Consider the following 57,671-nt stretch of genomic DNA (forward strand, 5'->3'; position numbering starts at 1 on the left):
CACTGAGAGCCAATTGAGGAGTTAACCCCTTTATTCCCCATCCTATTCACCTTGTCAGCCCCGCCTGCAATCATATCTGGATCATGCAAAGCCGCAAGGTTATCCATAATCTCAGATGTTCTTTGTTTCGCCGCTTTTTTGGCGTCCATAGGGCTCATCTTCAACTTAAAGCTTTCAGCTAGCGAACTATTCAATTGACGAGAAAACTGCTTTCTGAAATCCTCCTGAGCCATACCCGTTCCCGCTCGTTTCATTTCTTTGTAACGATTGCGATTTTCGATGTATTCCCCCACGGTCAAGTCATTAAGACCCGCTTCTTGATGCCTTAGTTGGCGAGCAAAATGACTTTCCAATTCACGCTCTTTGCCTTTGAACTTGCCTTTAATCGTTGCCCCAGGTTCAAAACAAGGCACTTTAAATCGCTTCATGGTGCTCAAAGACTTCACCATGGCGTTATCGAGTTTTTTCAGCGGCAGTTCATCGACAACTTTTTCCGCATATCTGCCTGGTATTGCGGTGATAGCCATACTCGTTGCAGTAGAGAATGAAGGATTATCGATAAATGCGTTCCCTGCATTTATCATATCTTCAATCCCTTCGACCATCATCGATATTGGATCGATATTTACAGCGTTAATACCCTGTAAAGTCGGATCTGCGATAAGTTCCTCAATCGTTGGCCCAGAAATATTAACCGCTGCTTTTTCGTAGACCATCCTCTCCGGTGCATTATCGTTATGCCCTGCTAGAACTGTATGCGCATCCTCTTTTGCACATAAACCCAGAGGATCAACCCACGAGACAGGGTTTGGTGCGAATTGATAGTGGTTGGTTCCACCAAGCAGCCCTAGGGGGTCGGGTTGGATAAATCGACCTATTTGAGGGTCGTAGTAGCGTGCTAAGTTGTAGTGCAGACCAGTCTCAATATCGAAGTACTGCCCCTGTAAGCGAAGGTTGTTTTTAACCGTCTCGATTGCAACGTGAGCAAATCCAAAGGTATCGTATGCTGCTTGCCAAACTACCTGCCCTTTAGAGTCCACCAAACGTTCTGGGGTTCCGATTTGATTACATTGGTAAAAATAACACTCACCGTTTTCAATAAGAGCAAGCGGAACAAAACTGTTTGGTTGATATAGATACCACCGATAACCCGAACGAGAATACTCGCCGACTAAATGACTTCCTTGCCAAATAAATTCAGTGGTGCCATTTTCACTGATTTTCTTGATTCTTCGGCCTAGTGCGTCGTATTCGAATTGACATAAACGCCCTTCGCTCTCGACAAAAATTAGCTGCCCTTTAGCATCGTAAGTACAGCGCTGCTCTAATCCATTACCTTGACTACTGGTTCTGTTACCTAGTTCGTCGTAGTCGTACCTGACGCCATGGTATTCAACAAGGCGGTCATATTCTAGCTGTGCACCTTCATCATTAAAGTTGCCAAAACTGTCATAGATGTATGACTCCTCAGAGGTTTGCGTCTTTACCCTTTCTAAATGGCCGAGGTCATCATATTGATAATGTTGGGGCCCCTTCTCACTGTCGACGATAAGAGATAAAAGATGCTGTGCGTTGTAATGATACTTTCGCTCCAAACTCTCCCATATTTGACGCTTTAGTCTTCCTAATCCATCAAACTCTTTTGTTTCCCCTTTAGTGCCATACTGAATACGAGTTATTCGCTGTAAGTCATCGTATTTAAACTGTATTGTGGTGTGCGCCCCCCCTTGAATAGAAATGGAACACACCACACCGTACTCGTCGTATTGGTAGGAGATTTCAGTACCGTCACTATAACATTGGGACTGGAGTAAACCGTTATTAAGATATCTGTTGTGGAAGGAATAGCGTCCCTGCTGTTCACTTACCAATTTTGTATCTTTATAGGTATAAGAAGACATCGAGAAGCAATTATGCACGTTGATTAGTTTACCGCCTAAGCTATATTGGAAATGGTTTTCTACTCCCTTTCCGCTTCCAATTGCTCGAATATTGACGACTCGCCCAAGGTCATCATAACGAAAGCTAACTTGGTTAGTCCGGCGCCTAATCTTGCTTAGTCGCTCAGCCTTATCGTAGGTATAACTTGTATGTATTTGGTCGAAGTTTATCGTCGACTGAATTTGTCCATCAGGTGTATATGCAAATTCGTACTTACAACCATCGGAACGCTCGATAGTTTTAAGGTTCCTTTCTTCGTCATAAGAGAACGACATGACGCTTTTATTTTGTTTAAAAACCTCTACAGGTTGAGCAAGGCTGCTCCAATTGATCTCTACTTCCCCTCTCGGTGTACTGATAAGTTTGACACGGCCGTAGTCGTCATATTCGTATCGATGTTCGCGTAAAATTTCATCTTTCGAATTCTGAAAATACAGACGGGTAAGTAGACGATTTTGATTGCGCTCAAAGCCGGAGACAAGACCTTCCGGATAAGCGATTCCATTTACAAGGTCATGTTCATCATAACTGTAGCGAAAGAGACTTTTATTGGTTTTCTTCGCTCTAAGTTGATGCTCATCATCCCACCACCATTGAACACATGCGCCAGCGTCAATAACCTTTTCAACTAAGCGGCCATGTTTATCGTATCGGTATCGCTCTTGTTTACCTTCTTTACTTTGTTGCCAAACCAGTTGGCCGAGCGCGTTAAATTGGTTTTCAATGGTTTCACCGTCAGGCAACTGATGTCTCGTACTACAACCGAATTCATCATAGTCAAAATGTTCCGTTGCACCTGAAGAATGCCGTTTGTTTTTTAGTTGCCCAAATTGATTATAGGCGTAAGTGACGTAGCAGCCATCCGGTGATACTTCATTTACCAAGTGCCCTTTCGAATCATATTCATATACCCAGCGTCTTGATTCAGGGCTTTCACGCTCAAGCAACTTTCCTTGTTCATTGTGTTTGTATCGCCATGCATGACCTCTCGGATCGACAACAGTCGATTGAGTCGGTTGGAACTCAAAAGTATATCGATACGCGCCATCATCCGCCCAATTACTTACGCACTTAGCACTCACGCCTCGACCTATCCAGTCAAAATAATGCGAAAATCCTGTTGCACGTGTTCGTCTAGTTAGTAAACAGGTATCACTATATTGATAAGATTCTGCTTGCCGATGTTCATCCGTGACCCTGGTTAAACAAAAGGTACGGTCATATTGATACTCAGCTAGAGTAGCTAGGGTTGTAGGATGGCGTATTTCAACAAGTAATCCTTGCTTGTTATATTGTAATTCAAGTTTTGCTTGTCGATTGACGTTTACTTGGGTGATACGGTGATTACGTGAATATTCTAGATTTACCGTTTTCATGAGCCCAAGTCGAATCTCACTAGCTAACCAGAGCTCCTCTACTTGAACAAACTTGACTTGTACACTGCCATTTATCGTAACCAATCGATAACCATTTGGATGATATTGGCAAGTCGAATCGGTATAAGTTTGGTAACTCACCCCTCCTTTAGAAACAGGGGGAAATAAGATGGAGTCTCCCATTTCATCTACAAAGAGCCAGCCAATAATCTGTTCTTTCTCATCCAGTACATCCTTCAGTTCATACTGGAAGATATGTCGCCAACCAAAACCAAGTCCTGTATTTTTATCAGAAAGCGAAGATCGGTAAGTCCGCTGCCACACTAAGCCGAAAGGTAGTCGCACATCAGTTAGTGTTAAGTTTTCTTCGCCCGTAACCAAAGAGACAGGATCACCTGCTTTTGCATGTTTTTTACTGCTCTCATTTTGGGGAGTATCACTACTTTTACTCTCGCTTTTATGAGGACTGTCATCTGTCGACTTTGCTTTTTTATCGTTCGTCTTGGCAATTAGATCAGTAGGTATCTCTGTTGGGGGGTAATAGGTACTAGGCGCTTGTTGAGGTGACTGAAAGGCGAACAACGATTGCTCAAATAAACTCTCAGCAATACGCTTATAAAGGTCCTCGTCAGTGAGCTCTTTCATCTCTGCGGAGAAATACGTGGTCGCAGTAGACCAAGACGCAATTTCTCTGAGTTCATCAAACGCAGAGTAATAAAAACGTTCGACAAAGATTTCAGCCGCTCTGACAGACGTGAATCGTTCCTGTTTACCAAATGGGGGTTGATGCGAAGAAAACAAATAGGCTTCGCCGTCCAGCGTTGTGAGCTTAACAATCCTTTGTGAATTCATTTTAAATCTTTACTCACTACACCAATTGAAAATCGTGCCAATGGCATAGCCTTGAGTCTCTATATCCACTTGTAAGACTTGAAAGTTCTCGACATGTTTAACGCGTTGTCGATGACAGAGAGAGAGTGCTTTTAGAAGACCACCACACGCCCCTAAAGGGCCTGTTCGGGAATCGGAAAAGATGTATCGAGTCTCCGCACTAATCCATGAAGACAAAAAGTGAATCGAGTTGAGCCATTGTGGCTCTTCTTCAATTCCTATAGACAATAAGAGTTCATCAAAGCTTTGTTCAGAAGCGTTGCCTAACTGCCGAACGATATTATCTGTCGCCGTATTTAATGGCGTAAGTTCGAGATCTATTGATTGAGTCCGAACGTTAAGCCCCTCTTTAACCGCAACGCAACGCGCCACAACTAATGAATCATATACATCAAACTTGCTGCTTGAACTCTGTGCAAGGTTGATCGCAATAATCCATGGAACTGTGTTTTGATGACTAAGCTCTTCCAATTGACTCAATGCCATTAAGAGCGACGCTTCACCATAAGGATAGAAACGAATAAGTGGATTAGCTTCAAGATTAAACAACGACAAAATAACGGAGGAAATACGCTTCAGCACTGACTTGCATGATACCCGAGGAAGTAACACACACACCGGCGCTTGAATGTCAAAACCATGAATGTGATGACTAAGATTCTCGAGTAACGATTGAACCCCATCTTCCAAATTATTGGCATGACTCTTTACACGTATAGCATCATCAGACACGTTAAGTGTGTTGTTAGCATATTGTTCAATAGAGAATTCTCTTCCGTTTAGAACACAAAAAACAGGGTCAAATATGATCGGCATTTATCCCCCAATTAAAACCGTAGTGACGCCAGCGACAATTTTTCCACCATGGGCAGTAGAGTCTCCTAGTCTGGCTGCCGGTTTTCCATTGATCTTAACGCTGGAGGAGCCCGAAGAAACACTATCAGGAGGTCCAACGCATACTAGCTTATCGCCTTGCCTCGCAGCTGGAATACCTGAAATTTTTACGTTTGCAGAACCTATCGCTATAGGGCCGCCCTGATGAGGTACTTTTCCGGTTTTAGCTGGACAGACGTGATGACTTCCTAAGACAGCAGCGGGTTTTCCCATTTGCTTTCTCCCTAGTTCAAAGATATTTGGCCAGCTTTCAGACCGATAGTGGAGCCGTTGATCGAGATCTTATTTCCTTTAATATTGATGTCCCCAGAGCTAGACATTTGTATCGACGCTCCGCCAACTTTAATTTCGATACTCTTCCCAGCGCAAACCAACAAGGCCTCACCAACGTCAGTTTTATGATTTTTTCCAACGTTAAGCGTCGAGTTTTGGCCGATGTCCTGCGTTACATTGTTGGTCACGGTTTCCGTTTTGTTATTTTCAACGGTAATTTCCGCGGAATCTTCTACCAACATTTGAAATAATTTTTCGGCGTGTAAATAGACGTGCTCTTCACCAGGTTTGTCGTCAAAACGTAATTCGTTAAAATTGCTGCCACCTTTCTGCACTGATCGAGATTTGTAACCACTTTGGGATGCTTGATCCGGCAAGCTATACGGTGTTCCTTGGTTACCGTTATACAAAGAACCCGTGACGATAGGTTGGTCTGGATCACCGTTAACGAAGTCAACAATAACCTCTTGTCCTACTCTAGGATGAAAAGCACTCCCCCAACCATTTCCTGCTACTGTCTGAGCAACACGTATCCAACATGAACTGTTTGCGTCATGCTCTCCTTGACGATCCCAGTGGAACTGAACTTTGATTCGCCCATGCTTATCTATGTAGATTTCACCTTCTTTGTTTCCTGTCACTATGGCCGTTTGAAGGCCTCGAACTTGTGGTTTTCCAAACCTAGCTAATGGACGCAATATCGTTTTTGAATCAACACAATAAAAAGCAACTCTCACGCCTTGGTTGGCGGTACCACCCTGACCTGTCTGATTGAATACCGAAGCTGAAACGGAGACAGAAGACAGCACATACTCTTTACCAATTCGACTTTTATCTTCATGTTTTTTGAACTTAAAACACGTTCCAACCGTAAATGATCGACAACTCGTTTCCCCCATGCATTGATAAACATTTTGTTGCAATGACTCGATGTTATGCATGTTTCTTAATGCGAATTGGTCATTGGTTTCAGTCTCCGCCAAATACTCGTAATGCTCACTGACTGGAACGGTGAAGAAGTTGGTTGACCCGTTAGCAGAGTGCTTCGGATAAGAGCTTGGCTTCAACATATTGAAACCGGACAAATGACTGCTTTTTGTCGTGAGGGACTGAGTTTCATTCCATGAGAAGATATGGCTAGATGCTGCGCTACCAGTTGAGTGCTCTACAATAAATTCTGCCGAAGGGGTGTAGTAACTGATATCGTCAAAAAATTCTATGACATGATCTGAATCCGAATGTAAAAAACAGAACGCGATACCTTCCTCCGCCAAAATTCGCCTTACAAAGGCCAAATCAGATTCTTCGTATTGCACTTTATATGTGTATTTGGTGTAAGCTTTAGTAAGCTTAAAACTGAAAGTAATTTCATGCTCAGCAAGAATTTCTGATACGATCTCTTTCACATCTCTATACTGAAATATTCTGCAATTTGTCCGATAATTTGAGAAGCATAACTTTGGTTCGATTATCAACTCTATATTTTTATATTGCTCACCCCTATCAACAGTCGAAACTCGAGTCCCAGACAGTTTAGCCCTAGAAACTACGCCATGAAAATATCTAGGTTGTAACGATACCAATGAATGATTATCCATACTGATCGTCACTTCTTTGCCTATAATCTGATTTAACTCAGCTTGTTGCCCATTAAAATAAGCGTAAGCATGCAATGAAAAAAGCTCTGAAGCAGCCTCTTTATACTCGAAGGAATTCAGAATTATTGCATCCTCACCAAATGGTGTAAAAATTCTAATGAAGTTATTGTCTTGAGTTGCTTTTTTCATTGTACACTTCTTAAAAAATGCGGGGAAAGGATCCCCGCAAATTAATTACATTTGTTGACCTTTAACACCGCTGTAACCGTATACTAGTGGCGCTGATGTATTGTTCTTATCATCAGTAGGTGTCACTGTCATCATCATTTCAGTGTATGAAATAGTGATTGTTTCAATCGGGCGATCATCTTGAATTGAAACAGAGTAATTAGAAATCATTGCATCAGTAAGTTCGATTTTCATGATTTCTTCTACTTTTTCACCCTGCTTAGTAATATGGAATACCGCAGGTTTACCTTTACCAATCGTTGCTTCTTTAAATAGATCTGGTGATGAACGATCTTGCAATTTGGTGATAGTTAAATCGTACAAGCGAGTCGCGCTAGCTTCACGGTCCATTGCGGTACCTGTGAATGATGAAATTTCACGACCAACACTCCAATCTACAGATAGTAGTGTAATTAGATCCTTGTACTGCTCAGCAGTTGCTTCACCTTTAATATCTGCATATTTAAGATACGTGTTAGACTGCATGCTAATCTCCTATAGCATTAATAATTGACATATTGCGTAGTTATTTAATCATCAAATCGGCATTGATAATTAATGACTTATGTATCAAAAACTTTATTTTAAATACGCTCTTTTATATCGTTTAATTTGAATTTAATTAAGCACTATTTTCCAAAAAACAAAGTTAATATGAAGCGAGTCTCAATTTATTTTTACATTGAAACCGCTGTTAAATAAGTGAGACGTTAAGTGATTTAATTTCTCCATTAACGTTAATTTCCTCAAATGTCTTACCATTAAGAATAGAACTCAATATCTCATGGGAAATTTTTGGTAACAGCGTATTTTCAATCGTAGTTTGTATTACCCTAGCACCACTCCCTGACTCATTGCTATTATTAACTATGTCATTTATTAATGAATCACTAAACGTTAATTTGGCATTGTAGTTTCTTTGAATTCTGTCGGATATTTTCTGTAATTTTAAAGAAGCAATATTACTTAATACTTCTTTATTTAACGGCAGATATGGAAGTACGTTGACTCGCCCTAAAAACGCAGGTTTAAAATCACCCAGAAGATCCTCCCGTAGCGCCTCTTTTAAAGCTGTTGGTTCTGGGGCTAACTCAGGGTCTTCAAATAGAGACATTGTCGTCTCCGTTCCTGTATTGGCAGTCATAATGATAATGGTGTTTTTAAAATCGATATCTCTTCCTTCACCATCTTTGATCATGCCCTTATCGAAAACCTGATAGAAAATATCTTGCACACCCGCGTGCGCTTTTTCCATCTCATCCAATAAAATCACACTATAAGGTCTACGTCTTACCGCTTCTGTGAGAACCCCGCCCTCACCATAACCGACATAACCAGGAGGTGAACCTAACAATAGAGAGACTTTATGTTCTTCTTTAAACTCAGACATATTGATTGTCGTAACATTATCTTCGCTACCATACACTTTTTCCGCTATCGCCAGCGCAGATTCTGTCTTACCGACTCCACTTGGGCCTGTAAGCAGAAAAACGCCATTAGGTTTCGATTCATCAGTGAGTTGCGCGCTCGCAGTTTTGATAACCTCTGACATGACTTCGAGTGCGTGATCTTGCCCTACCACTCTATGACTTAGTGTCTCTTTTAGTGTAAGAACCGCTTTGATGTCATCATCTTGCAGTTTTCCTAAAGGGATACCAGTCCAATCTGAGATCACCTCAGCAATTAAGGCTTCGCTAACGTGTGAAAAGACAAGAGGTTGAGAGTTTGAGCTTAAGTCTTTCTCAATACTTACTAAACGATTCTTGTCTTCTTCATTAGCTTCACCTTCCTGAAGTTGAATCTTATGCCGTATTAGTTTTGCTTCATCGACCCATTGTTTTTCTTTTTGCCAAATTTCTTCTAATTCAAGAATCTCACCATGTAGAACATTAATTTTTTCTTTAATATCAGAAATTTTATGGTCATTCGCCGAACCGAATTGAGACTCTTTGTACAGTTGGTCAAGTTCCAACTCTCTTATTTGAAGATCTTTTCGTTTACTATCCAATGTTCCTGGCGTGGATGATTGGCTTAGAGCAACACGAGAGCATGCGGTATCAAGAACAGAAACTGCCTTGTCAGGCAATTGACGACCATTTATGTATCGTGCAGAAAGTTGAACAGCAGCTTCCAAAGCTTTATTTGTGATATACACGTCATGGTGTTTCGACATCACGTCCAACAACCCTCGCAACATTGCAATTGCAATTTCTGGCATAGGTTCATCGATCTTAACGACTTGAAAACGTCGAGTTAGTGCTGCATCTTTCTCGAAATACTTTTTATATTCCGCCCATGTTGTCGCCGCTATTGTCCTAAGCTCGCCACGGGCCAACGCCGGTTTCAAAATATTTGCCGCGTCGCCTTGACCTGCTTGCGCTCCCCCACCAATCAAACCATGGGCTTCATCAATGAAAAGTATGATAGGTGTTTCCGATTGATTAACCTCTTTAATCACATTCTTTAATCGGTTTTCAAATTCACCTTTCATGCCCGCGCCTGCTTGCAGTAGTGCCATATCTAACGATTTTATTGAAACGTTCATTAATGCAGAGGGAACATCACCATCGATAATTTTTTGCGCCAATCCTTCGACAACGGCAGTTTTTCCGACGCCAGCTTCACCTGTCAAGATTGGATTATTTTGTCTGCGGCGTAGCAAAATATCGATCATTAAACGGATTTCGTCATCTCGACCGACAACGGGGTCGATTTTCCCTAATTTTGCTTGCTCTGTAAGGTCAACAGTAAATTGGTGAAGTGCAGCGTTTTTGCTCTTACTAATCCCTGCGTTAGAGGCGAGATGCTTTGATTCAGATTCATTAACATCCAACAATGTGTTTACATCAATTTTCATTAATTCTGAGCTAGGCTGATTCAACATCGTAACCAAAGTATCATCCGTTAAGTAAGCTCTTAATAAATGGATACAACTCAATTGCTCTTGATTAAATTCAATCGTCGTAATCATCATTGCATTCTGCATGATGGTAACGGTATGTTCAGACAACCCAGGGACCGAATCGCATCCTGTTCGATACTTTTCTAACTGTTCGAGCAACTGTGACTCCACTCGGCTAGCATCGATATTTTGGCTACGAAAGGCGTCCGCGTATATCCCAGACGGATGTTGGATAATACCAATTAACCAGTGCGTCATTTCAATACTATGATGAGTACGAGAGCTGGCCATTGCGGCAGCATGCTCTAACGTTTCTCTTGCATGCGGAGATAGCCTCTCAACCAACGCTGATAGTGATAATAAAGCCATTGTGAATCCTTTAAATGGTAATTGTTATTCTGCGGTCTTTTGTACGCTTATGCTTCGTCAATACAGAACCAATGCCCAATTGACCGACTTGTTTTGAGATACAAACCTGAGGAAGGAATTTATGTTGAGTCGTTAACTTCCATTTAACTCGCTTATGCTTACCAAGAAAATCGTGTGTTATAGATTTCATCGTATGCACACAAGATGTATTAGGTAAGAGTTGCTTCACTTGTTTCGTCGTGTTTGGGAAGAATTCAATTGTCACGCCCGCATTGATGTTCCAAGCTTTAGATCCTACTGAAGCACCACTGCCTAATTGAGCGAATTGACCTTCCGGCATGTTTTGAGAAACCAGTCGAGTTTGATCTTCTCCCGTGAGGTGCAACCATTGCCCCTGAAATTCATTTAAGCGGACATCACATCCTGAGAGGCTTTCGAGCATTCCTTTAAGTGCACTTTTACTACGATTCGATGAAGCAAACACCCCTGCAAAATGATTAGCAAGATGCTGGGTTTGTCCTGTCACCGACTCTAACATGCTACAAAGAGGCGATCGTCGTCCTACCGAATGAGCAGTAACCTGTGAAGTAAGTTGAGTCAGTTGCCAACTACGGTAGTAAAGAGACAGTAACCGATGATTAAAAATGTCATAGAAATCGACCATTGCGTTGTCTCCTTCTTTTTGACGATTCAATGCAAGTTCGCTGTAATGCTGTGGCAAAACACCTTGCTCACCCGTTAATCCGATTAAGTTTGTCTCTAACCTTAATTTGCTCTGGCTGATCGCTTTTACGGCACACAACTGAGAATTCTCATAACCTAACGCAGGATTGACCTTAATCGATATCTTTTCGTCTCTAGGTAGCGCATCGGAACCTAACTGTGCCTCCACTCGAAGTACTTCTTGTTCAATCAAGTGTAACGCTTCAAACAACGAACGCTGTTTCAATTGACGATAAAAGTCTTCAGTCTTCATAGCAGAACCTTATCGCCGGTAAGCGATGGCCATTGATAAAAGCGTTTACCTGTCGACTTCAACTTAACTTCTAGTTGAGTAAAAATATTCACTTCAGCGTACTGAGAGAGATAGACTGATAACACACAGCCTAAAAAGAATATTTGCTCTTTAAGGAGGATTTGGTCTGATACAGTAAGAATCAATTTAACACCATGGGCAAACCCCATTTTCCCTTGCTCGCTCACTCTCCCGGCCACTTTTTCAAACTCGAGTTTCACAAGCGCATCAATCAGAGCCTTTGTTTCTGCCGTACCAGAAAAAGCATATAGGTTCAGGGTCTGTTTGAGCACTGCCAGTCCATCGTCTTGTGTGAAATGATTCAGTGTGAGTAGCTTGGTCAGTTGCCACCGCGTACTTTCATCCATTTCAGGCCTCACTGTTTCAGATAAAGACACTAAACAACGTACTGACTCAAAGTTATCGTTAACGTCAGGTAATGATACTTCTGGTAAACCACCACCAAACGGAAGTTTTTGCGGCAGGTTCCGATTGCAACACTCCGCTTGTACGTACATAAGCCAATTTTCACGGCTCTCTGGGCTAAAGAGTTGATGTTTTTTATCCACAAAAGACAGATACGTTTCTCGCCCGGGTTCGTCGTATCCACCAGCCCAGTTTTTGTCCTCTCGCCTCATTAACCAATAAATGTCACTATTTCCCATGTAGTGCGTATGTTCACCAGCATAATAGCAAGGCAAATTTTCATAAGTCTTATTCCAGTTTCTCAACGTCACATTGGTAATCGAAACAACTTCATTACTCTCTGCTTCTTGGTATTGAGGCGACAAATGGTAATCGTACTCAGATGGCAGTAAACGTTTAGGTTCCATGGTACTTTGAAAGAGGTTAATGACTGGAGTACAGCCCAGCATTAGGCTTTCGTTGTCGACTTGTTTCGGTAACCAGTCGTCTGTGGAATCAAAGAAAAAACAGAGGCTTATCGATTCGCCTAAATCAAGTTTATTGAGTTCTAAATCAATCAGGTCAAAGAACATAAATTTTTCAGGGAAATGTAAGTATTCAACCAACATTCTTGACGCTGAGAAGCTTCTTTTGCCATAGGGCACAACTTTATCCGAATCCGAGAACCCCACAGATTTCAGATGCCTTTTCGTATACGATGCGACTTCTTTCCCTTGAACGGATACCGACAATCCAACAAGATTTTGGAATAACATTTGATACAACTTCTGTGTAAGTTGAGGTTGGCCATTGAGGTAAAACCTCAAGGTGTCGATGCCCATCAGGTTAATTGCACTTTCACTATCATTGGCATGAAGTTGAACGTTAAGCATCGAGTTTGCCACTTGCTCCCATCGAGACCCCATAGGTTTCACAGGCGCATTTTCAAATGAGCAATCATTTACGCGTAATGGGTACATTCGCGTTTCATAGCATGTTCTAAATTCACATTCTTTAAATCTTGGAGCGCCGATGACAACACGTTCACCAGAGACAACATCAAAATAGGCATTGGTGGATTCCGAGCACGTCATTTTCACAATCGACATGGAAGGAATTGGCGCGTGAAAATCTGGGTAGAGTTGCCCCAGCAGTGATTCTGTGAATTGAGGGTAGCTGTTGTCTAAACTTTGGCGAATTCTCGCAGTTAAAAATGCGCACCCCTCAAGAAGTCGCTCTACATGAGGATCCTCGACTTGTTCTTCACTTATTCTCAAACGAGATGCGATCTTAGGGTATTGCTCACCGAACTCCTGTCCTTTATGGCGTAAGTAAGCCAACTCGCGATTGTAGTACTTTAGGAACTCTTCACTCATTTTGTTCTACTCAATTTCATACCAAGGCTCACCGGTTCAACTTCTGAGTTAAATGTGACTTCGTGGGTATTGCTTCCAATTAGGCAGGTTGCGGTAATTTTTAACCTCAGCGTTCGATCTGTGGCGCTTTTCTCACCTAAAATACTCACCAAAGGAGACTCTAGACGCGGTTCAAACTCCTTTATTGCATCGCAAACAATTTCACAAAGCTGATTTTGCCCTTCTTGGCTGCTGTATGGCATTGAAGAAAAGTCTGGCAGACCGTAGTTTAAAATGGAGTCTCGAACTTCTAAAAGATCATCAGGAAGTTCACGCCAACCAATTCGACTATTCAGCATGGCTTCAACATCCCTTAATAAGTTATTAAGTAAGGACTGAGAACTTGCTGGAAAGTCTTTCTCTTCACGAACATTCGGATCTGAGTCGATTAGTTTGTCCAGTAATGACGCCTCTAAAGCCATCGCGACCTCTAAGCTGTTAATACGGTTTCTTCAAGTAATTTCAAATCAAAGAGAGGAAGTGCAGTTTTACCCACTAACCAGCACTTTTGACCCAACCCAACGAATAACTCTTGCTCTCCAACTTGTTGCCAATCCGTTTCTCTACCTAGTTTTTGGGCATCACTTTGAGAACCAATGTAAGTCAAAGGCGTATGACCCTCGCCTTCACCTAGACCTTCTATATCGAATTCAACGGGACGCCAAATCGTCTCTAATAGTGAAGATGGTGTTTTTAGTTCAAGCTGTTTCACATTGGCGATAGGCACAAGGAAGTAATTGCCTGCAGTCGAAAAGAGCTCTATGTATCCACCCAATTGATCATCTATGTCTCGAACGTCATCATAAATATTACCGCCCTGACTAAATGATTTTTTGACGCGTTGTTGTTCTATCTCAGACGTTAAGTTGTAGGCATTACGTTGGTCATTATTTTTTAGTGCTAAGTTGAATTCAATCAATAACCTATTCAGCCCTTCATGGTCACTGACAAACTGAGCCGTTGCTGCTCCATGAAAAAAATCCTTACGGGCTTGAGCTGCTTTAACGAAGTGACGTAGTTGACTGGCTCCAGAAAGATATTCTGGGAACAGTTTAATCGCTTGCATCAACTGTTCATCCGCCCGTTCAAAATTACCGTCAATACAAAGAAGCTCGATGAAAGAACTACGAAGAGTTGCATCTTTAGGAGAAGCTTTTATATTCTCGATGAGTACTTCTAGTGCTTCTGTTAACTTGCCTTCTGCTAACGCGCTTTTCCATTTTGTCATTTTGATTCCTTACACCACCTTTTCTGGTGATAACTCCGTTATTAATTTGATCGCCGATACCATTTGATCGAGTTGAAAATGAGGACGTAAATGAATCACCGAATAATAATGCCCCGGCGCATCACGCTTTTCTTTCACCGCGATACTTGCCTCGTTCAGGGGGTACTTAGCCCTAAGCTCATCGGACGCTTCATCAGAAGCAGTCGTGTATTGGTGTAACCAATGCTGAAAATCTCGTTGTATTGCAGACGAATCTTGGTAACTACCAATCTTGTCCCGTCCCATCACTTTGATGTAATGAGCAATTCGAGATACACAAAGGGTATACTGCAACATCGATGATAATTTCGCGTTTACGCTGATGTGCGCTTCTTGGTATCGCTGTGGTTCATGTAGAGAAACATTCGATGTCATCCCAATCATGTCTGTTTCCGGTACAGGGGTAAGTGACATGAAACCGTTATCTGCTAAAACCTGCTCTCGTGACTCAGAAAGCTTTACGTTTAAAGGGCTTCTATCACGTGAATTTTTCACATTAAACTGAATCTGACTACGCGTTGGAGCGAGGACAAGGCCTTGAGTATAGTCGCCTTTTTTTATTCCTCTCATGTGAGTAAACCAACCGTGTTCCTGATACGTTCTTATTGCAATGGCACCGAAGCTATATGCTGCGCTTCCCCATAAAAGTTGTGTTTCTGAGTCGTCAATTTTCTCTTCAAACTGAAAACTTTCCGCTCGTGTTCCATCGCTGCCATGCGGCTGGCGAAACAAGACATTTGGTGCAGTGATGCCGATAAATTTCGACTCTTCTGATTCTCGTAGCCTTCGCCACTTCCCATATTCCACTTGTTCAAATTGAGTCGAAATATCACCAATCGCTGAAAGCTCAGAAAAACGATTCACCCCAAAAACACCCGGTGTCGCTGACAATATAAAAGGGCTAAACGCCGCAGCCGCTGATTGAGATACCTTACTCAATACAGATAAATCACGATCAAAATGGTTAGTAACAGGGTCGTGACGAAGCTCGTAATCACCAATGACTAACCCAAAAGGCTCTCCACCTGGTGTTCCATATTCGTTTTGATACAGAAGTTTAAACAATGCAGACTGATCAAATTCGATCGCTTTTAATGCGTCTTTACTGATTTCGTCCCATGTTACTGAAAGGAGCTTTACCTTAACTTCTTCTGATGATTGCCCATCGACCTGAGCACATAAATAGCGAAGGCCGATCCAACTGCGCTCTAACTTCTGGAAAGCACAATGATGGATTATCTCATTGAGTTGTTTTTCGAGTAGCTCATCAATCTCATCTATAGCACTCATCAGGCTATGTCGAAAACTCTCCATGTTTGAACTTTTAGTACCTTCCAACCATACTTTTGCCGAATGTAGTGAATCCATTGAATCGATAAATTTATTCATCCAATGGCTATCAAGTTCCGCACACCCAAGGGGACTAAATTCGTGCTTCAATTCACTTGGGTCTAAGAAATTTAATGACGTATGTTTGCGCATGTATCAAGCCTATTCCGCTAGAAAGTGTGGTTGGCCAAGACAGCCAACCACAACGTGCTTAACCACCCGATTGCGGGATTTTTGCAACCAAACGAAGTGATGTGGTGAGCTCTTCCATTTGTAGCCAAGGTTTCAACCAAGCCACAGCATTGTATGAACCTGGTGCACCAGGAATCTCTTTTACTTGAACACGAGCATCTGCCAACGGATATTTTGCTCTGATCTCTTGCCCCCCCCCCTCAGAAGCATTGACGTAACTTAGGATCCAGCGGTTTAGCCACGATTCCACGTCCTCAGCCTCCATGAAGCTGCCAATTTTGTCACGGGCCATGACTTTCAAATAATGCGCGAAACGGGAAGTTGCCATCATATAAGGTAGGCGAGCCGAAATAGCCGCATTAGCAGTGGCATCCGGCGAATCATGGTTGGCTGCTTTTTGGCAAGTTTGAGCACCGAAGAACACCGCATAATTGGTGTTTTTGTAGTGACACAATGGTAGGAAACCAAGTTTACCTAGTTCCGCTTCACGTCGGTCTGTAATGCCAATTTCAGTTGGGCATTTCATATCAGGATCGCCATCATCACTCATGAAGAAGTGTGTCGGTAAGTTATCCACTCGACCTCCCCCTTCAGCACCACGAATGGCAGTACAGAAACCATATTTAGAAAACGCGTCTGTAAGCTTTGCCCCCAACACGTAAGAAGAGTTCATCCAACAGTAATCATTATGCTCAGCATTAGTCGCGATACCTGAAACTGAGTCGACTTCAAACTCCTCGAAACCAAACTCTTCCACCGGAGAAGTCGCTTGACCATAAGGTAAACGAGCTAATACTTTGGGCATGGTTAAGCTTACAAAGCGTGAGTCCGCACTCTCTCGGAATGAACGCCATTGTGCGTATTCAAGAGATTCAAAAACTTTATCTAAATCACGTGGCTTCGAAAGCTCTGTCCACTCATCAAAACCAAACAAAGCTGGTGAAGCGGCGGACAAGAATGGAGAGAAACCTGAAGCGGCCACATTCGACATTAAACGAAGTGATTCAATGTCTTCTGGATGGTTAGTAAATTCATAGTCACCAATCAAAGCGCCGTATGGTTCACCGCCGGCACTACCGAACTCAGACTCATAGACCTTCTTAAAGATTTGGCTTTGGTCGAACTCTACCGCTTTACTCAAGTCTTTATGAAGCTCTTTCTTAGTAATACTGATCATACGAACCTTTAAGGTAGAGCTCGTATCAGAGTTCATCACTAAGTAATTGAGACCACGCCAAGAGCCTTCTAGTTTTTGTAACTCAGGGTGATGCATAACTTCAGACAATTGCTCTGAGATTTGCTGGTCTAGCAAATTAATGGCTTCACGGAATGTCACTGTTAAGTTCTTATTCCAAGTTACAGTGCCTTTCATCGCTTCTTCTGCCAGCGTTTTTATCAGCTCTTGCGCTCGAGAGGATTCTGTCTGCTTCGTCGCTCCGATCGCTTGCTCCAAAAATGAAGACGCTTGCTGGCTAACTGTTGGATCTAGTTGCTTTTCAACTTGTGTAGTCATTACTGAGCTCCTTCTGGATTATCTGAAGGAACAGGCTCACTAAGTTTGAGTTCACCCGCTAGTTTAGTAAGGTTCTCAGTGTTGTTCAGAACATCCTCTAGAATGTTTTCTAGCTCCTCAGATCGGTCGACTTTCGTCATTAAATCACGGAGTTTGTTGCGCGTTTCCATTAACTGACGCAACGGATCCACTTGATTCACAATCGCCGCAGGTTCAAAATCTTGCATCGATTTGAAACTTAAATCGACCTCGAATTGAGAATCATCGTTTGCTAATTTGTTCGCGACTTTAAACTTTACTGATGGGCTCATCTTTTTAAGCACATCATCAAAGTTGTCACGATCGATCTGAATAAAACGACGGTCTTTAAGTGGTTTCAAGGCTTCTGTATTTTGGCCTGCAAAATCACCCATTACACCGACAACAAAAGGAAGCTCTTTTTTTAGCGTTGTCCCTTCGGTTTCAACATCATAAGTAATGTGAACACGAGGCTTCCTCACTCGTGACAGTTTCGAGTGGATACTCGTCATACCGTTCTCCCTTTCTTAATTTTCATTTTGTTCTGCTATGCCAACTAAACGGAAATAACTGTTCTTTGCATCCCCGTCGGATATCAATTCCGCCAGTAATTCAGGCAGAGGCATTCCACACCAACGAATAATTTGTTCGATGGAGTAAGAAACTGGTGAATGTGGCTCACTCTCTCTAAAGAAGTCAGCGACCTGTTGCAATTGTTCAATGGCTTGCTCACGAGACTGCATATTAGTTGTTAGTAGTGCTTGTGGTTGGAGAGGTGAAGACTGTTCTTGCACTTCGATTTCACCGTCATATTCATTTAGTTCTGCAACTACTTTAGGCGTCTTAAATCGGCTACCTAACAAATGCTTAAGTGCCGAGTGTATTGAATCTAATTTTTTTGATATGTAAGAGCTTGGGGTGACGTCACCAACCGCTTCATCAAGTTTTTCGCTGAACTGACTGAAAGCAATCATTGCAAATTCCAAATCACCAATCAGTTGCTGGTAAAATTCATCCGACGTGGCTTTTACGGTTTCTGCAATTTTCGACATCTCCACTGCACCTTGGTCAACTTTCGAACGACGCTTGTCTTCATCTAACCGTTCTAGCTCAACAGCTTGTTGGTACTCCCAGAATGCATATGCTTGTTCTATACCCACATCTGTTAGCGGCACCGAGGCAATTGGAAAAATCAATGTACCTTCATTATCAATGCCATTTAGTCCGATGATCGAGGAAGTTCGGGTTTCCATGCCATCTTCATCCGGCATTGGGTACAATTGATCCCAGTACTTTTCGATGTAAGTCGTTGCCAATTGGTATCCAAGGCCTAATCCACGAAAGCCATGAATTCGAGTTAATGCTTCAATAAGCCAAGCTACGAATTCCAAGTCTTTAGATTGTGAAGCGAGAATGTCAGGAACCTCATCAACAAATACACGCCATAAGTTGGTATGAGTAAGGATGCTTTCCTCTTCGATGATGGCATTTCGCTCTGCATTACGTGCCGCCATTCTATGATCTTTTAAACGATAGTAAGCCGACTGGGGGGAGACATCTTCGCGAGGATCGATACCAGTTGGATTTTCCTCAGAGATAGGCTCAAGAGCTACATCGTACCAATCAAACATATCACTCATGCGACCTTCCTCTTAAGAAGACTGGAATCGTCGCGTCTTCGTGTCGTGGCAATTCAATTTCATTCTCTGATTTACACACTTTCACCAACGCACACGTGACATTGTCACTCGCACCACGGACTAAGGCTGAATGCATGAGGGCTAATCCAGCTTGATTGACAGAATCTGCATACAAGGTTTTGTGCATTTCTTCGTTGGTCAGTTCTTTAGATAAACCGTCACTACATAACAGGAACTGGTCACCGTCCGCGAGCTGTCCAGAGATTTGATCTATGGTCACTTCTTTATCTACTCCCACCGCACGAGTTATCACATTTGCAAGCGGATGAGACTCTGCGTCTTCAAATGCGAGTAGCCCCTGCTCAACCAAATCCATCACTTGGCTGTGATCACGTGTTCTTTGTGAGAAAGTGCTCGCTCTTAATTGATAAATACGACTATCACCAACCCATAAACAATGGTAATAACCGTCTTGCACTAACAGCAAAACGAGTGTGGTTCCCATTGTTTTCCCTTCTAACTGGGCTTGTGCATAATGGTAAATTTCTCGGTTTGCTTGCTGGACCACATGTCTTAGTTCATCGATTCCAAACGAGTCTGAATCTTTTACATAACGCGCGATACGATCGACCAACATCTGACTTGCGATATCGCCAGCACTGTGTCCACCCATCCCGTCAGCGACGACCCAAACACCATGATCAGACATATCAAGCAAAGCATCTTCGTTGTGCGGCCTTACCTTTCCAGGATGTGTTTTGGCAAAGGTAAAATAGTTCCAATTCATTATCATTCCTACCAATTCCACTTGTGCCATTGGCCGTCTAACATTGCCGAGAACTGCCCTATAGAAGGGAGCCCTGAACTTACAAACATACACGGTTCAACCTTGGACGATCCCTCTGTCCACCAAAAGCAAGGCGCTTTGTTTTGCTGTTTTATTAACGCACTAAGTAATGCAGTTGATGTCAAAGCTTCGTTTTGGGAAAACACCGTTGAGAGCTCACTTCGATACATTTCGGATATCGGTGAGACTTCAATGTCAATTTTAGAAAGCGTGTCGCTGGGCTGATTCAAATTTTGTGTCCATGCATCAAAAACGAAAGCGTCGTCAAGAACAGCGAGTGCTAGATCTTGACTATCTCTCCCCCAACCATTATTCGACCAATACTGTGTCGCATCTCCTTTGACCGCACGAGCAACAGTAAAAAAGAAGTAGCGTCCAGAAGCATCAACACTTGGTATCATGCTACCGATGTAAGTCGCCTCTTCCATATAGCTGACATCTAGAGCAAAGTTCCATACTGGTGACGTAAGAAAACACTCGTCCCACTGTTCACCAAGCTGCTCTCGACTGACCGCAATAATCGCTTGCTGCCAATCATGCCAACGATTGGTAAAAGATTGTGGCAATCCATGCTTAACAAAATCACCTTTCACTGGCATTTTGCCAACATAACCCCAGCTTGGACTTATAAGGTTTGCGGACATCGGAATCTCTCCATCTCATTCGACCAAAACGGATTAATAGCACTTGTCGGGATAAGCTCTAACTGAACCTTGTTCCCTTTTAGGTCAATCATCACGATATTGTCTTTTCTTGATTCAGGCCTTGCTTTAAGCGACTGATCTAAAAGCTTAAAGATTCCCCATTCACCTTCATAGGTATGCGCAATTTCGCGATTGGATTCAGGTGGTGTAAACACGATTCGAGTTTGATCTTGACCTGCTGGCCAACTTAGCGCTTTCGCTCTTGCTGGCCCGTGTTTATAGACGAGATCTTGAGCTCCTAACTCCAGCACAAAACGAGTAATATGCTGGTCGAGATAGACTGGCTTCATTCCAAAATCGACACGTAATGAATTATCGGATTCAAAAAACGTTTGCCTGATTCGCTTAGCCCGTTGGAATACCACCAATGTTTCCTGTCGAACGCCAATCTCTTTCTCAAATGTCCAACGTCTTGAGGAAGTATCAACGAAAGGTTCTAAATACTCGTTGAAGAATGAGTCCAGTGTCCCGCCATACCCAAAGAAACGCTTAAAGTCTTTTAACCTCACTTCTTTTGCCGCATTTGGAACAAATGGATAACGACCAGCGATTGAACTACGATAAGGTTTAATGACTTGCGTTAACCACAATTGATTAAGGTGATCCTTAGATCCGCTTTCGGCAAACTTAACCGACTCCTGAGACAATTCTCCTAGCCATTGATTAAACGGTTTAGGCAATAACTCTTGTGCTCGTTCAAATGACGACGCCACATCCTGTGTTACTGTGCCATCCAAAATGCTCTTGTACGCTATTTTTTGATTGTTTCCAGAGCTCGATAAATCTGACAAGTACGACCTTAAATTAATCATGGCCTGCTGAATATCAGCATAATCCTGCTCACCCAAACGGAGCACAGCTGTAAAATGCTGTTCTACTTGTTTACCCGGTAAAGCGACATTAAAGGTGTTTTCTTCAGGTAAATACATGTCTAGCTTATCTGCGGTATTAGAGAACTTAACTTTTGCTACTTTACCAGCGACCTCAGAAGCGGCTTTTTGATTGTCAGACAATACAACCTTCGTCAGTCCAACTTCCTTCTGAATCGCACGCAATAAAGATTCAATAGGCCTTTCTACGCCAGCTAAGACTCTTGCTTGTTCAGAGGCAAACTCTAAGTTGGGCGCTTGCTTTAATTGAATGTCTTGAATCAAATCCTTCCATTCATTGACATAATCTTGGTAATACCTGTTTTGTACACCTTCAATAGCGCTCGCATGATCTATCTCGTGAGCTTGTAAGTCATCACCATAGACCCAATTTTCTTCCATCAACCCTTTCACCGTTCGGTTGATTTGAATTTGAAAAATACTATGAAAGCCGTTGTAGGTATAAAAGCCTGAAATACCCTGAGACAAAGGTTTTCCGCTGATACGCTCGAATTGCTCCAGTCCCTTCGGACCGAGGACATCAGTTAAACGAAATGACGGTACATGGCTCTTTGAAAACTGAATTTTCATTCTTTGGTATGCACGTTCTGGCAATGACATCTCAGTTAATATGTCCCTTGCACTAGCAACAACATCTTCTTGAAAAACAAGACCGCGTTCATTGCTCTCCAGCAGATGTTGTGTATGAACCATAAGGCGCCCTCTTAACGCCTCATTAAGCACCCCTGAATATTGGCGTTCAAAATAAAAACGAAACCACGCTAGCACTTCTTCTTGCTGATATTTATCAGGGTTAAACAACATTAGGTAGGTTTTTAGAGTTTCATAGAGATATTGTCGATGTGCCTGGTTGCTCTCCATCTCATTGACTAAGCTGCGAGTAACCATTGGGGAAAAATGTTGGGCCAAGGCTGCAATGTAAGCGCTATTCGCGGCTTGAGAAACTTTGTCCCCCTGATAAAGACCAAATTTTTTAATGGTGTCGCTCTCTCCGTACTGGCTCTGTTTTCCAAGAGGTAATGTCATAATACGATCTAGCGTTTCCACAGCACTGATAATATCTGATTCGAAATCCAGACTGTCGGCACCAATCATGGCGTTAACATGGCCAGTCTGACGATTAGTCTCTCTAATAAGTTCTTTATTCCATTGATAACTTGTGGCCCAAGCAACAGTGGCTCCCACGAGCGTAATCGTACAGCCGATGTATACCCCTTTATGGAGCCGACCGGACTTTCTTTGGTAATAACGATTCACCGTCCCTAACAATTGTTCTTTGAAAATCACACGGTCAAATAGACTCTTAACAAAAAAACTATGTGAGCCGGTACTGTGTGAGGTTAATGGCAAATTGCCCAATCCCAGCCCATTTGTAGATTCACTCATCAATCGATTCATAGGCGCCCCCTCTTGAACCGAGCTAACCATGAAAACACCTCGAATTAAGGCAGGTTCCTCAAAGCTGTTTTGTGAAAAGATCTCGGCTAGAAATTCGTCTAAGTTGGCCTGTAATACTCGTAACTGTTTCGGAAACTCAAATATTAGCGCTCGCTTATCGAGATCGTCTTCTGTTTCGAGAATGCGTAACATCCGTGCATCTAGACGTTCCAGCATCTGATGGAACTCTCGGTTAAACAGAGAAATCACTCCGCGTTCATCATCGCATTCTTGAGGGAACATAAAACCAAACAAATCGTCACGTTCTTCTTTACTCAAATCCGAGAAATACTCATTAAAGCCAGCAACGAGATCCATTTTCGTCAACAAGACATAAATTGGGAATTGCATACCAAGTTGGTTTTTAAGCTCTTGTAAACGAGATTTAATGGCTCTGGCATGAAGACTTCGTTCAGTACGAGTTTGAGACATGACACTTGCCAAACTGACCGTGACAATTGCGCCGTTGATTGGTCTTTGTGTACGGTATTTTTTCAATAACCCCAGAAAGCCATGCCATGCTTTTGAGTCCACTTTCTCTTGGCTATCTTGAGTAGTGTAACGACCAGCGGTATCAATCAATACGGCTTTGTTCGCAAACCACCAATCACAATGTCGTGTTCCCCCCACACCCGCGACCGAATCTGACCCTGTAGAGTTAGCTAACGGGAATTCCAGCCCAGACTGCTTCAAAATCGTGGTTTTTCCAGTACCCGGAGGACCGATTAGTACATACCACGGTAAGTCATATAGGCTACGTTTACCTTTATGGGTTTTAGTGACAATCTTGATTGCTTGCTCTATACGATCACGCATTAAATCAACTTCGGTGGCAGCTTCTTTGTCTGATTGACTATCAAGTTCAAGCAAAGTCTGGATACTTTCATCCTCTTTCACTTTCTGTTTATGCTGCTTGGTCAGGTTGAATACTCCCCAAACAAACACCAAGATAAGAATTGTGACTAAGCGTTGGAAATCTGTCTTTAGTGGCTCATAGCCAGCGACAATAATTAAAGGGCCGACCGCCCAAATAAAAATGGAACACGCCGCAACGCCAATAAGGCCGATAAACCAGCGCTGAGTGAAGACTCTGCCTACTTCTCGGATACTCATATCTCTCACTTTTCCTAGTTTGCGACAATCAAGTCAATTTCGATACGACGGTTCAACGCTCTATTGTCAGAACTGGTGTTTTCCACCAAAGGTCTCGCATCACCTAACCCTTCAGGTAGCACTCTTCCTTCCAGCCCACTATTTGCAATCAACTGGTCTGACATGGCAGTGGCTCTTGCCAAAGATAGATGCCAATTAGAAGGATATTTACTGGTGAAGATAGGGTTATCATCCGTATGGCCGGTAACAAGAATTTTGCCTTCTGTCGCTTCAAGAGTACGTGCTATTTTGGAAACAACGGGTTGTATGTAAGCCACAACATCTGCACTTCCTGACTCAAATAAGTCTTGCGCTTTCAACGATATTCTTACGCGGTCGGGTAACGCTTCTACCGTAACCAATCCTTTATTCATTTCCGTCGCAAGATACATAGAGATACGATCCGCGACAGGTTGAACCTTCGATTCAAGCTCCGCTGACGCGACTTGCCGATCCGGCTGGATCAAGTTAACCAAATTCGAAAACGTTCGATTGGAAGCCCTATTCAAGTCATAACTAAGGTACATAAAAACGCACACCAAAATTGCCGAGGTGACCGAGCATACAACCCACAATGGTGCTCGTTCTGACATTTGGGAACCTGTAACCGTGCGCTTATCAATATTGGCACTCATTTCTTGTGCAGTACCACGCCCATAGGACTTAAGAATGCTCATGATTTGCTTTCTAAGACGTCGATGATCTTCTAAGCCATTTTTCTCTAAACGGTATTGCCCGACAAAACCAAGCGACAAGCAAACATACATCAACTCTAACAAATCGAGCTGCGACTCTGGCTGAGACAGTGCATTATCAAGATGTTTGAAAAAGGCTTCTCCACCCTGACTGCTCGAATAAAATGAACTCAGTAAAGAATCATGACTCCATGTAGATTGGCTTCCCCAATGGGTATTCAATACCGCCTCATCCATTGAGCAACATAAACAGTAACGTGCTGTATCAATGGTTTCTAATTCAACGTTGTGTTGGCGCAGTCGGTTTTCGTAGTCTCTCAGTTTCTGTGCGAGTGTTTCCTTTAGAAACAACACATCCGAATGTGAGGCCGTTGATCGAATTTGCCCTACCATTGATAAGATACCGTTGGCTTCAGCCAAAATTGGGTTGAGTCCAAAAGCAACGACTGAGTCGTTATTAACGATCTCAGGGCTTTTAGAGATCACAACCGTGCTATCTACTGGCTTTACGTCTGGTTGTTTTAAATTTGGTCGCCCACCCGGTGTGGGTTTGATTATCGTTTGTTCCATAATGACGAAGCCTGTTATTGGCTAATGCTCCAAAGTTCAATGTCAGCATTCGGGAAGTGACCAGAAAGTTGTAGCGCGATGCCGCCACTTTCTCGCAGCCTCATCCAGAACGGTCCCTTTTTCACAACCTCGAAGTACACATAGCCCGTTTGATAAGGTATTTGTCTTGGAACAACACTCAAAGGCGCAACACTGATACCGTTGATTTGATTGTTAATGAGATCGCGTATTTGCTCTGCAGGCCCTAACTTAAGCTGAGCAGGCACTAAGCGTCGTATTTCATCGGTGGTTGTATCAGCCTTAACCGCGAGTACAAACTGGCAAGACTCCAGTAAGCGTTTATCTGGCAGAGGTGTCACTTGGATGCCATATTGACGTATTTCAAGTGGTAACTTATTCGCCGTTTGGTCTAAAACGACACTTAAGTACTGGCTGAGTATCTGATTAATCTCATGAAACACACTGGAAAGATCGAAGTGATCGTATTTTTTTAGTTCCGGAACACGTTTGTTCTTACTCGAAAACGTCGATAACTCACCGATATAACCATGCAGTAGTGCTACTAAATCTAAAGGATGTACCTGTTCTAGTTCGGAAAAGTGACGTAAAACAACTTCATAGCGGTTCAACATCTGCAGCATAATAAAATCGACCGCAGAAGCGGAAGCCGCCTTACCCTGAACCAAACGCTGAGACACAACGTCTGCACGGATCTTTGTCATTGCAAGTACGTTACGTAAACATGTGGTTATAACAGCACTATTCAGAATATTTATGTGTGGTGGGATGTATTCTTCATCAAGAATGACTGCCCCTTCATCGGATACTTCTTTGATTTTGAAAATCGGCAATTCAATAAAGCCAGACTGCTTCTCATTACTTGCTGCTAGCTCTAAATTAATCGCGGTTACTTGAATGCACTCTTCATCTTCCCCAGTTAAAACATCTACAACATCCAAATCTTTTAGAAGATAACGTGAAACCAATTCCTCACTTTTATCAGAGACCAATCGTTGTTTTAAGCTAAACGCCGGAACAACGATTTTGACCAACGTTTGATGGGTGCCTTTTTTTACGAATAACGGCGTTATGCTCGCATCACCTTTTTTCCATTGAACGAGAGTCATGTCTGGCAGGATCGCATCGATCTTTTCTATCTCAATAACCCCTTCTTTTAAAGCGGTCGGATTGATTAGGCTCGATGATACGCCCCAATTGTATGCGTGTTGTAAGTGAACTAGCCCCTTGTATTCGTGAGCGGTTGCTCGTTCACTTTGCTGGAAATGTTGAGGACGCAAAAACATCCCCTCACACCAAGCGGTATGGGAAAAGTGTGTCATTGAATAGTCACCAAGATTATTTCACGAACAAAGACAGGTCTTCTAAGTGGATTTGATAGGTGTTGTAACCTGTCTTTTCAACTTCGATCACTTGCCTCCAATTCGAGTTTTCGATGTCTCGAAACGCAGCCACTAAACCGAGATACTTTGTCTGGGGAGACATACTGGCTTGGTAAACCTCCTTTTGACCTGGCGTTAGGGATATCTCAAATTTATTGACTAAATCGGGGCCCAGAACTTTGTCATAGCTTTCGTATATTGAGAAAAAGTCCTGACTTTCAAATACCGTTGGTGATGTAAGTTCGAAAATATATATAACAACTGGTGACGGCCTCCCATTAGAATCTGGATTGATATTATGGCTCGCCGTTATTTCTAAATCCGCATAAGGGTCAACCACTAAGTTTGCCGCTGAACACCCAATGAGAGTCACTATTAATATCAGTAATACTATTCTTTTAACTAATTTCATAATTAAACCTTAACTATCACGTCTTAGAGCGTTTTCATAATGCTTGGCAAAGTCATCTAAATAAAAAAGATTCTCTTTATTAACAACGTCGTTGGTTAGTTGGTCATAAATAACCTCGAACCTTTTCCAACTTTTATAATACTTTCTTGTCGGAATCACTTTATTAAACAAACTATCACTAGAAAGTGACTCAGAATATATTAAAGATGGATCAACTAATGACATAACACTTATTACCGTACCATTCACACCTTGCATTAATGCTTGTTCATGGTTTTCAATATCCTTAAATGCCTCTTTTATTGCCGAATCAGGCGGCATAAAACTCGCGGTTTTCCGGTTATAAAGATTATGCATAGCGTCTTCTAAATTGGCCGAGAATTTGAGTGGATTATTCTCAGATTTTCTAAATGCGGTATGATTTAAGCGATTAGTCTGTTTGAATTCAGCTCGATTGTGTAAAGTCTCCATTAATCCTGTAAGCATTAAAGAAAAAGACTCTCCTAGCTGCTGAAACCACATCTCTCTCTGCTCGTCAGGTACCATATTCGGACTAATACCTAATCCGCGAATGAACGCGTCAGCCTCATTACTGGCACTCAGTTTTTGGGGAGTTCTGTTCGGTTCTTCTGTGACGAGACGTGATATATCTTGTTCTTGCTGAGGAGGAATCGAGGGCTCAATAAAGTCATCCATTAAGCCAATATCTAACTGATACTCATTAGAAACACTGTCCTCTAAGAGTTCAGAAGCGCTTATGCCAAAGTCACTATGATTGAAATTACTGCTAGCGCCTTCGTTAAAGGATTCATTTGATTCAACACTTTGAACTGGCACCTGTTCTAAACACTTCTCCTGAACGCTAACCTGAATTTGATAATCGCCGAGGGTCACCACATCATCATGAGCTAGAGCGATTTCATTGCCCTGTCCGATTGGACTGACTGAGTTGTTCACGAATGTGCCGTTGGTCGATAAGTCTTTGATCAAATACTTGTCACCAAACTTGATAATTTCACCATGCTTACCTGAAATGACTCTTTCTGGATCGGGGAGTGTCCAGTCACATTGTTCAGAGCGGCCAAAGGAAATTTTTTCGTGTTCGCCGCTTGCGTCAAAGATGAACTCGCCTTCTATCTCAGGAGTGAACTTATGAAAACTCGTTATGGTTAAAACCAACGTCATGTAAACCTCGCCAAAGGGACTGCTTAATATTTGTGTTTCATTCTTTATGTTTAGATCGTTTATTTATTAACAATTAAGTTATTATCGACCCATAAAATAATATTTATATTTCAAGAACGGAATAATGAATTAATTTTCTAGCAAAGCAATCAGGTATTTTTACTCAGAACAAAATATACAACGAGGTTCAAATTTTTGACACTTCAATTTACACGCGTCAAAAAACCGATGTTAGCTTGACCGAGAAATCAAAAAGTCATCATTTTTCATGAGTTATTAGACTATATATTTTCACCATCATTTATACGGAGCCTCTGTGATGGAAGACCAAAGTAAAAACAATTCTATAAATAAAGATACGAGCGGTGATAAAACAAAAATTGTAAAGACTCAAAAAAGAGAAAATACAGTTGATAAGATTGTTGACTCAAATTATGAAGGCTCCGCCCAATTAAATAATGAGACAAATACAAAAATGTCTCAAAATCAAAACACTTATTCTCTAGATAATAAAATAGACAATACTTCATGCAATCAAAGAGAACCTTCAACGTCGCAGTCTTTAGTTGGTGAAACCATCAAGAGTCGCTACGAAATTGAATCACTTATTGGGCACGGCGGGTTGTGCGATGTTTACTTGGCAAAAGACAAAATCCTTGAGTCATCGGGGACTGATAAACCTTACGTCGCATTAAAAATTCTTCAGGAGGAGTTCTCTTCCCAACCTGAAACCGCACGAATGTTGATTCGAGAAGCACAGCAAACTCAAAAACTCAGCCATCCTAATATAATTCGTGTTTACGACTTTGGCGTTGATGGCGACGTGTATTTTCTCGTCATGGAGTATGTGGATGGTGAAACTTTAGAAACTCTGATTCAGCGCTCTCGCCCTGATGGTCTTAAATTTAAGGCCGCGCTGTCTATTTTAAATGAGACTCTGGATGCTCTCGCGTATGCCCACTCTCTAGGCGTGGTTCATGCCGATCTTAAGCCTGCGAACATCATTCTTACCTCAGAAGGAAAAGTTAAACTTCTAGACTTTGGTGTATCCAAAACTCAACAGTTAAAGCACGACCAATATGCCGCTAAACGTAAAACCCAAGAAAGTGATACTCTGGGGTTTACGCCAAACTACGCTTCACTTGATATTCTCTCAGGAAACGATCCTCAGTTTAGTGATGATATTTTTGCTCTTTGTTGCATTACCTATGAATTATTGAGTTGTAAACACCCTTACGCACGTACACCGGTTGACGAAGCACTAAAGAAAAATGTTCGCGTCACTAAGCCCGCTCATTTCCCGCTCACGAAATGGTCTTTAGTCTCGAAAGTGCTAAATAAAGGACTCGCACCAACGGACCTTAGTGCAGAACTCCTTAAACAGCACATAAACAAAACGAGATGGCCAGTTTACACGAGTGTCGTAGCATCGCTTGTCGTCGCAACGCTTTTAGGATTGGTATATCAAGATCAACAAGACCAGCTCACTCAACTTGAGGCTGCATTAAACCAGCAAACAAAGCATATTAGTTCAGCACAAGCACTACTCGATACCGCGCCAGAAAACACGAAATCTCTTATCGATTCACAACATGATCTGCATCCGGTGATCAAAGCGGGCTTTTTAAGGCTGTATAAGCCCTACCTACTTGGTGCTTACGAATCAAAGATTGATGATGTACTTAACTCTGATGTTAGTACTTATCCCAATTACGACCAGATTGAGGAAATTCTTCAACAAGCTAAAGTCTACTATCCTGACTCCCATAAAATTGAAGTGCTTGCACTGGATATTCAATCGAGTAAGCATTCAACGTTACTTTCTATCGCGAGGCAAATTAACAGCCAGTTAGAGAAATCAAGCTACACCCAAATTGAAGGCTCTAAGTCAATTTATGACCTAAAACAAGAATTACATCAAATTCATCAAGAGTACCCGTTTGTGCCAAGTTCACTTGCAAGCGAGGTCTTCGGCCAGCACTTAAATGAAGCGTTACAGCTAAGAGATGCAGCCGCACTTGTCACTTTAATCAAAGTTGGAAATACCTTTTTTGCCGATTCTGATGAGCACCGCCAAAACATCGCAATCAGTAATGCGATGAAAGATGCAGTTTTAGAAATGAAACTCTTTGAGACAGCAAAAGACAGTCAAAATCCATTGCCATTCCCGGCCGATGCTGCTCGCTTACTCTATCAAGAAGAATTTGAAGGGCTCTACTACCGTTTGAAGCAAGCGAGAACAACCGTCAATCTCGACAAATTGGTTAAAGATATTGACCTATTTTCTGAAAACTTTCCGACGGGATTTCAAGATATTAACGACTTAAGATTTCAAACGGCGGATAAGTACCTGCAATTCTCAGACATCCTCTTGAACAAACGGAAGTCGACAAGTGCAAGAAGAGCGATGAAAAAAGCGAACGAGCTGCTAAGAAGAATAGAAACGGACTCTGTGCAGAGTTAATTCACGCAAATGTTGATGGGGGGCATGTTGCCCCTTTTTAATCTTAGAAACAGCTTGCCTTTATGCAATCCGATGACTAATTTTATTTTAGAGTGTACTAATCTGTAAAATAGGAAGAAGTTTGACCGCAGGGAAGATTGAAGTCGAGAACATTGGTATTTTGGTGATAGATGGCTGCTCAACCTCATCGACGTTGATCAGGCATCAACTTGTTGCGCTTGGCGCAAAAATCGCCAACATCACTTGTGTAAACAGCGCACAAGAAGCACTCGCCGCGGTCAAAACTCGCTTCTATTCTTTCATTGTGATGGATTACCACCTATCGACGAAACTGACTGGCTTAGATCTGATCAATTTAATGAGCCGCGCAAAACTCATTTCAGAGACGACAGCGGTATTGATGATATCTGGCGACGCTACTCAAGAGACTGTTTTGACGGCTTTGTCTGGCCGAGTTCGTCACTTACTCACCAAGCCACTGCAAACCAAAGCGTTAAAGAACAAAATGCTAGCAGCGCTGCAAGAACAACATCAACTGGCAGACGTGGGAAATCAACTAAGTAAGATTGAAAGACCTACCCTCGCCGATATCGCTCAACTGCATAAAAAGCATACACAAAGCGTGTGCGTGGAGTCTTTACTTATCGATACACTCATAGAAACGAAGCAATTTGATGTACTCGAAAACTTTCTACCTTTTTGTACAGAAAAGGAACACGCAAGTCGTATCTGTGCAGAGGCTTTCGTACAGCACAAGAAAGGAAATATTCGTGAAGCAGTCACTATCCTTGCTGATTATGTCACACGAAACCCACTTTGCTTGCGTGCCATAGATAACCTCGTGGGCCTTTATGAAAGTCTCGGCCAACAAAATAATGCGTCTATATTGGCTAATCGCGCTTTTGAGCTCACACCAAGTAGTAGTATCAGATTAGTAACCGTATCAAGAATCCTTGCCAAACTAGGCCAAATTGATCGGCTGTACGATGTAGGTTATATGTACGCTTCAAATGTTTCTTCTACAGATTCACAATGGCTATCAGCGATGAACGCCTATGTCGACATCATCAGCGAGCACTTTAAAACACTCCGCTCGCCGAATGAGAAGAAACGTGTTCTTTTGAAACTTAATGATTTTTGCTTGCTGGCCGAAAAGCAATTGAATCGAAACCAGCAGATTGATCTCGCCGCATTCAAACAAATGATGCAATGTAAGTTACTTTTGCTGGAATCACGACCTGAACACGCGCACAAAAAATTGATGCAATCTCTGAGCTATTACTACTCTGTGCCAAGTAAAACCCCCTTATTGCTGTTAAAGCAAGCGATACCATTGATGGACTTTTTTGGTGAATTTGCAATAAAGCAGAGCTTGCTTACCTTAGTGGCGGCTAAGTCTGGCATTCCTTTAAAAGACCACCCCCAGCATAATTCGAAGGAACCAAAGTTTCGACAAAAGTATCCCTTTTCAGCTGAGCTGAGACTAAAAGACCTTTCCGACAACAACATATCAGCACCTAATATCATCTTGGATGAAAGTATCGAATTTCTATCGCAACGACCACTCCCCCCAAACTGGTCGAACTGGTTGAAGGATTACCTTTCCGGCTCCTACTCAACTCAATTACCTTTGCCTTTTAACTTACACATACCACAGTGGAGATGAGAGATGATTAACTTCGAAGTACTTAACACCTACATGGATAACGATGTCGATATTATCTTTGCTGTTTTCTCAACCTACATGGAAGACTACGAAGATGGTTTAGACAGAATTAATAAACTCAATGCAGAACAAAACTGGTCGGAACTATTCCTTCTTTCTCATAGTTTGAAAGGCATACTTTCAAGCTTTGGAGAAGAAGCGGCAGTCTCCGCTCTTGGTAAAGTTGAAGAACACACACGTGACAATATCGCTCCCGATAACGCAGATATCGCTATAATTAATAAAGAGCTTGTCACCATTAATAAACAAATTAACGATTATTTAGTCAATATGGACTAAGACCATTAGAAAATTATAAAACGTCAACGGGGAAAAGCTAGGCTATGAACACAAACCACTTCAAAGATTTGATTGACTCCTTAAAGGATCTCACACCAACTCAAAAAAAATACTTGATAAGTAAGACACGGTTATCTTTGGAACAGAGTGATATTTTACAAAAGAAAGATCTACTCACTCCTGAGGAACTGGAAGCGCTACTTGCTCCTATGCCAACGACAAATACTAAATAAATGCGATTAAGTTAGTGAGATAGTAAGATTTGCACATCAACAGACCAATGAATGAGAGTCTGATTTTCATCGCTAATCTATCGACAGAGTAAAACGCTAAAGGGCAAGCACCAACTACGATGCTTGCCCTTTTCACATGCCTTGTCATATTGGTTCAAGGCTGATAACAGCGAGCATATCTTCGCCATCTTCGTCCATACCAACTTCCATAAAACCAAACTGAGAGTAAAACGTTTTTGCTATGGGGTTGTTTGGGTTGTAACAAATTTCAATCTGACGGAGGCTTTCAGTCTGTTTGATTTCCTCTAGCGCCTTATGAAGAGCTATACGCCCTATGCCTTTCGCTTGATATTTGGCATCAATCATAAAACGCCAAATAGAGATTTTTTCTTTTGTTTCCCGAACCCACATAAAAAAGCCGACAACTTGTTCATCTTGGTAAATGGCACGAGTTACGTGCGTATCGTTATAGAATGATTCCACCAGCGACCACATGTTACAAGCGACATAAGACTCTTGCTCTTTAGTAACATCGAGTTCACTGACGGACTCATAGTTTTCCTTTGTTATCTCGCGTAGAGATACCTCCATCAAACACCTTCCCTGATCCTTTACTAGTGCGACATTTGAGCAATTTGGATATTTCTTACATGTAGCCTAACCAATCCAAATAACCCATTCCCGGTGGTTCACCGTTTATGATTTGATATAAAGATCATCCAGTTGTTCAAAAATTTTTGTAATCTTGAATTCTTAACTAAGCGCTTTTAGCAGTAAAATAAGTATTTAGTCAGTTTCATTGTTGTTGCCTTGTTTCGAGTCGAATTCATTCTTCAATTTTGACTTTTGTTCAGCCTTTACTTCTGCCCAACTCTTCCCATTTTCAATGGCAGTCACACGTGCTTGGTATTTTTCAACGGCGCGTTCAATCACAGACCGAGCGTCAATGCCCTGTTCTTTTTCTAAGGCCATCAGAAGATTAAGATAATTCCACAACACGTCTCCCAGTTCGTCCTCTAAAAAGCATGTTCTCCCTTTGACTTCCTCATCTCTCACTTCTTCCAACTCCGAGTATATCGCTTTGAAGTAAGTGACGGAGCCCTGATACCAAGTATTGTTTTCATCGTAGTTTGACTTACGCTGAGCAATCTCAAACAAAGCGGTAAATTTGTCCATTATATCTCCCCTATTGAGCTTGCTGTTGAATTCGTTCAAGCTCTCGAATGTCGATGAGATCCACTTCTCTTGAGAGAGCACGCTTGTAATCGATTAACCTTGTAATATCGATCACTGAAAGCTTCATTCCATTAAAATCACAAATAACATTTGCTGCGTAGTCAATTTCCAGCGTCGCCCACTCTTTGCTTTTTGAGCTAAATATTCGCGTTCCTGGACTAAGGCCGATTTCAATTTTTTGTTGGCCATAAATAAGCTGTAAGTACTCAAGATCCCAGCCTTCTTCCTGATAGTGCTTAAGTGGCTTACTGATGTAAGGCGCAATATGGGGAAGCAATTTTTCAGAATCTTGTTTCTGGATGTACAGGTCGATATCCGCAATAGGTCGTGTTCCACCGTGCAAATGGGCAGCAAAACCGCCGACGATTTGATAAGTAATCTGGTTAGAATCTAATATCCCTTTTAGCCACGTCATGGCCTTTAACACGGATTGATTCATTTTCCCTCCTAAAAACTATTCCCAATACGTCTGTATGAAGCTATTAAGCACTCTAAGTAATCTGATTTGAAAAGAAAAGCCAAACCTATCAGTTAAATACATAGATAAAATGCAATCAATAAATCATTTACGTTAAAAGCAGTTCAATAAAAATAAATTATAAAAACAATAATCAATGATAATTTTATGTTTCAAAGGCAACCTTATATATTTAGGCTTATAACGTCGCCATTAGGTACTTAGCAATAACAGAAAAGTTAAGCGCCAAGCGAAAACAAAAGAAGGCTATATATGAAATTTCTTCACACTATGATCCGTGTTGCTGATCTTGATAAATCCATTGAGTTCTATACCAAAGTGCTTGGTATGGCTGAACTGAACCGCTTCGAGAACACTGAATACCGTTACACATTAGTTTTTGTTGGTAACGCAAACCAACCAGACGGTGCAACGATCGAACTGACTTATAACTGGGATACAGACAGCTATGAACTCGGAAACGCGTTTGGTCATATGGCTTTAGGTTGTGAAGATATCTATTCGGCATGCGACAAAATCAAAGCACTTGGCGGCAATATCACACGTGAGCCAGGTCCGATGAAAGGCGGCGAAACGCATATCGCTTTCATCAAAGATCCAGATGGTTACCAAATCGAATTGATTCAAACGAGCAAATAACGAGGCTTATTATGAAAGATGTACTGTTCCAACCTGTTCAACTTGGTGCTCTAACACTTCAAAACCGCATCGTTATGCCGCCAATGACGCGTTCACGTGCTAGTCAACCGGGTAATGCTGCAAATGAGATCATGGCAGAGTATTACGCTCAGCGCGCATCTGCTGGTTTGATTGTCGCGGAAGGCACTCAAATCTCACCAATGGGTCAAGGTTACGCTTGGACTCCTGGTATTTATAGCCAAGAACAAATTGCTGGTTGGAAAAAAGTAACGAATGCCGTTCACGCAAAAGGCGGCGCTATCTTTGCCCAACTTTGGCACGTTGGTCGCGTAACCCACCCTGACAACATCGGTGGTGAACAACCAATTTCTTCTTCCGCATTGAAAGCAGAAAATGTGAAAGTATTCATCGACAATGGTAGCGACGAACCAGGTTTTGTAGATGTTGTCGAGCCACGTGAAATGACCAAAGCAGATATCAAAGCCGTTGTAGAAGAATATCGTCAAGCTGCGCTTAATGCGATTGAAGCAGGTTTTGATGGCATAGAACTGCACGCTGCTAATGGTTACCTTGTTAACCAGTTCATCGATTCAGAAGCCAATAACCGCACAGACGAATATGGTGGTTCCATTGAAAATCGTCTTCGTTTCCTTGGTGACGTTGTCGAAGCGATGACACAAGCTATCGGTGCTGAACGTGTGGGCGTTCGACTTGCTCCATTTACTTCACTCAACGGTACGGTAGATAAAACCCCTGTGCAAACGTACACCGCTGCCGCTGCCTTACTTAATGCGCTTAACGTTGTGTACATCCACATTGCAGAAGTAGACTGGGACGACGCGCCAGAGACACCTGCTGAATTTAAAACTGCAGTTCGTGAAGCTTACAAAGGCACCATTATTTACGCTGGTCGTTACAACACCGAAAAAGCGGCAGCAGCACTAAAAAGTGGTCTTGCAGATATGGTGGGGTTCGGCCGTCCATTCATCGCAAACCCTGATTTACCGAACCGAATTAAATACGACTACCCGTTAGCTGCACACGATCCTGCAACCTTGTTTGGTGGTGCCGAGAAAGGCTTACTTGACTACCCAGAATATCAAGCAAGTTAACGTTTCCGTTCATAAAAATAAAAGAACCCCGCTCTTTAGACGGGGTTCTTTTGTAAATCGGATCAGCGTGACGTCGAAAAAGAAGCTAAGACTGCCACATTGTTTATCTTCTTTGGCATGTCGTACAACCACGACATGCTGAGCGTGTCGTTTTATCTAATAAACCGCGCTGTACTTTGCAGTAAGCATTTTTAAACGCACGACGGGCAGAAAACCAATCGTCCGGCTTGCTCATAATTAAATAACCATTAGACCGCTTTACAAGTTCGATACGGTGTTTGTCTATGAAGCGACTATCAAAACCAATATCAAAGTACTCTAGCGCTTCTTCTATACAAGTAAAGCTAGCAATTTTTGCCTGAATATCGCTTTCACTCATTGACTTATTAATTCTAAATCTTTTGCTAATAACTGAACACTGAGTGTAGTGCGCTTTTCAATTTCAATCTTTGATTTCATACAGTGTCTACCCTTATCTCTGCTGCTTAATAGGCTGTATTATTGCTGAGGGGTAGACTTTACATTCGATAGTACCAATTCTCGCCCATCCGCCATTATGCGTCGCAAACGTCGAGACTGAGGGTCTTGAATCAAGGAGCGCACATTAAGTGCTATCGCCTTAGAGTAAGACTTAGCTTCTCGATAATAATCGGCATATCCTTCTAAGATTCTAGCGTTCGCTTTTTTAAAGGCTAAAGGAGAAATATCATAGAATGACGCACTTTCTCGATACGTTTCTAGAATGCCATTCACACAAGCCAGTTGCTGTAATTTACGATTTTTGGTATTCGTGATGGAACCTTGGCGAACCAGATAGCCAGCTTGAATTGAATTCACTACTCCCACTTGGTATTTTTCACAAATTCTTAGCCACAACTCCCAGTCCTCGGCGTAAGGCAGTTCTGCTTTGAACAGAGGAAATGCCTCCACCATCTTTGCATCCAACATAACGGTGGACGTACCGATAATATTATTGGCAATGATCATATCCAATGGTTTGCTAAGCAGTAGTACGTCATCAGTCTCGCCTTGGAGTTGGTTCCAAAACCCAAAACAATCACTAAAGGGTTCATAACGCTCCGAGACATGAACATAGTTACTAAAACTCAGAGCTAACTCAGGATTGCTTTGATGTAAGGCGACCTGCATTTTTAACTTGTTAGGTAGCCAAAAATCATCAGCGTCGAGAAAGGCAATGTACTCACCCGATGCTTCTTTTACTCCCAAGTTTCTCGCCTCAGCCACGCCAACCCCATCGGTGTTAAGGAACCTAAGCCTGTGATCAAGCAGCGACTCAAGATAACGCTGAGTTCGAAGGTCACCGCCGTCATTAATCACGATAACCTCAAAATTACGGTGCGTTTGATTGAACACGCTTCCAAGCGCTTTGGGGAGATATTCCAAACATTGATAGGTTGGAATAATCACACTGACTTTATCCATGCCATGATGCCTCTTCACCTGTTAGAACGATTCTGACCGATTAAAAGTAGCAATATCTAGACCATTCTAATTTCGGATTAAATCCTCATAAAAGAACAGTTATACCCAAACATGAACGGTTTTTCTCAATTAAAGACTTCAAATTGAGAACGCCTTAAACTTCACCGTCATTTTTATTCTCAAAATAGAAATTTATCCCTAATTTATTGATTTTATGTCGATGATTGTTTGGTTTGTTTTTTGCAATTCCCTTCTCGACCGTGAACGAAAAGAAGCGAGCCATAAAATGAAAAAAATCGCGTTTATTACACCTAGCTACCCAGTTTTGAGTGAAACCTTCATTCAAACTGAAGTGGACGCCATTCAGGCATGTGGCCACGACGTGACAGTTTTTACGTTTGAAATCGAACCTTGCGAATCTTTTTTTACTTACGATGTTATCGAAATTGGTAAGAATATTAAGACAGAGGGCCTACAGCACCTTCGCGTTCAGGGGCTGTTCAAAGCATGTCACTTTGCCTTCAAACAATCTGGTATTCCGAAGAAGTCGTTAATGGGTACAGGGCTTAAATTAGCATTCCAACTCGCTGAGCAAGGCATTGGTCACGTTCATGCTCACTTTTGTCAGCACACAGCAGCACATGCCATTGTCGCCGCTAAACTGCTCAATATTTCTTGCTCTTTTGTTGCTCACGGGCATGACGTTTATGAGTCTCCGTTTGATGTAAAAGAGAAGATCAACGCCAGCGACTTCGCAGTCGCTGTTTGCGATGACATGTATAACGACTTTCAAAATATGACCAACGGAAACGTAAAATTGCTCCACTGTGGTGTAAAACCTGAGCTATTCACCCCCGAAAAAAAGACAGACTCAGAACAATTACGTTTGGTTTTTTTAGGGCGATTCGTTGAGCAAAAAGGTCTGCAATATTTACTTGAGGCGTTAGTCCCTATCGCCAATAAGCTTAATGTCCATCTTGATGTCATCGGCACTGGCCCTATGAAAAAAGAGTTCGTTTCGATGACTAGCCAGCTTGGTTTGACTCATTGCGTCTCCTTTTTGGGTGCAAAACCACACAGCTGGGTAAAGGACAATTTACCAAAATACGATTGTCTCGTGGCTCCGTTTTGCTACTCGCGTACTGGCTGTGTCGATACCGGGCCTCTTGTACTCAAAGAGGCAATGGCAGTTGGCACACCAGTGATCACCTCAAACGTCATGGGATGCAAAGAAATCGTCACCGATGAGACTGGATTTTTTGTAAAACAACACAGTGTTGACGACATCACTCAGTGCATTAATGAGTTTGCGGAGCTATCTCTGGAGAAGCGTAAAGAAATGGGCAAACGCGGACGACAACGAGTCCTCAAATACTTTAATGCTTATCGACAAGCTCAAAGGCTATCCCAATGGATAGAACAACCTAATTGACATCAAGTCCCCCCCCCCAAGGATGAACAACAAACGTTGGCTACATAAATGGAGAAGATCATGACTTACCGAGCAGAAATAGATGGATTGAGAGCACTAGCGGTCATACTCGTTATCTTATTCCACGCAGACATCGAAGCTTTTGCTGGTGGTTTTGTTGGTGTTGATGTTTTTTTCGTGATCAGTGGTTATCTCATTACTACCATTGTCATCAATGATTTAGACAAAAATCAATTCAGCCTTGCCGATTTTTATGAGCGACGCATCCGTCGTATCTTACCGTTGTTGTTACTGGTTATTGTAGTGACTTATGTATTGTCTTGGTGGTTATTTCTTCCTCAAGCGCACAAAGAAGTCAGTGAATTTTCTGTTTCATCCATTTTATCCGCTTCTAATGTTTTACTTTATTTGAAGGGTCACAATTACTTTGGTTTAGAGGAGCAGGCCAACCCACTCTTCCACACTTGGAGTCTAGGCGTTGAAGAGCAATATTACATCGTCATTCCATTGCTATTGATGTTGCTCGCCCGAAATAAAATCATGTCGTACCTTGCCTTCTTTATTGGTGTCTTTTTATTGAGTTTAATGACGATTTGGTATGCGAGTGGCGACCCCGATTTCGCGTTCTATATGATTTTTTCGCGAGCATGGGAACTGGCCGCAGGATCAATGATTGCCCTCATCATGAGAAAAACCAACGTAACACCAAACAATACGCTCGCAGTCATCGGTGTGGTTTTAGTCATGGCTTCAGCCTTGTTCTTCGATAAGTCAAAAGATGGTGCGGGCCTTATGTTAATAATTCCTGTCATTGGTACATCGCTGATCATTCTGTTTTCAGCAAACCAAAATACGTGCGGTAAGGTACTTAGCTTAAAATGGATCGTCTTTATCGGTTTAATCAGTTACAGCCTATATCTATGGCATATCCCACTTTTGGTATTTTATCGTTATGTACTAACGGCCGGACAAGAATTCAGCTTCCTTCTTTATGTCGGCATGCTATCAATAATGTCGTACATGACTTGGCGATTTGTCGAGAAACCATTTCGCAGCCGAAGAAAAATCGGCATGAAAACACTCACCGCTTCACTTGTATTGGTGACGGTGCCCCTGCTTACATTTGGCTTTATTGGGCATACAAGCGGTGGTTTCCCTGACCGAAATGCATTTTTTGAGGCCATGCGTGTCAATAATGGCTACGGATTAGCGTGCAACGGTAATACAAATGTAAACGACGCCTGCTCTTCTTCATCGCAGCCGACAGTCGCGGTTTTAGGAAATAGTCATAGTATGGTATTTGTTCAACAACTAGCACGTGAAACGCCTGCAGGAGTGGTCCAACTTACTCAAGATTCTTGTGCGATTGGCTATATCGACGTGATTCCTGGCGTTAGCGGGCAATCTTGTCACGATTTCTTCACCAACGCAGTCAAAACCATTCAAAACACTCCTTCTATTCGACAGGTCGTCATTTCCTCTAACTTCGGAAAAGAGCTTTCCAGTAAAAACTATCAAGCTTCGCTGACGCAATTATTGAAGGGATTAGAAGACAAAGAGATAGTGGTATTTGGGCCAACCCCTTCTGCGCCTTTTGCTATTGGCGAGTGCTTATGGAAAATCCGCTTATTCGGCGGTGAAAAAGGCACAGAGTGCGACTTTGCCCCAAAACAAACCCATCAGAAGAATATTGCGATTCTTGCTCAGTACTTTGAGCAGTTCGAACACGTTGAGTTTGTCGACCTAACTGATTACATATGCCAGAGAGGCAATTGTGTCATGAAGATCGACGCGAATAACGCGATGTATACCGACGCAAGTCATTTGTCCTATAAAGGAGCTGAAGTGGTATTAAGCAGCTACCAAAACGACACGAGCGATGGTCAACAGCTGGCCGCCAAAAACTAACGCATACGCCGCTCACTCAAATTCGGGATAAAGACCAATAAAAAACGAAAGCTCAACGTTTACCTTATTAAGCGCTGAGCATCTTATTTAAATATTCGTGGATCAAAAGCAAATTCGAGCTTTTCTGCTTTCCTGATGATCTCTTTCATCTTGGGATGGTTTGGATTCACAACATAGTTGTTATCGCGGGGGGAAATGGTCGAGGGTACTTGTAATGCCGCGAACTCTGGATGCGGATCATTTAGAAATTGGTCACCAATGTACTGAGTGGATTCACTGGCGGGTATAGATCGCCAAGTTACCGGCAAGTCTTCTTCATCCAAAGCAGCAATCAGATATTCGGGCATCTCGATACGATACAAGTCGTAAAGTCTCGTAATAGCAGGATCGTTATTAACATGGACAAATACTTCTAAAGAACAAAGTGACTCAGACTCCGAAAAATAGAGGGCCTCGGTTCCTTTTGAGTTCCATCGCCCTCCGTAAAGCTTTGCGCCAATCGGACTAAATGGAGATTCGGAAAACTTCTTTTGCGTCAGTCGATAGAGCTTCATACTACGAGAATACCCCGTGCTCTAATCGCCCTATCAAGTCTTTAACTATCTCGAAATCGACCGTGGTAGAGACCATGTCGAGAGGGCGTTTTCCTCCTAAACCATAGACGTTTTCTCGCATCCAGCCCAAAGCGCGCTCTTCATCATCAAACAACTCCGTTGCAAGTTTGAGCAGCATTGCTAAACGGTAGATTGCATCGCTCTCTTGCGTATTAAAACGTTCTTCATTTTTTAAACGTCGTTTGATTGTGCTGACAGGGATAAGCGTCACGTGCTGAAATTCGCTTTGAGAGAGCTTTACGCGCTCAACGATATTACGATAAACCTTTGGCTCAAAACCTTTATGAACCGCATCTGTACGACCGGTTTCGGCATCTTCAATGCCCAGCATAAACCAAAAATTTGCCTTAGATGGCAGCTTAGGTTTAAAGCTTTTTAATGTTGCTGTTGCCATCTTGAACTCCTACAGACCAAATGGTCTTATTATTATGGTCCAAATGAGCCAACTTAGCAATCGTATAAAATGCGTTCAAAGTAGGCTTACTCGTATAGATTTGAATTACGCTGTATCTCGATCACTTTTCCATCCCGTTCCACTCTACAGTGGGCAAGATCGTGCGCCCTTTGCTCGATTGATACATCGACAAGCAACCACCCTTTTTCCCTCTCTTCGGCAAAGAGATCGCAGAAACGAAGTGTGATTTAGTAGGTACACCCGAAGACGATCCTAACAATTCAGCACCATATTGCTTTCTATTCCTTAAGTAAAAGCTCTAATCGTTCATAAAGTTTAGCATCCGATTCAGTGATAAATTGCATCATTTCCGCAAATTCGACTTTTAAGCCTTAAATATCAATTAAACAATCGTTTAAAACAATCGTACTAAAAAATGATTTGTTACAACCCGCTATTTGCTGATACTTAAGCCACATTTTTAACGTGGACATCAAACGCAATCAAATGCTTTCGTGAAGCTTCTCTACGATACAAATTGAACTTAACTATAACATTTACAGATAGTTATAAGCACATTCATAACCCGTTAGTTATATGAGATGGAAATAACAGATCTTGAAATTCAATGTTACAAGTATGTTAATTGTTTTTATGCTTGAGATGAGTGTTTCGTGAATAACCTACTCACCCTCTTTATGGGTACATAAGCACTTTTATTTAAAACGCATCCTAAAAACACATGGAGTTTCAGAGTGATATGAATACAAGGAATGCAAAACTCGCGCTTGCTATAGCGATAGCGCTCAGCTCCCCTAAGTTATACGCTGCGGGGTTTCAGTTATCTGAGCATTCTGCTGCGGGTCTAGGACGAGCCAATGCAGGAGAGGCAGCCATTGCCGATGGCGCATCAGTTGTCGCCCACAACCCTGCTGCGATTACGATGTTTGACTCATACGAGCTTTCTATCGGCGCCGCTTACATCATGCCAGAGGTTCGAGTCACCGGTAATGGTGCGTCAGACGCTTTTAATAATCAGCTAACCAACAATGACGTTGTTGATAATGTGATCGTTCCATCGTTTTATATTGCCACCCCTATCAACGATTCATGGTCTTGGGGACTTGGTATATTTACCGACTTTGGCCTTGCCACTGAATATCCTGATGATTATCTAGCGGGCCCAATTGGCGGAGAAACCAGTTTAGAAACCGTCAATTTTAATCCAACTATCGCCTACCGCATCAACGATGAATTCAGTGTTAGTGCTGGAGCAAGCCTTGTCTATGGTAAAGCCAAGCTTACTCGCACCCTTGGAATCCTTGCTGATGCCATCAATGCCGATACCGGCGCTAATTTTGCTCGCAGCGACGTTGCGAAATCACTAGATGGTGATGGTTGGGGTTATGGCTTTAATTTAGGCGCGCTGTGGGAGATAAACGAAAAACATCGCTTTGGCTTAAGTTACCGCTCCAAAGTTGATGTAGATTTTGAAGGTGATTATTACTCAGATATTCCAAGCTCGATTTCGATGCCACGTCAAACAGTGACTGGTGACTTAACCTTAAATTTACCAAGCATCACTGAGTTCTCTGGTTTCCATCAGATTACAGCGCCACTTGCTATTCACTACAGTGTGATGATGACGGGTTGGAATGTATTTGAGGAAATTCGCGCAACCGTCGATGGACAAGAAGTTCTGCAAAAAGATGAGAACTTTGAAAACGCCTTCAAGTATGCGTTAGGGGCAACTTATCAGCTCGACCCTTCTTTCACTCTTCGCGCAGGTATTGCCTACGACGAGACACCTAACGTGAACGATAAGAGCATCAGCTTACCAGATTCCGACCGAATCAATTATAGCTTTGGTGCAACCTACGCTTTCAATCAAAACAGCCGAATCGATTTTGGCTTTACCTTTATCGATGCTGAAGAAGTCACGTTTACTGAGCCACTTGAACCACACGCTCTGCCGGGTGTTGATATTGCCTATCGTTCAGAGGGCGATGCCTACATCTACGGCATCCAATACAACCACTCTTTCTAATTATTCCTGACTGAGTCAATAAAACTAATTACAGGGAAGCAAATCATGCATGGAATAAACAAAACGGTTGTCGCTACGCTAATAAGCTCCACGCTTTTAATTGGCTGTAACAGTGATGATTATGACGAACCGCAATCCTCAAGCGGGTATGAACTGTCTGAATACGGCACACCTGAGTTGTGTGGAAATGGACAAGAATGGGCAAGCGCAGCAGAAGTCACTGCGATTGAAAACCTTGTTGAACTGGCCGAGGACAACAGTGTTGTGACCTTACCTGCTGGCTGTTTTAAAATGAATAACCAGTTAACGGTCGATTCAAAAAACAACCTCATTTTACGCGGTGCAGGTATTGATCAAACTTACCTCGACTTTAGTAATGTTGATGGTAAAGACGGCATCGCAATCAGTGGCGGTTCTAATATCACTGTCTCTGATTTGCAAGTATCAGAAGCGTCAAAAAATGGCATAAAAGCCGATGGTGTTGAAGGTATCATTATTCGCGATGTTGCCGCGGTCTGGCTCGAAGTGCCACGTGCCCGTGATGAAGATGGTAACCTACGTGGTACTTATGGTATCTACCCAGTAAAATCCCAAAACGTATTGATTGAAGACACTTGGAGTTACGGTAGTGCCGATGCTGGTATCTATGTGGGTCAAACCATTGGAGCAGTAATACGTGACAACGTAGCGGAAAAGAACATCGCAGGTATCGAAATTGAAAATAGTTCGAACGTTGATGTCTATGACAACCTCGCTTTAGGCAATACGGGCGGTGTCTTGCTGTTTGACTTACCGGGAGCAACTACGATTGGTCGTTTAATTGATGATGTTCGTATCTTCGATAACGTGATTCGTGACAACAATCTAGAGAACTACGTTGATACCACTTGTCAAAGCGGACTTGGTGGATGTGGCGTAGTTGGTATTGTCCCGCCAGGTACTGGCGTTGTGATCCTATCTGGCCGTAACAGTGAGTTTTATAATAATACCATCTCCAACCATGATTCGATGGCGCTGGCCATGACCAGCTATCTATTGGTCAATGGTGACCCTAATGCCTACAGTCCGCTAAATGGCACATCCGAGGGTAATGCGGTAATGCAGGGTTGGAATCCGGTTCCGACCAATATGTATTTCCACGACAACACCATTACTAATACAGGCGCAAACCCTAACGGCTCGCTCATTGAAGATATGATTTTAGCTTATACCTTAAATCATCAAGCCTTCCCTGCGTTGTTCTACGATGGCGCGGGCGAATCACTAATTCGCTCCCAAATGTTTGCGCCTTTACGCGATGCTTTAAACGGCATGACAGGAACAACAAACTGGAACTACCTCACGGAGTTTAATGACGCAGAAAGTAATTGCTTAGTCAACAATGGAGCGAGCGTAGGTGTATTGGTTGATAATATGGACCCTACTGCCATTGCTCGCTACGCCGAAGATCCAGCCAATGCCGATTTCTTGTACGAGAATGAGCAATCGACGCTACTAACCGCTGGCTGTGATTCTAAAACGCCATTAGACATCAATACCGTCACGATTAATGATGTTATTTATGGTTACAATCAAACAGAAGACGGTGCTACTGACCCTGATAATCCAGATACACCAAACGGTATCGTAGGCAACGCGAGTTGTACTGTAGAAAATGTGTCTGGCATAAACTGGGATGCCATTACGCGAGAAAGCGCGACCTACGGTGAAAACTGTGTGAGTCTTTCTCAATACAATCTGTTTGAAGATGCCAAAGATCCAACGCAAAACCTGAACTTGGCTGCATCAGCCAAAGGTACGCTGTATGAGATGAACGTTGAGCTCTTTACCGACTATGCACGCAAATACCGTTTTGTTGTGATGCCAAACGAAGTCTCCGCAAGCTATCGTGAGCAAGAGGTATTCGACTTCCCAGTCGGCACAGTATTGATCAAAACCTTTGCTCTTCCTTCAAGCACCGATAATGCCCGTGGTGAAAATGAAGAGCTCATCGAGACTCGCCTGTTGATTCGTCGTGACAGTGGTTGGATTGCCCTACCTTACGTATGGAATGAAGACAAAACAGATGCTTACCTGACGGCAGTCTCTGTTCCGTTTGAACGAAGTGTGGAGCATAACGGTGAAACGCTTAATTTCACTTATGAAGTGCCAAGCCGAAACGAGTGTACCCTGTGTCACAAGGTTGAAGCCGACGTGTCCGACCCCACTGGCAATACGCAACCTAAGGGGTTCTCTCCAATTGGTCCGAAGGCTCGTAACCTCAACAGCGTACAGGACGTTTCTGATAGCTCCTCAGTTAACCAGTTAGTACATTGGGAGACATTAGGACTATTCACAGAAGCCTTGCCAGATACACCTGAGAACTTACCTAAGACCCCTGTTTTTAATACGGAGACTGGTGCAAGTAACCTGACGAATACAGAACTACTGGATTATGCCAAAGCATACTTAGATGTGAACTGTGCGCACTGCCACCGTACCGAAGGTAAAGCTGCAAGCAACCCATTCAAGTTTGAATACTGGCGTGAAGGTATTGGTGAGATGGGCATTTGTGCTCGCGGCATCACCTTCCATAAAGGCCCATCGCCATATGTAATTGTGCCGAGCGATCCAGAAAACTCCGTATTGCACTACCGTATCAATGTCGACAACGGAAACATGATGCCAGAGCTAGGTAGACACGTTGTCCATGATGAAGGAGTTCAGTTGATTGCCGATTGGATTAACTCGATTGATACAACAGGTTGGAGCTGTGTAGAGTAGAAATACCAATGGCTACCAAATGTTTAGGCAGCCATTAAGTTACATAGTTTAAGCTGCACGACCGTATATTCTAGCCCCAAACAAAAACCGCCTCACGAGGCGGTTTTCTTATTCCTAAGCGTTCAAACATCAACAACGTTAACGCATAAAGAACTTTTGTAGTCCTTTGATTGCCGTAGCGCGTCGCTCCATCAGCATAGCGACACGAGGAAGCCAAGTTGGCGTAGTTAAGATCGTTTTAGCATGGCTAAAGGTTCTAAAGCCTTCCTCGCCGTGGTAGTGACCGATACCAGATTCACCAATACCACCAAATGGCGCGTCTTCTGCGCCAACGTGCAAGATGGTGTCATTCACCCCGACACCACCACTGTGGGTATTACGGGTAATATGTTCAATCGTGCGTTTGTCATCCGACATGATGTAGAGCGCAAGTGGGCGTTGATTCTGGTTGATATAGCTGATGACATCTTGCATATCACGGTAAGGCTTAATTGGCATAAGGGGACCAAAAATCTCCTCCTGCATAATAGTCATCTCTTCTGAAACATTGGTGACTAGGTGCGGGTATAATCGTCGGCCTTCTGAACTCGTCTCGGGCACGGTATGTACTTCTGCCCCCTTGGCTTTAGCATCTTCCAACACAGCCTTTAAACGGTCGTACTGGCGTTGGTTGATGATATGAGTAAAGCCTTGCTCGTTTTGACCTTTTAAGTAAAGCGCATCAAAACGTTGCAAGAAGAGCGCAACAAACTCATTGACTCTTCCCTCCGGTACAAAAGCATAATCTGGAGCAACACAAATTTGCCCCGCATTAATACACTTACCGAACAAAATAGCATCGACCGCTTTATTTAAGTTGGCGTCTTCCGCCACGATAACCGGAGACTTTCCGCCAAGCTCCAATGTAATTGGTGTTAAGTTCTCTGCGGCGGCACGAGCCACTGCACGACCAACATTAGTTGATCCAGTAAACAGCAAGTGATCAAACGGTAACTTGCTGAATGCTTGAGCAACCTCTGCTTCCCCTTCGACAACAATGACATCATCGGGCAATGCTCGACATATCTCAGTGATCACTTTATTTGTCAGTGGCGTAAATTCACTCAGCTTAATCATGACTCGGTTTCCGGCTGCAAGAGCCGTTACCAAAGGGGACAAGCTAAGAATGACCGGGAAATTCCAAGGAGAAATAATGCCAACAACACCAACAGGTTGGTACTCCACCGTAACTTTTGAGGGAGCAAGCAATAAACCAGCATGACGACGGCTTGGTTTACACCATTTGTTGAGGCGCTTTAGGGTGTAGTTGATTTGAGCAACGGTCGGTAGTACATCTGTCATTGCCGTATCAAACTCAGAGCGGTAGCCAAAATCTTCACTCAACGCTTCAACTAAATCTTGTTGGTTATCCAAGATAGTCTGCTTGAGAAGATTAAGCTTTTGCTTTCTGGCGTCTAAGCTCGGGAATGGTTCTGCGTTATACGCCGCTCTGACTTTATCCAACTTCTGCTGTAGTAATTGACCCACTTCGACGTCGACGATCGCGTTCATGTTTATCTCCTTGTGCACCCGATAACGGGCAATGTCGCACTTATGTACAGTTCAACGTTAACACAAGGGCAACATTCTGACTATTAACGCAATAAGGAAGTTAGAGTTCAAACTCAGATTATTTTGCTTAAAGCGCAAGCTTCATTTTGTAGTAAGGAATTTCAGATTTGTAGAAGCGTTCACCCTCAACTTGCATCCCAAACTTTCCATAGAAAACCAGAGCAGATTCCCTCGCATCACACCAAAAATATTCAACGGGTGACAACTGTAAATTCGCTAAAATATATCGAATCAGGGAAGAGCCAATGCTTAATCTTTGAAACTCCGGTAACACCGCAAATTTGCGCAGTCTTGCTTTGTTGTCATCAAGATAGATTGAGGCAATCCCAACCAAAACATCATTCACAAACGCCCCAAAGTGTTCAGCGTCTTCATCACCCTCTACTATGCAATGCTCGATAGCCTTCTGGGGCCACAATACCTTATGGCGAATAGGCATTGCTTCTTGCCAAGTAATGGGACGAATGCTTATTTCCATCGCTCTATTCCTTTGCTATTTGTTCTTTCTTTTATATCGCCACATTTACTTTTTGGCTATGTTTATCAAGCATCGATTTCAGCTAGTTTCAGCTCATAAATACCTAATCGTTGAGACGGATCCAACGTTTCAAAATCATGATCAACGTATTCTTTTAAAGAGGCTCCCGCTCGTTCCGCTACTTTAATACTCGCGATGTTATCTTCCATACAGTGAAACTGAATCAAGCTCGCGTGCCCTCTTCCCTTCACTAACGGAATGATGGCAGAGAGCACTTGATTGACGACACGATGACCACGCCCACTTTCTGCAAGCCAATACCCCACCTCGGTTACGCGTGTCTCTTCGTTCACACCTTTAATACCGAGAACGCCGACAAATTGATTGTCCAGTAAAAGCGCAAACCAGTGTGCTTCGCTTACACGACTGTTGATACGTTGAGAAATGTAACGCACGGCTTCGCGTCGATTCTTTACGAACTCTGTCCATGGCAGATAACGAGACAGGCTGTCGCGGCTTTTATTGACAACTTCAAGTAACGTATTGGCGTGCTTAGTCATTAATGGCTCTATCGTAATACGTTCAGAAATTTGCAGCGGGTGGCTTGTTTCATACCCTTCGTACATCGTTTTTCCTGTTTGAATCTAGCTCTGTTTAATATGAGTAAATGGTGTTGGTGCTTTATCTACATAATTTTGCCACACATGATCATAGAGTTGATGCTGGTTAGCAAAAGGGGCAAGTTGTTTTGCCTCTTCTAACGAACACCAACGATAATCGGTATGTTCGTGGTTCAATACCACTTCTTGGTTGGGTTTACAAAACATAACAAAGCAAGGGATGACCATGATTCGGTTCTTGTGGGCTTCATAAAACTGCTCAAGAAAATCCGCACTGTGAAGCTCGACGTCTTCAATTTGTGTTTCTTCCTTGAGCTCTCGAACGATCGTTTGCCAACCAGTTTCCTCTTCTTCGATCCCACCAGCTACATGACACCAATAACCACCTTTGACTCGCTCTAATAACAACATTTTCTTGATGCAGTCGAATTCGGAAATCACAACACCAGATACATGCGTTGCTTGAATAGGAATCATCCCTTTCTCCTTATGTATTTATTATTTCTATATCTGAACGAGACAGTCTACCTTGCTTCAATAAGATCCGAAGCCTTAATCACAAGGTGCTGATCTTTTTGTCAGTCTAGTATGCTAAAGTGCGATCTCCCTCAATAAACGAGCCGTAAGATGCCTAATTCAATCAATTCGATGATTCCCATTGGTGTGCGCTTTATGGTGATCTCTGCCTTTGGTTTCGCTCTCATGTCAGCCACTGTTAAGCATGTCAGCTTACATGGCATACCTGTATTTGAAATTGTCGCAGCGAGGGCTTTAGTTTCACTCGTGATCAGTTACCTAGATGTAAAACGCAAAGGCATATCAGTTTGGGGCAATAACAAACCCTTGTTGTTTGCGCGAGGCGCGGTTGGCACGATGGCGCTCATGTGTGTGTATTATTCCGTTACGACGCTACCCTTAGCAGAAGCGACCATTTTTCAGTACATTCATCCTGTATTTACTGCACTGCTCGCGGTCTTCTTCCTTAAGGAGCGCATTCAGTTTTCGACTCTAATTTGTATTGTGCTGTGTTTATTGGGTGTCTATGTCATGGTCAGTTCGGAAACGGGCCCTAATGCTGAACATGCCCTTCCGATGTTTAGTGTTATGATCGCGATATTAGGTGCATTTGGTAGTTCGATTGCGTACGTGATTGTTCGGAAACTCAGTCAGACAGAAGACAGCTCCGTTATTATTTTCTATTTTCCATTGGTTGCACTTCCAGCATCTATCCTGCTCATCGGAGATCAGTTCGTGATGCCGGATTTGCACTTGACCTTGATGCTCGTTCTCGTTGGTGTATTTACCCAAATTGGCCAACTTGGTTTAACCAAAGCCATGCAAACACAGGAAGCCGGTAAAGCCTCCGCCTACTCTTATGTCCAAATCATATTCTCAGTACTGCTGGGGATCGTGTTCTTTGGTGAGTTACCGTCCGCTTGGACTTACTTAGGAGGAGCACTGATTGTTACGGGCGCGCTTATCAACGTATTTGGACAACACTTAAAGTTGCCATTTATGAAACGCTAACAAGGCAAGAACCTGCTTTAAAATGCGAAAAGCCAGAGTCTGACTCTGGCTTTTACTTATCAATGATTGAGAACTTAAGCCGCAAACTTTAAGCCTGCAATACCAGCAATAATCAACAGTAAGCTTATGAGCTTGACCAATGTCGCTGGCTCATTAAATAAATAGATACTGGCAATCGCCGTTCCTATCGCACCAATGCCCACCCAAACACCATAAGCAACACCAAGTGGTAACGTTCTAAGCGCAATACCAAGCAACCAAAAGCTTAACGCCATAAAACCGATGGTGAATACTGATGCGCCAAGTTTGCTGAAGCCTTCAGAATATTTAAGCCCAACAGCCCATGCGACTTCGCATAGACCCGCAAGAAAAAGAATTGCCCAAGCCATTGAGAGATCCCTAACAAATGGGGCCGTCCCCGATAGTGATGAGAGCGGTGAGGTCGTCCTCACTTCTGGTACGTGCACAGTATAAAGAAAAACGTCTCTCACCTAAACTCAGTTTGTATGCGCACAAAATCCACTTCATTCAATCAATTAACGCTATAAATCCATTCCAATTAAATAAAATAGACATCGTTATTTAACAGATTGTATATAACCTTCTACTGTTGAAAATGATGCACTTATTGCATTAATCACACAAAACCTGATCATTAGTGCAACTACGCAATCGTTTGTGTGACGAAGATCGCTTACAAAAGCTACTGATAACTTTAGTATTTGCGCGAACCCAATTATAAGGTATTGCATACTAATGAAATACATCAAAACCCCTTTAGCTCTCCTAATCGGCGCTGCGTTACTTACTGGCTGCAACGACGACACCGAATACGTAGATGTTCAACCTAAAGAAGTAAAGATCGCCACTTATAACCTCTCTTTTGATCGTAGTACTTTTGAAGACCTCGTTGCAGAAATGCAAGTTGAACCAGCAAAGCAAACTGAGCTGGTAACGGCTTACCTTGACGGCACAATCGCCGACGAAGATAAAACAATGGCTGAGAAAGTCATTCAAATTCGTAACGTCGCAGCCATCATTCAAAAAAACCGACCTGATGTTCTGATGATGGCGGAATTCAATAATGATGGAACTGGAGAAGATAAAGTCGCACTGGAAGGTTTCCAGAAAAACTACCTATCTATCGCACAAAGCCTTGAAGGCGCCGGTGGCGAAGCTAACCTTGAGCCTATTGAGTATCCTTATGCGGAATCTTACTCAACCAACACAGGCTTAAACAGTGACCTTGACCTAGATAACAATGGCACTGCAGGCCAACTTCCTGGCGATGCATGGGGCTTTGGTTTCTATCATGGTCAATACGCATTTGCACTGATGTCTAAATACAAAATTGACACAGAAAACACACGAACTTTCCAAGAGTTCAAGTGGAAAGACATGGAAGGGGCAGAAATCCCAACCATCACTATCTGTGACGGTTCACAAACGATCCCTGATGGCATGGCCTGCGGTGACGATTGGTACACAGCAGAAGAGTGGGATGTTGTTCGTCTGTCCTCTAAAAACCACGTAGATGCTCCGATTATTATCCCAACAGAAAAAGGCGACGAAGTTGTTCATCTATTGATGTCTCACCCTACTCCACCGGTGTTCGATCCAGGTAAAAACAAAGTTCAAAACGGTGCAGAAGTTGAGTTCTGGCATCACTATGTACAAGGTAAAGAATACTTCTACGATGATGCAGGCAACAAAGGTGGCTTAGCTGAAGGTGCGAAGTTTGTGATGATGGGTGACCAAAACCTTGACCCATTGGATGGCGATGGCTTTAGTGAAATCATGCAAGACTTCCACAATGATCCGTTGGTAAACCAAGATGTGATGAATGGCGAGCTTTACCCAACAAGCTATGGTGCAGCCGAGCACGCGGTAGACAAAAACTCAACACACCCAATTCCAAACCGCATTACGTCTACATTCGGTCTTGGTGTTGACTATGCGATGCCATCAGCGAACCTAAATGTGGCTGATTCTGGTGTTTACTGGGCAGCATCATATGAAGAAGGTCGTAAGCTGTTTAACGACGACCGTATCGGTAAGTACGGCAATGGCAAAGATGTCTCTTCAGACCACCGTATGATTTGGATTAAGGCCCAGTTCTAAAAACTGCACTTAGAAACGAAAAGTCATAATACAGGAGCCTCGGGTATGCCGAGGCTCTTTTGATCGTGCTCGTACAAAATTACCAATGATAAGTCAGCGATACACCAACGTCTTCACTCGTCACCCATGGGACAAGCTGCACATTTTCATCATAAGCATCAGTGAAGACATACGCGCTCAACGTACCTAAAGCTGCACCAGCAAGAACATCACGCCAATAATGTTTTTTGGCCTCCACACGCCCTACACCCACCAGTGCTGCAACACCATATGCAGGTAAACCAGCTTCCCAACCATAACGTAAATAAAGGTTTGTTGCCGAAGCAAAAGCGTTAGCCGTATGGTTGGATGGGAAACTGTCGTTACCACTTTTATCCGGACGTTCTGCATCTATAGTGGTTTTACCGATCAAACCGATGCCTGAAGCAGCACCAATGCTGAACCCCGCTTGCCAAAAGCCTTCCCAATCCCCTTTGTAAGCAGGGACGGCCGCTGCGGTAGCAACCAGACCATACGCACCAATGTCAGTCAGAATATCCCAATCTTTTTCACTCATTGCATACACAGACTGAGACCCCATTATGGAGGCCACACCAACCAAACGTACAATTTTCTTCATTAATACAACCAATTATGATTCAACTCGGGCGAAAACTATCACAGCTATCGCGACTCTTCGACCCGAAACTGTAACAATTCATCCGTGAATTGATTGTGAAAAAAAAGCCAACCACAAAAGATGTGATTGGCTATATATACTTGTGAACAATCTAGTTCACTAGCAACGTCAGTTGGCTAGGTGACCCTCGGCTTAAAGGGTCACTCTGACTCAAGCATTAGATGTGCCAATTTTCAGTTACAACTCAACCAATTGATATTCAACTAATATCAATTAATCACCATGAATAATGATCCATTGAGCATTACTGAGAATGCAATATGCGAACGTATTTTCGCAAATAGCAACCAATAAGGAAAAATTCAGGGGTTACGAGCCAAATCTCTCGCTAAAATTAACGCCAAACCAAACACTTGAAGAAACAAGCCAATACTTTTATACCAAGCCATGTTTTCCTCCAACTCTGACATCACTTCACTGATCTCCAAGTTTTCAAGGTAATAGCTATCAATTCTATTTCGATCGTTACCTTGAGCGTAATTAATTTCTGCCATCAGAGTTGGAAGTTGAGTGATTTCGATTGAGCTGACCTTTTCACCAGTCCAAGCAGACAAATGCGCTCTGAGTACGTTGTTCATTTCTTCGGAGACACTCTGGCTTTGAGCTAAATGTAAATGCAATAACAGTACTTCCCGTTTTCGCTCTAGCGTTTCAACCCTGTTCCAAGCAAGTTGAATCGAATAAAGATTATCAGCTTTTTGATCAGCAAGAAGGCTTGTCTCTTTTCCAAGTTTATCCAACACCACACTGGTTAAGATAATTGCTGCTATGTTCAGTACTAAGCCAACCAGAACAAGCAGCCAAGCTGGGGGTAAATACGTTGATTTTTTTACCATAAGTGATCGTAGGGCAAGTAGATTAAGTTAAGTGCAACTAAACCAATCATAGTCAAGAAGGTTAACTTCATCCCGGTAACACGACCTTTCAGCTCTTCTCCAAGTATCCCTTTTGCATGAATGACGCGGCCAATGACGAACGTGATACCAGCAAGATGTATCCACCAGACTGGGGCGCCATTGTATTCAAGTAATGCCATGAGAATGAGGGTGATGGGAATATATTCGCTTGCATTACTTTGCGCACTGCGAGCAATTTGAAGCGCTTCAACGCCCCCGTCAGCATAAGCAATTTTGTTACTTCGTCTTTGTTTGATGACTTGAAAAGCAAGCCAGATGAGCAATAGCGTGAGGACAGAAGCGTAGAGAGCGGTAATCATGACAATTCCTTCTTTAGAGTTCATTATGGGTTAACTATATATTAAATATAAGCTAGCCCTATGAATCTAAAGAAGGAATCAATTAAAGTGAGTGGTCGGCAAGCTTTTTGCGCTTGGCAAGTTTGGCGATCCCTTCAAAGATAGTAAATAGCAGCCCTACCCAAATAAATGCAAATGTCACGGCTTTTACGCTATCGAATACTTCTCCAAAAAATACAACGGCTAAAACAAACTGTAAACTCGGCTCGATGTATTGCATTAAACCAACCGTTGATAAGTTAGTAATACGAATAGCAATGGAGTAGAAAATTAACGGTAATAGCGTAACCGGAGCACTCCCCAAATAGAGCATAAATGTTGTTACATCAACCGTTGATGCTAGCTGACCAAAGCTCCACTGTTTAATAAATAAATACGTTAAGGCAAACGGTGTTAACACAATGGCTTCGACAAAAAGCGTTGTACTCCAATCATAATTGATCTTTTTCTTGAATAAGCCATAGAGTGAAAAGAACAACCCCATCGTCAACGCAACTAAAGGTAACTGACCATATTGAATCACCTGGTAGATAACACCAATTGATGCCAGTAATATCGCAATAAACTGCCCTTTTGAAAGCTTATCTCCTAAGACAAACACCCCAAGGGCCACTGAGACAAGCGGGCCTATAAAAAAGCCTAAGCTAGCATCAATAACACGGTTATTCGTTAACGCCCACGTAAACGCCACCCAGGATATACACATCAAACTACTGGCAACAAACGTATACCATAGTGACTTTTTATCTTGCCAAATTGTCGTCCATTTAGGCCAATGGCGGGTGATCGCCAAAACCATAATAAAACCAACCGGAACTGAACCAATAATGCGCAGTGCCAATAGTTCATCCATTGAAGCATTAGGTAAAAAACGATAGTAAATAGGCAGTAATCCCCAGATTACAAAGGACAACGCTGCCATGAAATTGCCGTAACGACTGTTGTTCATAACTAACTCGACAAAGAAAAGTGACGCGATTCTATAGTGAGAACGCGTTTTGTAAAGCGAATTTGACCTTCTCGGATAACTACAAAGAGAGACCTTGGATCACCGCAGTAATACCACTAACAAAGCACAGTGTGAGAGCGCCAAAACGAATCTTTTCTTTTGGTAAAGACTGCGTTGTTTTTACCGCTAACCAGTAACCAAGTGCGGCCGCTGGTAGCAAGGGCAAAGTAATCACCAGATGATGTAAGTTAAAGAAACCCACAGGGATCTGAACAATCAAAGAGATAATAGAACTGAACACAAAAAACGCTGACAGATTACCACGTAACTGATTTGCTTCTTGATGTTGCAATAAAAGCGCCATTGGTGGTCCACCAATAGCAGAACTCGTACCAAATAAACCAGAAAAGAATCCAGCAAAAGTCATACGACCTGGCGTAGGTTCAATACGAAATGGCAACACGCTGACGGAAACGGCAAACAGAACCAAAAAGCCAATCCATAAAGTTAATGCTTCTGTCGAAACGAAAAACAGTAAGACGCCACCAGCAATTGATCCGGGAACACGTCCAATCAGTGCCATCTTTAAACCGCCAATTTCGACGCTGCTTCTGTGCTTCATCGCATTCATTAACGAGATAAACAATGCGACCAAACAGATAGGTGCAGGCACATACTCTGGAGCCCAGAGAATGAGTAGTGGCGCGGCGACAATAGCAAGGCCAAATCCAATCGCGGTTTGAACGTAAGAGCCTAAGAAGATCAGCCCCATAGCAAGCAAGTTTGTAGAATCGAATTCCATCGATGTCATTCTTATATTTGATTTTATGATTAGAAAGCAGAATGAATATCAGATAGTAATAATTCCCCTACTCTCGCCCTGCGTAGGATTCATCAAAGCGCACTAAAACACAATCAAAATGTGTCAACATTTGAACTTCTTAGTCTCAGTTTCTACGACTTTACAATTCATACAGATTTGCAACGCTAGATTTACGATTTCCGCACTATCCAGCACAAATAAACGGCACTATAATCACAATCCATTTTAGAGTGGATGTACCATATAAATTCACCATTAATGGAAATTAATAGTCTATAGCAC

General features: G+C 42.6%; 50 protein-coding genes (1 of these 50 cut by a window edge). 12 read left to right on the top strand and 38 right to left on the bottom strand.

Going from position 1 to position 57,671, the window contains the following annotated elements; all coding sequences use genetic code 11:
- From OQJ86_RS04585 to tagH, 21 genes are all read right to left on the bottom strand, one after another.
- Window positions 1-4,169: the 5' portion of a polymorphic toxin type 15 domain-containing protein gene (locus OQJ86_RS04585; RefSeq protein WP_265986754.1), read on the bottom strand. Its footprint begins 121 nt before the window's first position; the window shows 4,169 of its 4,290 coding nt (coding positions 1-4,169); it begins with the start codon at window positions 4,167-4,169; the stop codon falls past the left edge of the window.
- 9 nt (window positions 4,170-4,178) lie between these two features.
- Window positions 4,179-5,024: an NAD/NADP transhydrogenase beta subunit gene (locus tag OQJ86_RS04590; RefSeq protein WP_265986756.1), complete on the bottom strand. Its 846-nt coding sequence runs from the start codon at window positions 5,022-5,024 to the stop codon at window positions 4,179-4,181.
- Entirely contained in the window at window positions 5,025-5,315 is a 291-nt protein-coding gene (locus tag OQJ86_RS04595) for a PAAR domain-containing protein (RefSeq protein WP_265986757.1), read from the bottom strand.
- Window positions 5,316-5,326: 11 nt separating this feature from the next.
- Window positions 5,327-7,162, bottom strand: coding sequence for a type VI secretion system tip protein TssI/VgrG (gene tssI / locus OQJ86_RS04600; protein WP_265986758.1), 1,836 nt, complete (start codon window positions 7,160-7,162; stop codon window positions 5,327-5,329).
- 45 nt (window positions 7,163-7,207) lie between these two features.
- On the bottom strand, window positions 7,208-7,687 hold the full coding sequence (locus tag OQJ86_RS04605; RefSeq protein WP_038867685.1) for an Hcp family type VI secretion system effector: 480 nt from the start codon (window positions 7,685-7,687) through the stop codon (window positions 7,208-7,210).
- A 208-nt stretch (window positions 7,688-7,895) separates the two neighbouring features.
- A complete protein-coding gene (tssH, locus tag OQJ86_RS04610) occupies window positions 7,896-10,472 on the bottom strand; it encodes a type VI secretion system ATPase TssH (RefSeq protein ID WP_265986763.1) in 2,577 nt (858 codons plus the stop codon).
- A gap of 10 nt (window positions 10,473-10,482) precedes the next feature.
- Window positions 10,483-11,448, bottom strand: coding sequence for a type VI secretion system baseplate subunit TssG (gene tssG, locus OQJ86_RS04615; protein WP_265986765.1), 966 nt, complete (start codon window positions 11,446-11,448; stop codon window positions 10,483-10,485).
- Window positions 11,445-13,268: a type VI secretion system baseplate subunit TssF gene (tssF, locus tag OQJ86_RS04620; protein ID WP_038867690.1), complete on the bottom strand. Its 1,824-nt coding sequence runs from the start codon at window positions 13,266-13,268 to the stop codon at window positions 11,445-11,447. Before tssF ends, tssG begins: the two co-directional genes overlap by 4 nt.
- Window positions 13,265-13,729, bottom strand: a complete 465-nt coding sequence (tssE, locus tag OQJ86_RS04625) for a type VI secretion system baseplate subunit TssE (RefSeq protein WP_038867691.1) — start codon at window positions 13,727-13,729, stop codon at window positions 13,265-13,267. Before tssE ends, tssF begins: the two co-directional genes overlap by 4 nt.
- An 8-nt stretch (window positions 13,730-13,737) precedes the next feature.
- Window positions 13,738-14,535: a type VI secretion system accessory protein TagJ gene (locus OQJ86_RS04630; RefSeq protein WP_265986768.1), complete on the bottom strand. Its 798-nt coding sequence runs from the start codon at window positions 14,533-14,535 to the stop codon at window positions 13,738-13,740.
- Window positions 14,536-14,544: 9 nt separating this feature from the next.
- Window positions 14,545-16,056, bottom strand: coding sequence for a type VI secretion system contractile sheath large subunit (gene tssC, locus OQJ86_RS04635; RefSeq protein ID WP_171374730.1), 1,512 nt, complete (start codon window positions 16,054-16,056; stop codon window positions 14,545-14,547).
- 58 nt (window positions 16,057-16,114) lie between these two features.
- A complete protein-coding gene (tssC, locus tag OQJ86_RS04640) occupies window positions 16,115-17,608 on the bottom strand; it encodes a type VI secretion system contractile sheath large subunit (RefSeq protein WP_038867695.1) in 1,494 nt (497 codons plus the stop codon).
- On the bottom strand, window positions 17,608-18,138 hold the full coding sequence (tssB, locus tag OQJ86_RS04645; protein ID WP_038878444.1) for a type VI secretion system contractile sheath small subunit: 531 nt from the start codon (window positions 18,136-18,138) through the stop codon (window positions 17,608-17,610). Before tssB ends, tssC (OQJ86_RS04640) begins: the two co-directional genes overlap by 1 nt.
- A 15-nt stretch (window positions 18,139-18,153) precedes the next feature.
- The gene (gene tssA, locus OQJ86_RS04650) at window positions 18,154-19,266 is read right to left on the bottom strand and encodes a type VI secretion system protein TssA (RefSeq protein ID WP_104028251.1); all 1,113 of its coding nucleotides are present in this window, start codon (window positions 19,264-19,266) and stop codon (window positions 18,154-18,156) included.
- Entirely contained in the window at window positions 19,259-20,053 is a 795-nt protein-coding gene (locus tag OQJ86_RS04655) for a PP2C family protein-serine/threonine phosphatase (RefSeq protein WP_104028252.1), read from the bottom strand. Before OQJ86_RS04655 ends, tssA begins: the two co-directional genes overlap by 8 nt.
- 8 nt (window positions 20,054-20,061) lie before the next feature.
- Entirely contained in the window at window positions 20,062-20,757 is a 696-nt protein-coding gene (gene tagF / locus OQJ86_RS04660) for a type VI secretion system-associated protein TagF (protein ID WP_038867703.1), read from the bottom strand.
- Window positions 20,739-24,257 (bottom strand): type VI secretion system membrane subunit TssM, encoded by a 3,519-nt coding sequence (tssM, locus tag OQJ86_RS04665; protein WP_265986769.1) that lies wholly within the window; start codon window positions 24,255-24,257, stop codon window positions 20,739-20,741. Before tssM ends, tagF begins: the two co-directional genes overlap by 19 nt.
- A gap of 14 nt (window positions 24,258-24,271) precedes the next feature.
- Window positions 24,272-25,561, bottom strand: a complete 1,290-nt coding sequence (gene tssL / locus OQJ86_RS04670; protein ID WP_045419672.1) for a type VI secretion system protein TssL, long form — start codon at window positions 25,559-25,561, stop codon at window positions 24,272-24,274.
- 14 nt (window positions 25,562-25,575) lie between these two features.
- Window positions 25,576-26,901 carry a type VI secretion system baseplate subunit TssK gene (tssK, locus tag OQJ86_RS04675; protein ID WP_081094946.1) on the bottom strand — a complete coding sequence of 442 codons (1,326 nt, stop codon included), beginning with the start codon at window positions 26,899-26,901 and terminating at the stop codon, window positions 25,576-25,578.
- A 16-nt stretch (window positions 26,902-26,917) separates the two neighbouring features.
- Window positions 26,918-27,373, bottom strand: a complete 456-nt coding sequence (tssJ, locus tag OQJ86_RS04680) for a type VI secretion system lipoprotein TssJ (protein ID WP_104028255.1) — start codon at window positions 27,371-27,373, stop codon at window positions 26,918-26,920.
- 9 nt (window positions 27,374-27,382) lie between these two features.
- Entirely contained in the window at window positions 27,383-28,558 is a 1,176-nt protein-coding gene (gene tagH / locus OQJ86_RS04685) for a type VI secretion system-associated FHA domain protein TagH (RefSeq protein WP_045406819.1), read from the bottom strand.
- Between the two features lie 319 nt (window positions 28,559-28,877).
- Here tagH and OQJ86_RS04690 point away from each other — a divergent pair, with 319 nt between their 5' ends.
- The 4 genes from OQJ86_RS04690 to OQJ86_RS04705 all read left to right on the top strand — a co-directional run bounded on the left by OQJ86_RS04690 (window position 28,878) and on the right by OQJ86_RS04705 (window position 33,260).
- Window positions 28,878-31,022 carry a serine/threonine-protein kinase gene (locus OQJ86_RS04690; protein ID WP_265986777.1) on the top strand — a complete coding sequence of 715 codons (2,145 nt, stop codon included), beginning with the start codon at window positions 28,878-28,880 and terminating at the stop codon, window positions 31,020-31,022.
- A 121-nt stretch (window positions 31,023-31,143) separates the two neighbouring features.
- Window positions 31,144-32,688 (top strand): response regulator, encoded by a 1,545-nt coding sequence (locus OQJ86_RS04695; RefSeq protein ID WP_265986779.1) that lies wholly within the window; start codon window positions 31,144-31,146, stop codon window positions 32,686-32,688.
- Between the two features lie 3 nt (window positions 32,689-32,691).
- Window positions 32,692-33,027, top strand: a complete 336-nt coding sequence (locus OQJ86_RS04700) for an Hpt domain-containing protein (protein ID WP_038867718.1) — start codon at window positions 32,692-32,694, stop codon at window positions 33,025-33,027.
- A gap of 44 nt (window positions 33,028-33,071) precedes the next feature.
- Window positions 33,072-33,260, top strand: coding sequence for a hypothetical protein (locus OQJ86_RS04705; RefSeq protein WP_038867720.1), 189 nt, complete (start codon window positions 33,072-33,074; stop codon window positions 33,258-33,260).
- 144 nt (window positions 33,261-33,404) lie between these two features.
- Here OQJ86_RS04705 and OQJ86_RS04710 read toward each other — a convergent pair whose 3' ends face one another.
- The 3 genes from OQJ86_RS04710 to OQJ86_RS04720 form a co-directional block, all read right to left on the bottom strand.
- Window positions 33,405-33,851 (bottom strand): GNAT family N-acetyltransferase, encoded by a 447-nt coding sequence (locus OQJ86_RS04710; RefSeq protein WP_265986782.1) that lies wholly within the window; start codon window positions 33,849-33,851, stop codon window positions 33,405-33,407.
- Window positions 33,852-34,046: 195 nt separating this feature from the next.
- Complete coding sequence (locus tag OQJ86_RS04715) at window positions 34,047-34,436, bottom strand: MazG nucleotide pyrophosphohydrolase domain-containing protein (protein WP_265986784.1); 390 nt, start codon at window positions 34,434-34,436, stop codon at window positions 34,047-34,049.
- 10 nt (window positions 34,437-34,446) lie between these two features.
- Window positions 34,447-34,935: a MazG-related protein gene (locus tag OQJ86_RS04720; RefSeq protein WP_265986786.1), complete on the bottom strand. Its 489-nt coding sequence runs from the start codon at window positions 34,933-34,935 to the stop codon at window positions 34,447-34,449.
- A 291-nt stretch (window positions 34,936-35,226) separates the two neighbouring features.
- On the opposite strand from OQJ86_RS04720, the gene gloA reads away from it, so the two are divergent.
- Both gloA and OQJ86_RS04730 read left to right on the top strand, forming a co-directional pair.
- Window positions 35,227-35,613 carry a lactoylglutathione lyase gene (gloA, locus tag OQJ86_RS04725; protein WP_038867726.1) on the top strand — a complete coding sequence of 129 codons (387 nt, stop codon included), beginning with the start codon at window positions 35,227-35,229 and terminating at the stop codon, window positions 35,611-35,613.
- A gap of 11 nt (window positions 35,614-35,624) precedes the next feature.
- Window positions 35,625-36,725, top strand: coding sequence for an alkene reductase (locus tag OQJ86_RS04730; RefSeq protein WP_265986788.1), 1,101 nt, complete (start codon window positions 35,625-35,627; stop codon window positions 36,723-36,725).
- A gap of 103 nt (window positions 36,726-36,828) precedes the next feature.
- Here the strand turns inward: OQJ86_RS04730 and OQJ86_RS04735 are convergent, their stop codons facing one another.
- Window positions 36,829-37,104: a hypothetical protein gene (locus OQJ86_RS04735; protein ID WP_045406830.1), complete on the bottom strand. Its 276-nt coding sequence runs from the start codon at window positions 37,102-37,104 to the stop codon at window positions 36,829-36,831.
- A gap of 119 nt (window positions 37,105-37,223) precedes the next feature.
- Window positions 37,224-38,168: a glycosyltransferase family 2 protein gene (locus OQJ86_RS04740; RefSeq protein WP_265986791.1), complete on the bottom strand. Its 945-nt coding sequence runs from the start codon at window positions 38,166-38,168 to the stop codon at window positions 37,224-37,226.
- A 286-nt stretch (window positions 38,169-38,454) separates the two neighbouring features.
- On the opposite strand from OQJ86_RS04740, the gene OQJ86_RS04745 reads away from it, so the two are divergent.
- A complete protein-coding gene (locus OQJ86_RS04745) occupies window positions 38,455-39,600 on the top strand; it encodes a glycosyltransferase family 4 protein (protein WP_039976624.1) in 1,146 nt (381 codons plus the stop codon).
- Window positions 39,601-39,660: 60 nt separating this feature from the next.
- A complete protein-coding gene (locus OQJ86_RS04750) occupies window positions 39,661-41,508 on the top strand; it encodes an acyltransferase family protein (RefSeq protein WP_265986794.1) in 1,848 nt (615 codons plus the stop codon).
- 83 nt (window positions 41,509-41,591) lie between these two features.
- On the opposite strand, the gene OQJ86_RS04755 is transcribed toward OQJ86_RS04750, so the two are convergent.
- On the bottom strand, window positions 41,592-42,062 hold the full coding sequence (locus tag OQJ86_RS04755; RefSeq protein WP_039976615.1) for an RES family NAD+ phosphorylase: 471 nt from the start codon (window positions 42,060-42,062) through the stop codon (window positions 41,592-41,594).
- Between the two features lies 1 nt (window position 42,063).
- On the bottom strand, window positions 42,064-42,516 hold the full coding sequence (locus OQJ86_RS04760) for an antitoxin Xre/MbcA/ParS toxin-binding domain-containing protein (protein WP_038867740.1): 453 nt from the start codon (window positions 42,514-42,516) through the stop codon (window positions 42,064-42,066).
- 760 nt (window positions 42,517-43,276) lie between these two features.
- On the opposite strand from OQJ86_RS04760, the gene OQJ86_RS04765 reads away from it, so the two are divergent.
- Together OQJ86_RS04765 and OQJ86_RS04770 are read left to right on the top strand one after the other, a co-directional pair.
- The gene (locus OQJ86_RS04765; RefSeq protein ID WP_265986800.1) at window positions 43,277-44,563 is read left to right on the top strand and encodes an outer membrane protein transport protein; all 1,287 of its coding nucleotides are present in this window, start codon (window positions 43,277-43,279) and stop codon (window positions 44,561-44,563) included.
- Window positions 44,564-44,608: 45 nt separating this feature from the next.
- Window positions 44,609-47,326: an SO2930 family diheme c-type cytochrome gene (locus tag OQJ86_RS04770; protein ID WP_265986802.1), complete on the top strand. Its 2,718-nt coding sequence runs from the start codon at window positions 44,609-44,611 to the stop codon at window positions 47,324-47,326.
- 138 nt (window positions 47,327-47,464) lie between these two features.
- Here the strand turns inward: OQJ86_RS04770 and OQJ86_RS04775 are convergent, their stop codons facing one another.
- The 4 genes from OQJ86_RS04775 to OQJ86_RS04790 form a co-directional block, all read right to left on the bottom strand.
- Complete coding sequence (locus OQJ86_RS04775) at window positions 47,465-48,877, bottom strand: coniferyl aldehyde dehydrogenase (RefSeq protein ID WP_265986804.1); 1,413 nt, start codon at window positions 48,875-48,877, stop codon at window positions 47,465-47,467.
- A 127-nt stretch (window positions 48,878-49,004) separates the two neighbouring features.
- Entirely contained in the window at window positions 49,005-49,415 is a 411-nt protein-coding gene (locus tag OQJ86_RS04780) for a GNAT family N-acetyltransferase (RefSeq protein WP_038867749.1), read from the bottom strand.
- Between the two features lie 65 nt (window positions 49,416-49,480).
- Window positions 49,481-50,041: a GNAT family N-acetyltransferase gene (locus OQJ86_RS04785; RefSeq protein ID WP_265986807.1), complete on the bottom strand. Its 561-nt coding sequence runs from the start codon at window positions 50,039-50,041 to the stop codon at window positions 49,481-49,483.
- 18 nt (window positions 50,042-50,059) lie between these two features.
- Entirely contained in the window at window positions 50,060-50,512 is a 453-nt protein-coding gene (locus OQJ86_RS04790) for an NUDIX hydrolase (RefSeq protein ID WP_265986809.1), read from the bottom strand.
- 150 nt (window positions 50,513-50,662) lie between these two features.
- On the opposite strand from OQJ86_RS04790, the gene OQJ86_RS04795 reads away from it, so the two are divergent.
- The gene (locus OQJ86_RS04795; protein ID WP_265986811.1) at window positions 50,663-51,562 is read left to right on the top strand and encodes a DMT family transporter; all 900 of its coding nucleotides are present in this window, start codon (window positions 50,663-50,665) and stop codon (window positions 51,560-51,562) included.
- Window positions 51,563-51,636: 74 nt separating this feature from the next.
- Here OQJ86_RS04795 and OQJ86_RS04800 read toward each other — a convergent pair whose 3' ends face one another.
- On the bottom strand, window positions 51,637-51,951 hold the full coding sequence (locus tag OQJ86_RS04800) for a DMT family transporter (RefSeq protein ID WP_063344229.1): 315 nt from the start codon (window positions 51,949-51,951) through the stop codon (window positions 51,637-51,639).
- Between the two features lie 367 nt (window positions 51,952-52,318).
- Here OQJ86_RS04800 and OQJ86_RS04805 point away from each other — a divergent pair, with 367 nt between their 5' ends.
- The gene (locus tag OQJ86_RS04805) at window positions 52,319-53,683 is read left to right on the top strand and encodes an endonuclease/exonuclease/phosphatase family protein (protein ID WP_038867757.1); all 1,365 of its coding nucleotides are present in this window, start codon (window positions 52,319-52,321) and stop codon (window positions 53,681-53,683) included.
- 79 nt (window positions 53,684-53,762) lie between these two features.
- Here OQJ86_RS04805 and OQJ86_RS04810 read toward each other — a convergent pair whose 3' ends face one another.
- From OQJ86_RS04810 to OQJ86_RS04830, 5 genes are all read right to left on the bottom strand, one after another.
- Entirely contained in the window at window positions 53,763-54,302 is a 540-nt protein-coding gene (locus OQJ86_RS04810) for a phosphatase PAP2 family protein (protein WP_038878510.1), read from the bottom strand.
- Window positions 54,303-54,664: 362 nt separating this feature from the next.
- Window positions 54,665-55,198: a DNA mismatch repair protein gene (locus OQJ86_RS04815; protein ID WP_265986816.1), complete on the bottom strand. Its 534-nt coding sequence runs from the start codon at window positions 55,196-55,198 to the stop codon at window positions 54,665-54,667.
- Window positions 55,192-55,578: an MAPEG family protein gene (locus tag OQJ86_RS04820; RefSeq protein WP_038867763.1), complete on the bottom strand. Its 387-nt coding sequence runs from the start codon at window positions 55,576-55,578 to the stop codon at window positions 55,192-55,194. Before OQJ86_RS04820 ends, OQJ86_RS04815 begins: the two co-directional genes overlap by 7 nt.
- Window positions 55,579-55,660: 82 nt before the next feature.
- A complete protein-coding gene (gene rarD / locus OQJ86_RS04825) occupies window positions 55,661-56,566 on the bottom strand; it encodes an EamA family transporter RarD (protein ID WP_265986830.1) in 906 nt (301 codons plus the stop codon).
- Window positions 56,567-56,645: 79 nt separating this feature from the next.
- Window positions 56,646-57,368, bottom strand: coding sequence for a sulfite exporter TauE/SafE family protein (locus OQJ86_RS04830; protein WP_038867766.1), 723 nt, complete (start codon window positions 57,366-57,368; stop codon window positions 56,646-56,648).
- Between the last annotated feature and the right edge of the window lie 303 nt (window positions 57,369-57,671).

It is taken from the genome of Vibrio sp. Sgm 5 (assembly GCF_026241575.1).
Lineage (GTDB): Bacteria > Pseudomonadota > Gammaproteobacteria > Enterobacterales > Vibrionaceae > Vibrio > Vibrio jasicida.

Bases quoted from the DNA above. Each gene is read 5' to 3' on its own strand.
- gloA (WP_038867726.1), top strand. From the start codon at position 35,227: ATGAAATTTCTTCACACTATGATCCGTGTTGCTGATCTTGATAAATCC.
- OQJ86_RS04765 (WP_265986800.1), top strand. From the start codon at position 43,277: ATGAATACAAGGAATGCAAAACTCGCGCTTGCTATAGCGATAGCGCTC.
- OQJ86_RS04590 (WP_265986756.1), bottom strand. From the start codon at position 5,024: ATGCCGATCATATTTGACCCTGTTTTTTGTGTTCTAAACGGAAGAGAA.
- OQJ86_RS04710 (WP_265986782.1), bottom strand. From the start codon at position 33,851: ATGGAGGTATCTCTACGCGAGATAACAAAGGAAAACTATGAGTCCGTC.
- OQJ86_RS04720 (WP_265986786.1), bottom strand. From the start codon at position 34,935: ATGAATCAATCCGTGTTAAAGGCCATGACGTGGCTAAAAGGGATATTA.
- tssA (WP_104028251.1), bottom strand. From the start codon at position 19,266: ATGAGTGATATGTTTGATTGGTACGATGTAGCTCTTGAGCCTATCTCT.
- OQJ86_RS04605 (WP_038867685.1), bottom strand. From the start codon at position 7,687: ATGCAGTCTAACACGTATCTTAAATATGCAGATATTAAAGGTGAAGCA.
- tssI (WP_265986758.1), bottom strand. From the start codon at position 7,162: ATGAAAAAAGCAACTCAAGACAATAACTTCATTAGAATTTTTACACCA.
- rarD (WP_265986830.1), bottom strand. From the start codon at position 56,566: ATGAACAACAGTCGTTACGGCAATTTCATGGCAGCGTTGTCCTTTGTA.
- tssM (WP_265986769.1), bottom strand. From the start codon at position 24,257: ATGAGTATCCGAGAAGTAGGCAGAGTCTTCACTCAGCGCTGGTTTATC.
- OQJ86_RS04750 (WP_265986794.1), top strand. From the start codon at position 39,661: ATGACTTACCGAGCAGAAATAGATGGATTGAGAGCACTAGCGGTCATA.
- OQJ86_RS04770 (WP_265986802.1), top strand. From the start codon at position 44,609: ATGCATGGAATAAACAAAACGGTTGTCGCTACGCTAATAAGCTCCACG.
- tssL (WP_045419672.1), bottom strand. From the start codon at position 25,561: ATGGAACAAACGATAATCAAACCCACACCGGGTGGGCGACCAAATTTA.
- OQJ86_RS04715 (WP_265986784.1), bottom strand. From the start codon at position 34,436: ATGGACAAATTTACCGCTTTGTTTGAGATTGCTCAGCGTAAGTCAAAC.
- OQJ86_RS04830 (WP_038867766.1), bottom strand. From the start codon at position 57,368: ATGGAATTCGATTCTACAAACTTGCTTGCTATGGGGCTGATCTTCTTA.
- OQJ86_RS04700 (WP_038867718.1), top strand. From the start codon at position 32,692: ATGATTAACTTCGAAGTACTTAACACCTACATGGATAACGATGTCGAT.
- OQJ86_RS04775 (WP_265986804.1), bottom strand. From the start codon at position 48,877: ATGAACGCGATCGTCGACGTCGAAGTGGGTCAATTACTACAGCAGAAG.
- OQJ86_RS04760 (WP_038867740.1), bottom strand. From the start codon at position 42,516: ATGGCAACAGCAACATTAAAAAGCTTTAAACCTAAGCTGCCATCTAAG.
- tssC (WP_038867695.1), bottom strand. From the start codon at position 17,608: ATGACTACACAAGTTGAAAAGCAACTAGATCCAACAGTTAGCCAGCAA.
- tssH (WP_265986763.1), bottom strand. From the start codon at position 10,472: ATGGCTTTATTATCACTATCAGCGTTGGTTGAGAGGCTATCTCCGCAT.
- OQJ86_RS04690 (WP_265986777.1), top strand. From the start codon at position 28,878: ATGGAAGACCAAAGTAAAAACAATTCTATAAATAAAGATACGAGCGGT.
- OQJ86_RS04790 (WP_265986809.1), bottom strand. From the start codon at position 50,512: ATGATTCCTATTCAAGCAACGCATGTATCTGGTGTTGTGATTTCCGAA.
- tagF (WP_038867703.1), bottom strand. From the start codon at position 20,757: ATGTCCGCAAACCTTATAAGTCCAAGCTGGGGTTATGTTGGCAAAATG.
- OQJ86_RS04795 (WP_265986811.1), top strand. From the start codon at position 50,663: ATGCCTAATTCAATCAATTCGATGATTCCCATTGGTGTGCGCTTTATG.
- OQJ86_RS04805 (WP_038867757.1), top strand. From the start codon at position 52,319: ATGAAATACATCAAAACCCCTTTAGCTCTCCTAATCGGCGCTGCGTTA.
- OQJ86_RS04655 (WP_104028252.1), bottom strand. From the start codon at position 20,053: ATGAATTGGAACTATTTTACCTTTGCCAAAACACATCCTGGAAAGGTA.
- tssE (WP_038867691.1), bottom strand. From the start codon at position 13,729: ATGGCTTTAGAGGCGTCATTACTGGACAAACTAATCGACTCAGATCCG.
- OQJ86_RS04820 (WP_038867763.1), bottom strand. From the start codon at position 55,578: ATGATTACCGCTCTCTACGCTTCTGTCCTCACGCTATTGCTCATCTGG.
- OQJ86_RS04740 (WP_265986791.1), bottom strand. From the start codon at position 38,168: ATGGATAAAGTCAGTGTGATTATTCCAACCTATCAATGTTTGGAATAT.
- OQJ86_RS04735 (WP_045406830.1), bottom strand. From the start codon at position 37,104: ATGAGTGAAAGCGATATTCAGGCAAAAATTGCTAGCTTTACTTGTATA.
- OQJ86_RS04755 (WP_039976615.1), bottom strand. From the start codon at position 42,062: ATGAAGCTCTATCGACTGACGCAAAAGAAGTTTTCCGAATCTCCATTT.
- tagH (WP_045406819.1), bottom strand. From the start codon at position 28,558: ATGACGTTGGTTTTAACCATAACGAGTTTTCATAAGTTCACTCCTGAG.
- OQJ86_RS04595 (WP_265986757.1), bottom strand. From the start codon at position 5,315: ATGGGAAAACCCGCTGCTGTCTTAGGAAGTCATCACGTCTGTCCAGCT.
- tssF (WP_038867690.1), bottom strand. From the start codon at position 13,268: ATGAGTGAAGAGTTCCTAAAGTACTACAATCGCGAGTTGGCTTACTTA.
- OQJ86_RS04730 (WP_265986788.1), top strand. From the start codon at position 35,625: ATGAAAGATGTACTGTTCCAACCTGTTCAACTTGGTGCTCTAACACTT.
- tssJ (WP_104028255.1), bottom strand. From the start codon at position 27,373: ATGAAATTAGTTAAAAGAATAGTATTACTGATATTAATAGTGACTCTC.
- OQJ86_RS04630 (WP_265986768.1), bottom strand. From the start codon at position 14,535: ATGACAAAATGGAAAAGCGCGTTAGCAGAAGGCAAGTTAACAGAAGCA.
- tssB (WP_038878444.1), bottom strand. From the start codon at position 18,138: ATGACGAGTATCCACTCGAAACTGTCACGAGTGAGGAAGCCTCGTGTT.
- OQJ86_RS04810 (WP_038878510.1), bottom strand. From the start codon at position 54,302: ATGAAGAAAATTGTACGTTTGGTTGGTGTGGCCTCCATAATGGGGTCT.
- tssG (WP_265986765.1), bottom strand. From the start codon at position 11,448: ATGAAGACTGAAGACTTTTATCGTCAATTGAAACAGCGTTCGTTGTTT.
- OQJ86_RS04815 (WP_265986816.1), bottom strand. From the start codon at position 55,198: ATGGTAAAAAAATCAACGTATTTACCCCCAGCTTGGCTGCTTGTTCTG.
- OQJ86_RS04745 (WP_039976624.1), top strand. From the start codon at position 38,455: ATGAAAAAAATCGCGTTTATTACACCTAGCTACCCAGTTTTGAGTGAA.
- tssC (WP_171374730.1), bottom strand. From the start codon at position 16,056: ATGCGCAAACATACGTCATTAAATTTCTTAGACCCAAGTGAATTGAAG.
- OQJ86_RS04780 (WP_038867749.1), bottom strand. From the start codon at position 49,415: ATGGAAATAAGCATTCGTCCCATTACTTGGCAAGAAGCAATGCCTATT.
- OQJ86_RS04800 (WP_063344229.1), bottom strand. From the start codon at position 51,951: ATGGCTTGGGCAATTCTTTTTCTTGCGGGTCTATGCGAAGTCGCATGG.
- tssK (WP_081094946.1), bottom strand. From the start codon at position 26,901: ATGACACACTTTTCCCATACCGCTTGGTGTGAGGGGATGTTTTTGCGT.
- OQJ86_RS04785 (WP_265986807.1), bottom strand. From the start codon at position 50,041: ATGTACGAAGGGTATGAAACAAGCCACCCGCTGCAAATTTCTGAACGT.
- OQJ86_RS04705 (WP_038867720.1), top strand. From the start codon at position 33,072: ATGAACACAAACCACTTCAAAGATTTGATTGACTCCTTAAAGGATCTC.